The 55,442-nt window shown below is 44.8% G+C and carries 64 protein-coding genes and 1 CRISPR repeat array (1 of these 65 only partly in view); of the genes, 29 read left to right on the top strand and 35 right to left on the bottom strand.

Annotated elements, in window-relative coordinates; translation table 11 throughout:
- Positions 1–56: 56 nt before the first annotated feature.
- From QUB10_RS08740 to QUB10_RS08700, 9 genes are all read left to right on the top strand, one after another.
- Positions 57–287 carry a hypothetical protein gene (locus QUB10_RS08740; RefSeq protein WP_333201281.1) on the top strand — a complete coding sequence of 77 codons (231 nt, stop codon included), beginning with the start codon at positions 57–59 and terminating at the stop codon, positions 285–287.
- A gap of 2 nt (positions 288–289) precedes the next feature.
- Complete coding sequence (locus QUB10_RS08735; RefSeq protein WP_333201279.1) at positions 290–619, top strand: hypothetical protein; 330 nt, start codon at positions 290–292, stop codon at positions 617–619.
- A 131-nt stretch (positions 620–750) separates the two neighbouring features.
- On the top strand, positions 751–1,050 hold the full coding sequence (locus QUB10_RS08730) for a hypothetical protein (protein WP_333201277.1): 300 nt from the start codon (positions 751–753) through the stop codon (positions 1,048–1,050).
- 81 nt (positions 1,051–1,131) lie between these two features.
- Positions 1,132–1,470, top strand: a complete 339-nt coding sequence (locus QUB10_RS08725) for a hypothetical protein (protein WP_333139791.1) — start codon at positions 1,132–1,134, stop codon at positions 1,468–1,470.
- Between the two features lie 35 nt (positions 1,471–1,505).
- Positions 1,506–1,913, top strand: a complete 408-nt coding sequence (locus QUB10_RS08720; protein WP_333139789.1) for a hypothetical protein — start codon at positions 1,506–1,508, stop codon at positions 1,911–1,913.
- A complete protein-coding gene (locus QUB10_RS08715) occupies positions 1,903–2,121 on the top strand; it encodes a hypothetical protein (RefSeq protein ID WP_333201275.1) in 219 nt (72 codons plus the stop codon). Before QUB10_RS08720 ends, QUB10_RS08715 begins: the two co-directional genes overlap by 11 nt.
- Positions 2,114–2,626, top strand: coding sequence for a hypothetical protein (locus QUB10_RS08710; protein WP_333139786.1), 513 nt, complete (start codon positions 2,114–2,116; stop codon positions 2,624–2,626). Before QUB10_RS08715 ends, QUB10_RS08710 begins: the two co-directional genes overlap by 8 nt.
- A gap of 20 nt (positions 2,627–2,646) precedes the next feature.
- Positions 2,647–3,141, top strand: a complete 495-nt coding sequence (locus QUB10_RS08705) for an HD domain-containing protein (protein ID WP_333139784.1) — start codon at positions 2,647–2,649, stop codon at positions 3,139–3,141.
- 24 nt (positions 3,142–3,165) lie between these two features.
- Positions 3,166–3,678 carry a hypothetical protein gene (locus tag QUB10_RS08700; RefSeq protein WP_333139782.1) on the top strand — a complete coding sequence of 171 codons (513 nt, stop codon included), beginning with the start codon at positions 3,166–3,168 and terminating at the stop codon, positions 3,676–3,678.
- 39 nt (positions 3,679–3,717) lie between these two features.
- Here the strand turns inward: QUB10_RS08700 and QUB10_RS08695 are convergent, their stop codons facing one another.
- Both QUB10_RS08695 and QUB10_RS08690 read right to left on the bottom strand, forming a co-directional pair.
- Positions 3,718–4,002, bottom strand: a complete 285-nt coding sequence (locus QUB10_RS08695) for a DUF4129 domain-containing protein (RefSeq protein WP_333139780.1) — start codon at positions 4,000–4,002, stop codon at positions 3,718–3,720.
- Complete coding sequence (locus QUB10_RS08690) at positions 4,003–4,209, bottom strand: hypothetical protein (RefSeq protein WP_333139778.1); 207 nt, start codon at positions 4,207–4,209, stop codon at positions 4,003–4,005.
- Positions 4,210–4,233: 24 nt separating this feature from the next.
- Here QUB10_RS08690 and QUB10_RS08685 point away from each other — a divergent pair, with 24 nt between their 5' ends.
- The 3 genes from QUB10_RS08685 to QUB10_RS08675 all read left to right on the top strand — a co-directional run bounded on the left by QUB10_RS08685 (position 4,234) and on the right by QUB10_RS08675 (position 8,368).
- Positions 4,234–5,514 (top strand): aminotransferase class I/II-fold pyridoxal phosphate-dependent enzyme, encoded by a 1,281-nt coding sequence (locus tag QUB10_RS08685; protein WP_333139776.1) that lies wholly within the window; start codon positions 4,234–4,236, stop codon positions 5,512–5,514.
- Positions 5,515–5,577: 63 nt separating this feature from the next.
- Positions 5,578–6,951: a cystathionine beta-synthase gene (locus QUB10_RS08680; RefSeq protein WP_333139774.1), complete on the top strand. Its 1,374-nt coding sequence runs from the start codon at positions 5,578–5,580 to the stop codon at positions 6,949–6,951.
- A 37-nt stretch (positions 6,952–6,988) separates the two neighbouring features.
- The gene (locus QUB10_RS08675) at positions 6,989–8,368 is read left to right on the top strand and encodes an amidase (RefSeq protein WP_333139772.1); all 1,380 of its coding nucleotides are present in this window, start codon (positions 6,989–6,991) and stop codon (positions 8,366–8,368) included.
- Between the two features lie 176 nt (positions 8,369–8,544).
- Here the strand turns inward: QUB10_RS08675 and QUB10_RS08670 are convergent, their stop codons facing one another.
- The 3 genes from QUB10_RS08670 to QUB10_RS08660 all read right to left on the bottom strand — a co-directional run bounded on the left by QUB10_RS08670 (position 8,545) and on the right by QUB10_RS08660 (position 10,292).
- Complete coding sequence (locus QUB10_RS08670) at positions 8,545–8,781, bottom strand: hypothetical protein (protein WP_333139770.1); 237 nt, start codon at positions 8,779–8,781, stop codon at positions 8,545–8,547.
- Between the two features lie 250 nt (positions 8,782–9,031).
- Positions 9,032–9,745, bottom strand: a complete 714-nt coding sequence (locus tag QUB10_RS08665) for a PEP-CTERM sorting domain-containing protein (RefSeq protein ID WP_333201272.1) — start codon at positions 9,743–9,745, stop codon at positions 9,032–9,034.
- Between the two features lie 196 nt (positions 9,746–9,941).
- Positions 9,942–10,292 (bottom strand): hypothetical protein, encoded by a 351-nt coding sequence (locus tag QUB10_RS08660; protein WP_333201270.1) that lies wholly within the window; start codon positions 10,290–10,292, stop codon positions 9,942–9,944.
- 176 nt (positions 10,293–10,468) lie between these two features.
- Between QUB10_RS08660 and QUB10_RS08655 the strand changes: the two genes are divergently transcribed.
- The 3 genes from QUB10_RS08655 to QUB10_RS08645 all read left to right on the top strand — a co-directional run bounded on the left by QUB10_RS08655 (position 10,469) and on the right by QUB10_RS08645 (position 13,895).
- Positions 10,469–10,777 carry a nucleotidyltransferase domain-containing protein gene (locus tag QUB10_RS08655; protein WP_333201268.1) on the top strand — a complete coding sequence of 103 codons (309 nt, stop codon included), beginning with the start codon at positions 10,469–10,471 and terminating at the stop codon, positions 10,775–10,777.
- Complete coding sequence (locus tag QUB10_RS08650; RefSeq protein ID WP_333201265.1) at positions 10,774–11,115, top strand: HepT-like ribonuclease domain-containing protein; 342 nt, start codon at positions 10,774–10,776, stop codon at positions 11,113–11,115. Before QUB10_RS08655 ends, QUB10_RS08650 begins: the two co-directional genes overlap by 4 nt.
- Before the next feature lie 284 nt (positions 11,116–11,399).
- Positions 11,400–13,895: a pentapeptide repeat-containing protein gene (locus QUB10_RS08645; RefSeq protein WP_333201263.1), complete on the top strand. Its 2,496-nt coding sequence runs from the start codon at positions 11,400–11,402 to the stop codon at positions 13,893–13,895.
- Between the two features lie 249 nt (positions 13,896–14,144).
- Here the strand turns inward: QUB10_RS08645 and QUB10_RS08640 are convergent, their stop codons facing one another.
- The 8 genes from QUB10_RS08640 to QUB10_RS08605 form a co-directional block, all read right to left on the bottom strand.
- Complete coding sequence (locus QUB10_RS08640; RefSeq protein ID WP_333201261.1) at positions 14,145–14,291, bottom strand: hypothetical protein; 147 nt, start codon at positions 14,289–14,291, stop codon at positions 14,145–14,147.
- 33 nt (positions 14,292–14,324) lie between these two features.
- Entirely contained in the window at positions 14,325–15,248 is a 924-nt protein-coding gene (locus tag QUB10_RS08635) for a GIY-YIG nuclease family protein (protein WP_333201259.1), read from the bottom strand.
- The gene (locus QUB10_RS08630) at positions 15,238–15,363 is read right to left on the bottom strand and encodes a hypothetical protein (RefSeq protein WP_333201257.1); all 126 of its coding nucleotides are present in this window, start codon (positions 15,361–15,363) and stop codon (positions 15,238–15,240) included. The genes QUB10_RS08635 and QUB10_RS08630 overlap by 11 nt, the downstream gene beginning before the upstream one ends.
- A 74-nt stretch (positions 15,364–15,437) precedes the next feature.
- Positions 15,438–16,352: a site-specific integrase gene (locus QUB10_RS08625; RefSeq protein ID WP_333201255.1), complete on the bottom strand. Its 915-nt coding sequence runs from the start codon at positions 16,350–16,352 to the stop codon at positions 15,438–15,440.
- Positions 16,353–16,583: 231 nt separating this feature from the next.
- Positions 16,584–16,844 carry a hypothetical protein gene (locus QUB10_RS08620; protein ID WP_333064676.1) on the bottom strand — a complete coding sequence of 87 codons (261 nt, stop codon included), beginning with the start codon at positions 16,842–16,844 and terminating at the stop codon, positions 16,584–16,586.
- A 413-nt stretch (positions 16,845–17,257) separates the two neighbouring features.
- Positions 17,258–18,580, bottom strand: a complete 1,323-nt coding sequence (locus QUB10_RS08615) for an acetamidase/formamidase family protein (protein WP_333176377.1) — start codon at positions 18,578–18,580, stop codon at positions 17,258–17,260.
- Positions 18,581–18,941: 361 nt separating this feature from the next.
- On the bottom strand, positions 18,942–20,426 hold the full coding sequence (locus QUB10_RS08610) for a tetratricopeptide repeat protein (RefSeq protein WP_333139728.1): 1,485 nt from the start codon (positions 20,424–20,426) through the stop codon (positions 18,942–18,944).
- 340 nt (positions 20,427–20,766) lie between these two features.
- Positions 20,767–21,228: a hypothetical protein gene (locus QUB10_RS08605; RefSeq protein ID WP_333054833.1), complete on the bottom strand. Its 462-nt coding sequence runs from the start codon at positions 21,226–21,228 to the stop codon at positions 20,767–20,769.
- 200 nt (positions 21,229–21,428) lie between these two features.
- On the opposite strand from QUB10_RS08605, the gene QUB10_RS08600 reads away from it, so the two are divergent.
- Positions 21,429–22,418: a DUF4339 domain-containing protein gene (locus tag QUB10_RS08600; RefSeq protein WP_333139726.1), complete on the top strand. Its 990-nt coding sequence runs from the start codon at positions 21,429–21,431 to the stop codon at positions 22,416–22,418.
- Between the two features lie 488 nt (positions 22,419–22,906).
- Here QUB10_RS08600 and QUB10_RS08595 read toward each other — a convergent pair whose 3' ends face one another.
- The 13 genes from QUB10_RS08595 to QUB10_RS08535 form a co-directional block, all read right to left on the bottom strand.
- Positions 22,907–24,451, bottom strand: coding sequence for a leucine-rich repeat domain-containing protein (locus QUB10_RS08595; protein WP_333201254.1), 1,545 nt, complete (start codon positions 24,449–24,451; stop codon positions 22,907–22,909).
- A gap of 596 nt (positions 24,452–25,047) precedes the next feature.
- On the bottom strand, positions 25,048–25,404 hold the full coding sequence (locus QUB10_RS08590; RefSeq protein WP_333054839.1) for a hypothetical protein: 357 nt from the start codon (positions 25,402–25,404) through the stop codon (positions 25,048–25,050).
- A 160-nt stretch (positions 25,405–25,564) separates the two neighbouring features.
- Positions 25,565–25,861, bottom strand: a complete 297-nt coding sequence (locus QUB10_RS34210) for a DUF2511 domain-containing protein (RefSeq protein ID WP_445252109.1) — start codon at positions 25,859–25,861, stop codon at positions 25,565–25,567.
- A gap of 256 nt (positions 25,862–26,117) precedes the next feature.
- Complete coding sequence (locus QUB10_RS08580; RefSeq protein WP_333054840.1) at positions 26,118–26,330, bottom strand: hypothetical protein; 213 nt, start codon at positions 26,328–26,330, stop codon at positions 26,118–26,120.
- A 306-nt stretch (positions 26,331–26,636) separates the two neighbouring features.
- Positions 26,637–28,785: a CRISPR direct-repeat array (repeat unit 36 nt; unit sequence ATTTCCATTCAATTAGTTTCCCCAACGAGTGGGGAG).
- Between the two features lie 187 nt (positions 28,786–28,972).
- Positions 28,973–29,254 carry a CRISPR-associated endonuclease Cas2 gene (cas2, locus tag QUB10_RS08575; RefSeq protein WP_333054841.1) on the bottom strand — a complete coding sequence of 94 codons (282 nt, stop codon included), beginning with the start codon at positions 29,252–29,254 and terminating at the stop codon, positions 28,973–28,975.
- A 3-nt stretch (positions 29,255–29,257) separates the two neighbouring features.
- On the bottom strand, positions 29,258–30,250 hold the full coding sequence (gene cas1, locus QUB10_RS08570; protein ID WP_333054843.1) for a CRISPR-associated endonuclease Cas1: 993 nt from the start codon (positions 30,248–30,250) through the stop codon (positions 29,258–29,260).
- Between the two features lie 32 nt (positions 30,251–30,282).
- Positions 30,283–30,570, bottom strand: coding sequence for a CRISPR-associated protein Csx18 (gene csx18, locus QUB10_RS08565; protein ID WP_333054845.1), 288 nt, complete (start codon positions 30,568–30,570; stop codon positions 30,283–30,285).
- Positions 30,571–30,717: 147 nt separating this feature from the next.
- On the bottom strand, positions 30,718–32,217 hold the full coding sequence (locus QUB10_RS08560) for a hypothetical protein (protein ID WP_333201251.1): 1,500 nt from the start codon (positions 32,215–32,217) through the stop codon (positions 30,718–30,720).
- A 2-nt stretch (positions 32,218–32,219) separates the two neighbouring features.
- Positions 32,220–33,950 (bottom strand): hypothetical protein, encoded by a 1,731-nt coding sequence (locus QUB10_RS08555; protein WP_333201250.1) that lies wholly within the window; start codon positions 33,948–33,950, stop codon positions 32,220–32,222.
- Complete coding sequence (locus QUB10_RS08550) at positions 33,943–34,371, bottom strand: hypothetical protein (protein WP_333054850.1); 429 nt, start codon at positions 34,369–34,371, stop codon at positions 33,943–33,945. The genes QUB10_RS08555 and QUB10_RS08550 overlap by 8 nt, the downstream gene beginning before the upstream one ends.
- Before the next feature lie 3 nt (positions 34,372–34,374).
- Positions 34,375–35,208 (bottom strand): type III-B CRISPR module RAMP protein Cmr4, encoded by an 834-nt coding sequence (gene cmr4 / locus QUB10_RS08545; RefSeq protein ID WP_333054851.1) that lies wholly within the window; start codon positions 35,206–35,208, stop codon positions 34,375–34,377.
- Entirely contained in the window at positions 35,208–36,203 is a 996-nt protein-coding gene (locus QUB10_RS08540) for a type III-B CRISPR module-associated Cmr3 family protein (RefSeq protein ID WP_333201247.1), read from the bottom strand. The genes cmr4 and QUB10_RS08540 overlap by 1 nt, the downstream gene beginning before the upstream one ends.
- On the bottom strand, positions 36,170–37,726 hold the full coding sequence (locus QUB10_RS08535) for a Cas10/Cmr2 second palm domain-containing protein (protein ID WP_333201245.1): 1,557 nt from the start codon (positions 37,724–37,726) through the stop codon (positions 36,170–36,172). The genes QUB10_RS08540 and QUB10_RS08535 overlap by 34 nt, the downstream gene beginning before the upstream one ends.
- A 241-nt stretch (positions 37,727–37,967) precedes the next feature.
- On the opposite strand from QUB10_RS08535, the gene QUB10_RS08530 reads away from it, so the two are divergent.
- Together QUB10_RS08530 and QUB10_RS08525 are read left to right on the top strand one after the other, a co-directional pair.
- Positions 37,968–39,146, top strand: coding sequence for a WYL domain-containing protein (locus QUB10_RS08530; RefSeq protein WP_333201243.1), 1,179 nt, complete (start codon positions 37,968–37,970; stop codon positions 39,144–39,146).
- A 1,282-nt stretch (positions 39,147–40,428) separates the two neighbouring features.
- A complete protein-coding gene (locus QUB10_RS08525; protein ID WP_333201241.1) occupies positions 40,429–40,686 on the top strand; it encodes a hypothetical protein in 258 nt (85 codons plus the stop codon).
- Here QUB10_RS08525 and QUB10_RS08520 read toward each other — a convergent pair.
- Genes QUB10_RS08520 through QUB10_RS08505 form a run of 4 tightly spaced genes read right to left on the bottom strand, consistent with a single transcriptional unit; the run spans position 40,654 to position 43,284 of the window.
- Complete coding sequence (locus QUB10_RS08520) at positions 40,654–41,040, bottom strand: hypothetical protein (RefSeq protein ID WP_333201239.1); 387 nt, start codon at positions 41,038–41,040, stop codon at positions 40,654–40,656. The genes QUB10_RS08525 and QUB10_RS08520 overlap by 33 nt on opposite strands.
- Complete coding sequence (locus tag QUB10_RS08515) at positions 41,037–41,339, bottom strand: hypothetical protein (RefSeq protein ID WP_333201237.1); 303 nt, start codon at positions 41,337–41,339, stop codon at positions 41,037–41,039. Before QUB10_RS08515 ends, QUB10_RS08520 begins: the two co-directional genes overlap by 4 nt.
- Before the next feature lie 35 nt (positions 41,340–41,374).
- Positions 41,375–42,484 (bottom strand): ParB/RepB/Spo0J family partition protein, encoded by a 1,110-nt coding sequence (locus tag QUB10_RS08510; protein WP_333201235.1) that lies wholly within the window; start codon positions 42,482–42,484, stop codon positions 41,375–41,377.
- The gene (locus QUB10_RS08505) at positions 42,484–43,284 is read right to left on the bottom strand and encodes a ParA family protein (RefSeq protein ID WP_333201233.1); all 801 of its coding nucleotides are present in this window, start codon (positions 43,282–43,284) and stop codon (positions 42,484–42,486) included. The genes QUB10_RS08510 and QUB10_RS08505 overlap by 1 nt, the downstream gene beginning before the upstream one ends.
- A 177-nt stretch (positions 43,285–43,461) precedes the next feature.
- Here QUB10_RS08505 and QUB10_RS08500 point away from each other — a divergent pair, with 177 nt between their 5' ends.
- Positions 43,462–44,343: a DNA/RNA non-specific endonuclease gene (locus tag QUB10_RS08500; protein ID WP_333054868.1), complete on the top strand. Its 882-nt coding sequence runs from the start codon at positions 43,462–43,464 to the stop codon at positions 44,341–44,343.
- Between the two features lie 388 nt (positions 44,344–44,731).
- Here the strand turns inward: QUB10_RS08500 and QUB10_RS08495 are convergent, their stop codons facing one another.
- Positions 44,732–45,127, bottom strand: coding sequence for a nuclease A inhibitor family protein (locus QUB10_RS08495; protein ID WP_333054869.1), 396 nt, complete (start codon positions 45,125–45,127; stop codon positions 44,732–44,734).
- Positions 45,128–45,546: 419 nt separating this feature from the next.
- Between QUB10_RS08495 and QUB10_RS08490 the strand changes: the two genes are divergently transcribed.
- Positions 45,547–45,912, top strand: coding sequence for a hypothetical protein (locus QUB10_RS08490; RefSeq protein ID WP_333054870.1), 366 nt, complete (start codon positions 45,547–45,549; stop codon positions 45,910–45,912).
- A 271-nt stretch (positions 45,913–46,183) separates the two neighbouring features.
- Here QUB10_RS08490 and QUB10_RS08485 read toward each other — a convergent pair whose 3' ends face one another.
- Positions 46,184–46,504, bottom strand: a complete 321-nt coding sequence (locus QUB10_RS08485) for a hypothetical protein (protein WP_333201231.1) — start codon at positions 46,502–46,504, stop codon at positions 46,184–46,186.
- 10 nt (positions 46,505–46,514) lie between these two features.
- On the opposite strand from QUB10_RS08485, the gene QUB10_RS08480 reads away from it, so the two are divergent.
- The gene (locus QUB10_RS08480; protein ID WP_333201229.1) at positions 46,515–47,984 is read left to right on the top strand and encodes a pentapeptide repeat-containing protein; all 1,470 of its coding nucleotides are present in this window, start codon (positions 46,515–46,517) and stop codon (positions 47,982–47,984) included.
- A gap of 515 nt (positions 47,985–48,499) precedes the next feature.
- Positions 48,500–49,669 (top strand): hypothetical protein, encoded by a 1,170-nt coding sequence (locus QUB10_RS08475; protein ID WP_333201227.1) that lies wholly within the window; start codon positions 48,500–48,502, stop codon positions 49,667–49,669.
- 107 nt (positions 49,670–49,776) lie between these two features.
- Here the strand turns inward: QUB10_RS08475 and QUB10_RS08470 are convergent, their stop codons facing one another.
- From QUB10_RS08470 to QUB10_RS08460, 3 genes are all read right to left on the bottom strand, one after another.
- Complete coding sequence (locus tag QUB10_RS08470) at positions 49,777–50,139, bottom strand: hypothetical protein (RefSeq protein ID WP_333201225.1); 363 nt, start codon at positions 50,137–50,139, stop codon at positions 49,777–49,779.
- Positions 50,140–50,221: 82 nt separating this feature from the next.
- Positions 50,222–50,695: a hypothetical protein gene (locus tag QUB10_RS08465; protein ID WP_333152787.1), complete on the bottom strand. Its 474-nt coding sequence runs from the start codon at positions 50,693–50,695 to the stop codon at positions 50,222–50,224.
- Positions 50,696–50,753: 58 nt separating this feature from the next.
- Entirely contained in the window at positions 50,754–51,308 is a 555-nt protein-coding gene (locus QUB10_RS08460) for a GIY-YIG nuclease family protein (protein WP_333152789.1), read from the bottom strand.
- 451 nt (positions 51,309–51,759) lie between these two features.
- On the opposite strand from QUB10_RS08460, the gene QUB10_RS08455 reads away from it, so the two are divergent.
- From QUB10_RS08455 to QUB10_RS08425, 7 genes are all read left to right on the top strand, one after another.
- Positions 51,760–51,984: a hypothetical protein gene (locus tag QUB10_RS08455; RefSeq protein WP_333176328.1), complete on the top strand. Its 225-nt coding sequence runs from the start codon at positions 51,760–51,762 to the stop codon at positions 51,982–51,984.
- A gap of 58 nt (positions 51,985–52,042) precedes the next feature.
- Entirely contained in the window at positions 52,043–52,267 is a 225-nt protein-coding gene (locus QUB10_RS08450; protein ID WP_333201223.1) for a hypothetical protein, read from the top strand.
- 83 nt (positions 52,268–52,350) lie between these two features.
- Entirely contained in the window at positions 52,351–52,659 is a 309-nt protein-coding gene (locus QUB10_RS08445) for a hypothetical protein (protein WP_333201221.1), read from the top strand.
- A gap of 4 nt (positions 52,660–52,663) precedes the next feature.
- Positions 52,664–52,957 carry a hypothetical protein gene (locus tag QUB10_RS08440; protein ID WP_333201219.1) on the top strand — a complete coding sequence of 98 codons (294 nt, stop codon included), beginning with the start codon at positions 52,664–52,666 and terminating at the stop codon, positions 52,955–52,957.
- 47 nt (positions 52,958–53,004) lie between these two features.
- Positions 53,005–53,301 (top strand): hypothetical protein, encoded by a 297-nt coding sequence (locus QUB10_RS08435; RefSeq protein WP_333201217.1) that lies wholly within the window; start codon positions 53,005–53,007, stop codon positions 53,299–53,301.
- Positions 53,302–53,416: 115 nt separating this feature from the next.
- Positions 53,417–53,962 carry a hypothetical protein gene (locus tag QUB10_RS08430; RefSeq protein WP_333201215.1) on the top strand — a complete coding sequence of 182 codons (546 nt, stop codon included), beginning with the start codon at positions 53,417–53,419 and terminating at the stop codon, positions 53,960–53,962.
- A gap of 148 nt (positions 53,963–54,110) precedes the next feature.
- Positions 54,111–55,442, top strand: the 5' portion of a protein-coding gene (locus QUB10_RS08425; protein ID WP_333201213.1) for a hypothetical protein. The gene runs 963 nt beyond the window's last position; 1,332 of the gene's 2,295 nt are visible here — the first part of the coding sequence; the start codon lies at positions 54,111–54,113; its stop codon lies off the right edge, out of view.

Here is a 55,442-nt window from a genome sequence, read left to right as displayed (position 1 = left end):
GGGATCGTAGCATCATGTATTTAGATATCAACCCTATCAAATCAGGAGTCATAACAATGTATCACGAATTAGTCGAAAGACTGGCGGTTGTTCTAGCAAAAGGAGAGGGTTGGGAAATTGAAGATATTCACGGCAACAATCCGAGAATGAAAGTGTATTTAAAAATGGCGGCAGCCTGCTTGGGTGAAATAGACAATTATCTCGAAGAACAAGAAGTTGAATTCGGGGACTTAGAAGTTAATGCAAGGTATCAGATGCCGCAGGTACTAAATCAGGAGGAACGCTGAACATGAGTCAACCCAATCAATACGATGCCGTACTCGGTGGCAACAGCCCTGGGCCACGGCAAGGAAGCGCGGTTATGGGAATAGCTAACAGATACTCGGAACCGGAACACCGCCAATTTTGCTTGGACATGGCAGCAGCCCAAATCCCAGTCAGTCACTACGGCGGTCGCTTCTTTTGGTCTGGCCCAGCAGCAAGAGTCGCTGATATTCAGGACGTGCTCAGTTGTACCAAAGTGAAATGTTTGTGGGATGAATCAGGCGGTGGCTTTGTAGTTTACCCGCCTAGCTTACAGTCAAGAATCGATCGGCAAAATGATGCACCAACTGAATGAAGAAAATCTTTTTCCTATTTATTCTTCTGCAAAAAGCGGATCGTCCTCATATAAAAGATTGGTCGATGCCTTTTTTGAGGTGATTCGGGTTGAGTTAGGCTGTCAAGTTGTAGAAAAGTAGGAGGATTGCCATGAAAAAAGTAAATTATCTAGGGATAGAAGTAGAATCAAGTGCGATCGCCCACGAGGAATTTGATACTCTTCCTCTTGCTACGGACGATGAATTAGACCTTGTGGCCAGCCTAGCCATGCAAGAATTGTACAAAGTTTTTCGAGACAGAGGAGGTCGCGAGCTTGATAAGTGTTCGGGATGGGCAGCAGTGGCAGGCTACCGAATCCCAGAACCCAAACGTGCTGAATTTACGCTTTTGTGTAAGGAAAAGTGGAGGTCGCTCATCCGATACTTAGAAACCGAATACCGACTCCGCTAGTCAGTTAACTCGCCACACAATCAAGCTTTAAATATGCCGTATCTAAAGCTTGGTTGCCACATAGCCTAGAGAAAAATACAGATGTTTGTAGCTCAATCCATCAGACAACCCGACCAGTTTTACTACGCCCATACTTTGTCGAGTGCTAGGCGCTGGAAAACGCGCAGGGGTGCTGACAAAGCCGTGGCTCAATACCCCAACAGTTACATAGTAATCGCAGAAGCGGAAATAGGTTCACTCCTACACAAATCCCAGTTTCTGATAGCTCGTATCCAAGTAGAAAAAGCAGCCGAACAGGCTTATCGCAATCATAGTTCCGAGGCTTTCTCACCCGAATACCCTGACACTCATTTTGAAGAATTGGCGGTGCAAGCTTGGGAACGCTATCAGCAGCAGCGGTTGCAGGAGGTCACAAGTTGAGTTTGTACGCCATCAGGTTCAAAAAGGATAGCAAAGTGCGCTACCTAATCCAAACTCAGGGGAATCCCGAATACAACTCCATTGATTCGGGTACTTTGGAAGGAGCGAAGACTTGGAAAACCGAACGGGGCGCTAACAATTACTTAGCTAAGCTTTTGGTAGAGCCAGGTGGCGACAAACTCCGAAACCGATGGACGACGATCGAAGTTGTGGAAATCTCACCACAGCAACAATATCACACCAACAATCCCGAAGTTATCCGCAAAGCCAAAGCTAAGTACGACAGCAAGCGCCCCGTGTTCTCGTTTCGCCCCAAGCCTGAGATTCTAGAATGGTTAGAGAAGGAGCGATGCGAGGGTGAAAGCGATGCCGATTTGCTCAACCGAAAGCTGGGAAAGTTGATGAATCTGGAACAACAATTAGGAGGAGATTGTGGACGTTGAAACAATTAAGGCAACATTACTATCAGAAATCGAAGAATTAGAGGAATCGTTGCAGATAATTACGCGCCGGGTCAAAGAAGGCAAGGCAATAGGTTCGCATACTAATGTAGATGCTTCCAAAGTTAACAATTTGATTGGCAAATATCAATTATTTATGGCGATTTCTTCCAACGACACAAACTCAGAAACCCAACAAAGCGATGAATAATCCAACTGAAACTACGGAAATAGAGCAATTCAAAGGATACTTGCAAGATTTAGTTGCTGTCATGAAAACAGTACCAGGCAGAACGGATTGGAAGTACCGGGGGTTTGAGGAATTGGTCTTAGAGTGTGGCAGGGTGATGGAACCCAAACCGCTACCCAAAAACATCAAACAAGGTCAACCGAGCTTCTGCTACGCCAACTGCCAGCGCTTAGTCTTAAAAAACCGCAGCCTTACTTACGTCGAAGGCTACGCGATGGCGCAAGGCGTATCTCTCCCGCTGCACCATGCTTGGCTGCTCGATGCCAACGGATACGTTATTGACCCGACTTGGGAACCTTTCGGCTGCTGTTATTTGGGCATTCCCTTGGCGACATCGTGGATAAAATCTATTTGGAATTCTCGAAAGCAGAAGGGACGCACTGATGAATTGAGTATTTTGCAGGGGAATCATCTCGAAGATTTTTCGATTTTCAAACAAGGATTTCCGGCAGATGCTCTTGCCTAACCTCGAATTAATTGAATGTCATGAACATTACAGACACCGCTAAAGAATTTGCGATCGCCCAACACGGCACTCAAAAATACGGTGAGCATCCCTACTCGTATCATCTAGCTCAAGTATCTCAAGTGCTAAGCGAATTCGGTTATGCAGGCGATGAAGCAATTGCAGCAGCAGGATGGCTCCACGATACGCTAGAAGATACGCCAACAACTTATGAGATGCTTGTGTCTGAATTTGGGAAAGAAACAGCGGATATTGTGTGGGCTGTAACCAGTGAGTCCGGGGGAAACCGAGTCGATTGCTTTCGCAAAACTGCCTTAAAAATCCAGTCCAACAAAAAAGCTTTGATTGTTAAATTGGCTGATAGAATCGCTAACACCGAAGCTAGCCTCCAAAGCAATCCCAAGCTATATAAAATGTACGCCAAAGAGTTCCCCGTATTCAAGGAACTCCTGTACAATCCCCAGGATATCAAACTAATGCCCCTGTGGAATCGATTGCAAAGCTCGAACAAGTAAACTCAATAGAACAGGAATTTTACCGTGACTAATCTAACTCAAACTATCTCAGGAGAGCAGATAAAGCGCTACTTAGAAAGTGTAGTTGCAGCAATGGAACCAGTGCCCGCCAGAGCCAATTGGATGTATCAACGCTATGAAGAATTAGTCTTAGACTGCGGCTTCATTATGGAACCCCAGTCATTGCCCGAAACGATCGAATGTGGCGCACCGAAGTTTGGTTATTGGAATTGCCAGAAGTTAGCGTTTGCTTCGGACAGCCTCACCTACGTCGAAGGATACGCCCTTCATGCCGATGTTGGATTTCCAATTAGCCATGCTTGGTTGCTCACACCCGATGGATACGCTATCGACCCAACTTGGGATTCTCCCGGTTGCTATTTTGGAGTTCCGCTTTCTACAACATGGGTGGAGTCTGTTTTAGCAGCCCGCACTCGCATAGATAACCTCAGCATATTTGATGGCAACTACATCGAAAAGTTTTCCTTGCTCAAAGAGGGATTGCCTGTTGATGCTTTTGCTAACTTACTGCGGTGAACTCAACTAAACGCTGCGGATTATCTATCGCTTGCACCGTTACGAATGATTGTTCCACAGCAATTGTACGAGCAGTTGCAGGTGTTCGAGTTCGGGCTCGAAGCCACAAGCCTCTTCCCAAGCCTCGGTTAAAGCTGCCCATCCTTCGGGAGTGTCCGGTTTTTGGCGCATTAGGGCGATGAAGTTGGTGGCGGTGCGGGCTCTTGCTGGCTCAATCCCCGACCTCACCAGTTGTAGTTCAAATGATGGATGGCTGCTGTTGGCAAGGATGTCAGCGTAATCCGTGTCTAGTAAATCCAGCGGTTCGATGGGCGAATCAGTCATTTAAGCAATTAGTGACAACTGTTGATTATCAATCATTTTCAACTCTTCTTTAATGGTTCCACAGCAGTTGCAGTTCAAGCGCGGGATAGTTGCTGTGGGCGTGGATGTCGGTTTTAAATCCTGCGGAGCCACTGCGCTAATGCGATGCTTAGAATGACGCAATTTGGCACTCAGTGCGTAAGTCCTAACAGCGATTATGATTAACATAAGTAGGTCAACTTACCTTATATTATGGCAGATCCAATACAACCACCAAGTAAAATGCTACAGGAGGCACAAGAAGCGGATACTAAAGAGAATCCCGATATAAAAACTCATACAATCTCGTCCCGACTGCTCAAGGCGATTCAAGCCCCGACCCCCAGTGAACTCCTTGCCAAGGCAAACTACATGAATCGCAAGCATGAACCGGGGAGCATTGATTTTACTGAGGGTGACGCTCACGAACTGCCCCCACCAGGCTTTGTAGAAGCCCTTCAACGCTGGAGCATTCCGCAAAATGAGAGTTGGTTCGGTTACAAAGACAACCTTCCACAAGCACGAGTCGCTGTGTCAGAAGGTCTGAAGATGCAACGCGGACTCGCGATCGCACCTGAAGATATTTTCTTGACCAACGGTAGTCTGATTAGTCTGAATATTTGTCTTCAGATGCTGACCGAAATAGGAGACGAGGTGATTATCATCACCCCACCTTGGCTAAACTACAGGCGGATGATTCATGTTGCTGGTGCAGTTCCGGTGGGCGTTTCCGTCAATCCAACTACTTTTGATTTGGATCTCGATGCGATAGCGGCTGCCATAACGGAACGTACCAGAGCGATCGTTATCAATTCACCCCACAACCCCACAGGCAAGATTTTTTCAGCAACCACCCTACAACAATTAGCAAATCTGCTCACCAATGCCTCCAATCGCTACGGTAAACCCATCTACCTGATTTCCGATGAAACCTTCAGCCGCATTGTGTTCGACGGGCAAACTTGTCCGAGTCCCACCCAGTTCTACCCGTTTTCCTTCCTCATCTATGGTTACAGTAAGGTCTGGATGGCTCCCGGTCAACGCATCGGCTATATTGCCTTGCCACCCACAATGCCTGAACGGGAATCAATACGGCGCATAATTCGTACACTGCAAGGCAGTCCCTTTGGTTGGTGTTTCCCCAGTGCATTGATGCAATATGCCCTCGTTGACTTGGAGCCACTCACCATCGATATAGAGCATTTACAACGCAAACGCGATTGGATGGTGAAGGCACTCCAAGAAATGGGTTACAAATTACAAATACCTGAAGGGACATTCTTTTTGTTAGTAGAGTCACCCTGGTCAGACGATTGTGCTTTTGCCGAATTGCTAGCTCGCTACGATGTTTTTGTCTTCCCTGGGACACTTCAGGAAATACCGGGTTATTTCCGAATTTCTCTGACTGCCAACCAAGACATGATTTCCCGTGCCCTGCCGAAAATTCAAGCAGCTATAGAACACGCTACTGCCAACGCATTGGGTGGAGTTTAGTCTGAAGTTTTTTTCTCAACATCAAACGGCAATACAACATTATAAAATACTAGAAACATTCTAATGGCGACTTACAATAATATTCTAGAAGCGGTTGGCCGAACTCCCCTGATTAAACTTAATAGTATTAGTCAAGAAATTCCATCAACAATTTATAGCAAGGTAGAATACCTTAATCCGGGTGGTAGTACGAAAGATAGAATAGCTCTGTCCATGATTGAAGCCGCAGAGAAAGCCGGTAAACTGCAACCTGGTGGGACAATAATTGAGGCAACAGCAGGAAATACGGGAGTTGGTCTGGCGCTAATCGCTGCGATAAAAAAATATCGCTGCATATTTGTGATGCCGGATAAAATGAGCCAGGATAAAATTAACTTACTTAAAGCTTATGGAGCCGAAGTAGTAATTACGCCGACATCAGTTGGGCCTGACTCTCCAGAAAGTTTCAACGGTGTCGCAGAAAGGCTTACTAAAGAAATATCAGGAGCTTATAGACCCGATCAATTTGCTAATCCTAATAATCCGTTAGCCCATTACTTAACGACAGGTCCAGAAATTTGGTCAGATAGTAATGGGAAAGTTGATGTTTTTGTTGCGGCGATGGGAACAGGTGGCACAATTTCTGGAGTTGGCAAGTATCTGAAAGAACAAAATCAAAATATAGTAATTGTTGGCGCAGATCCAGAAGGTTCTATTTTCTCTGGTGACACCCCCAAAATTTACCAGGTTGAGGGAATTGGTGAAGATTTTATTCCGAAGACGTTTAACCGCCAAGTAATAGATGAAATGGTCAGAGTTAGCGATCGTGAGTCTTTTAATATGGCTCGCCGTCTAGCGCGAGAAGAAGGTTTATTGGTGGGAGGCTCTTGCGGTACAGCAGTAGCAGCAGCCCTTAAATATGCAGCCAGATTATCAGAACCGAAACAGATTGTAGTGCTGTTACCAGATACAGGAAGAAACTACATCAATAAAATCTATTCTGATTCCTGGATGCAGGAAAATGGTTTTTGGGAAGAACCAACAAAAAAAACAATAAAACTGCAAGAGATACTTGCCCAGAAACAAGATTTTCCCTCACTCGTTTCTGTGAGTTCGCAGGACACATTGAGTCAAGTCATCGAAGTTATGCAAAGACTGAATATCTCACAAGTTCCAGTTATTGAAAACCATCACATCATTGGCAGTTTAAATGAAGCAGCTTTAATGAAACTACTGCATGAAGGGATTGATTTTTCTCACCAAAAAGTTGCGCCTGTTATGAGTAAACCTTTACCGAGTTTAGATGAGAAAGTCGATATTTCCGAAGCTTATAGAGTTTTTTTATCAGCAACTAATGCTATTATTATTGAACAAAATAGTATTCCGGTGGGATTAATTACTAGAACGGATTTAATTAAATATTGGGCAAGCCCAACAGAACGTCTGAATTATGAATGAAAAATAGTTTGATTTCCTAACAGTATAGTTAAGTAGAATGAATGATTTAGTTTTTTTATCTGCTCATCAATTAGCAAAAGCAATCCGCGACCGCCAAGTCTCTTCCACAGAAGTAATAGAAGCTTATTTGAGTCAGATTGCTCAATACAACCCAGAGCTAAATGCAATTGTGACTCTGGATGCAGAAAATGCGATCGCGCAGTCGAAAGCAGCAGATCGAGCATTAGCTCAAGGAGAAAATTGGGGGATTTTACATGGAGTTCCCGTAACTATCAAAGACACCCTCGAAACCAAAGGATTACGCACAACCAGCAGTTATCAACCCTTAGCTAATTACGTCCCCAAGCAAGATGCTACCGTCGTCGCTCGATTACGCGCTGCTGGAGCCATTATTTTGGGCAAGACGAATACACCACAACTAGCTGATAACTTTCAGACCAACAGTCCTCTGTTTGGTAGAACCAACAACCCCTGGAACCATGAATATACACCAGGTGGCAGCACTGGGGGTGGAGCGAGTGCGATCGCTGCGGGGTTATCCCCTCTAGAACTTGGTAGTGATATTGGTGGGTCAATCCGCGTTCCCTCTCACTTCTGTGGCATTTTCGGCTTGAAACCAACCGAGTATAGAGTTTCAACATTTGGGCATATTCCAGAGTTGCCCGGAACACCTAAAACTATCCACCACTTACAAACAATAGGGCCTCTTGCCCGCTCTGTAGAAGACTTGCGATTGTGCCTGTCACTGATTCAAGATCCAGACCCCCGCCAGTCAGAAGTTATACCGATATTCACACAAGTTAACCCAGCAATCACGCTACAATCGTGCCGTTACGCTTGGACAGAAGGTTTTGGTGAGATTCCAGCCACAGCTCAAACCTCATCTGCTCTAGAAAAATTAGCATCATCCCTGACCGAGCTAGGATGCTGTGTAGAGCAACACAACGAGCCGCCAAATTTTGATAGCAATGCGGTACGCGATACTTACCTCAATATTTATAATTTTGAATTGGGTTTATCTCAGTCAGAATTGACGCAGATTCAACAGCAACAACGATATGTCACCGCCCTCATTGAGCGCGATATTCTGATTGCCAATCTCGAAAGTTTCTTATCTAATTGGGATGCTTGGCTGTGTCCAGTGGTGCCAGTGCCTGCTTTCACCCACCGTCAGCCAGGAGAACCTATTGAGGTGGATGGTCGCGAGTTCTCTTATTTGACCGCAATAGGTGCTTACGTAACAATTTTTAATTTAACTGGCAACCCTGCCGTAGTGCTGCCCTTTACACAATCACAAGAAGGACTACCCATCGGCGTGCAAGTGGTGGGACGGCGTGGAAGCGATCTAAAACTGCTAGAGATTGCGGAAAAATTAACTCAAGTAACTGGTTTTTTTCAACGCCCACCTGGATATTAGAAATGTGATTTGTCATTGGTGTCGGGCATCTGGTGGCATTCGCAATGACCGAGAGCCATCAGACCAATCCCGATGAATCAACCTTTTTTAGATGGGAAAACTCTCGCCACTCGCGCTGTTCAAAAGGAAGTTCCAAGTCTTCAATTGCAGAGCGAATTACACGCCAAAGCGCGAGGCTATTCCCCGGTGTATCCAAAGGACGTACCCCACACATTGAGAACTGCTGTAATTTGATAAACAGAATTTGGTTCTCTAAAAAATGCGATGAAAGTGCTGGAACTTTCTGGATGTTCGCGGTACAAGTGCACAACTTTTAAGACACGTTGGGGATTATCCCGCATCAGTTTTAAGATTGTGCCAATGCCGGCAGTAGTACCGGGTGGCGAAGGTATGACAAGATTAATTAAGCTCAAGGTTCCTCCTGTACAAAATCTTCTTATTTTTTAGCTGTAAAACTGGGCTGACGATCGATTAGCTCGTTGGGCAACCACAAAATCTTGTTTATCAGCCTAGCTTAAGTTGTCCTAAAAATAAACTTTTTGAATTCAATAACTTCCTGCACAACTTCCTCATCAATGCCACCAGCTTCTTGAATGTCTTGCAGGCAAGTCGAATTGGCGATCGTAACTGATAACTTTATTTAAACTCTTGTCAAACGGTAGATTAACCTTGTGACGTTGTTTTATGCTGCTGACTTGATTTCTTTCGTTTCAGCCATCCTCCCAAGCCCAGGGCTAGAGCTGAACCAAAGATTGCGGTAGGTTCGGGAACTGGTTCGGCAGCATCAACGGTTTCAATTACTAGACTGGAACGACCAAGAGCATCAGTACCTCCCAGAGCGACCCCACCAACGTTCAAGAGACTGATGGCAAACCCAGCAAAAGTATCGCCATTGCTAACTCGCTGATTAACAAACGGAGTTACGTCAAAGCTAAGAGTATCACCCGGAGATGAGGATGAGATATCTACAGAAGTTAACAATACTTCATCCCCCAAAAGATCTGATGCTTCGGCTGTCCCGTTTCCTAAATAGCCAAAGATGCCCAGAGTACCAGGACGGCCTCCTTGGAAACTGGATATCTTATCCTGAAAGATAGCACTACGAATAATTGTGTTAGGAGCAAGAAAAAAGTTGCTAATATTAAATTCAGCTAACCTGGTTGTTATACTACCCGGCCCGTATGACACGTACTCATCCCCAGGGATAAGCCTAACGTCCTCATACACACCCATCTGATACATACTTGCAGTGGCTCCAAATTGGATAGTAGGTGTCAAGGTAAATGTAGCTGCTTTAGCTTCTTCATTTGCTCCCAGAACAAAACCTAGAGCGGTGCAAACAGAGGCAACGGCAACTTTGTGGTAGAGATTTTTCATGAAGATTAAATTACTTTCTATCGTAAACAACTTGACTGGAAAGCTCATTCAGTAATCAAACTACCTAAATACTAGCTAGCTTACTTAAAAAACCATAATTCTTTATTCAACTTATTCAATCTTAACCAGAAAGCTAGGTGCATCAATGCTCTAGAAAGCAAGTAACGATCGCCATTATCAAAACAGAACCGTCGCCTCACACCGCATCATCCATCCATCCGCACTCCGCACAATCCCAATGCACCGGGGGCGTTTCATACTGAGGGAACGGGAACTCGCATCGGGGACACCGACCAGTAAACAGCGGGTGTGTGTTCAAAAGTTCTAGCTGCTGTTCCAAAGTCCACCGCTGTCTTGGTTGCAGAATGAGTTCGCCGTTGTAGTAACTTGCCCCTTCGGGTTCCCACAATTCCTCCGGTTCAGCGTCGGGGTCTTCTCGAAAGTCAATGCAAGTATTGGTGTTAGGGCCTGCGGGATGCACGGCACAGACTAAGTGTGGGTTGCGGGCGTAGAGGAGACAGCGATCGCACTCAGGGAGTTTGGGCATGACGGGGGTGTTGAGGTTTTGGTCTGGGTTTAGTTTCTCGCAGATGGGGGTGTTAGTGGCGATCGCAAATGGCGTTGTGTAGCGATAGCTTGCGTAATTGGGCGTAACTTGTTGCTGAAAGTGCCAGACTAGAAATAGCGATTAGGGCACCATTTTAAGGCGTTGATGAGGGTTTGATGACCAAAACAGGATTAGGCATTCAAGAATTACTGTATTGTGAGCGATCGCAAATTCTAGCCATTGCCCAAAAGCACGGAGCCTACAACGTGCGCGTATTCGGTTCAGTAGCACGGGGCGAAGCGACCCCAGAAAGCGATATTGATTTGTTAGTGGATTACGATTTAGAGAAAATTACGCCTTGGTTTCCAGGTGGGCTATTGCTTGATTTGGAACAACTACTCAATCGCAAGGTCGATATCGCCACAGTGGATATGCTCAAAGAACGCATTCGGGAGCGCGTTTTGCAGGAAGCTGTACCCCTATGAGGCGAGAAGCGGAACGGCTGCAAGATATATTAGATGCAATAGCTGCAATTGAGCGATATGCAAGCCAAGGCAGGCAGGCATTTGATAATCAAGAATTAATCCAAATTTGGATTGTTCATCACCTCCAGATTATTGGAGAAGCAACAAATGCGTTATCGTCCGAGTTAACTAGCCGATATTCGTCCGTGCCTTGGGCGCAAATTGTAGCGTTTAGAAACCTTGTAGTGCATGAATATTTCAGAGTTTCGCTAAACCTAGTTTGGGCGATCGTACAGAATAATTTACCTCCGCTGAAGGTAACAGTAGAACAGATTTTACAGGAGTTGCTAGATACGTGAGTTCAGCAGCGTTTCTGGCAGCAGCGTTTTTCCTAAGAGTTTCTGATGACCGTAAAAGCGCCCCGTGGTCTAGGGACTTCAATGCCCCTAGACGATCGATTGGGTATTCTGCTCGTCGTGCACATCGACTGCATTTACTGAAAGCCTTGTAAGCGTTACTGAATTCGCTGCGGGTTCAAGTGGTTTTTCGATCGGCTTCCCCAAATAAAGAATACCGAAAGAAAAAGCACTTCCTAAAAACACCGATTCTTCTAATAAGAAGGTGAAAACACGAATCGGTTAGAATGTTTTCAGACAAACAAGTGCGGGCGGCACTGGTTTCTAGTTGTCGTATCACATTGCGCGACTGGCACGCAGTTTGGGCAAGCCGAGGAAAAAGGTGCAATTTGCGATCGCAGATTCGATCGAGTATCCAAGGCAAACATCAGCAGGCAGGCTTTCTGCGACAAGGATATCGGACTGCCGAAAACACAAGCTCTAGCATTGAGATATGCGTTCGCTTCCAATCTGCACAGGACTTAAGCAAAAAAATCGGGTTTCTAGGATTGTCGTGCATACACTACAGCAGGCGCGGTGAAACACTCCTGATTATTCCTAAGTCTGCTTGTATAAAGATGCAAGCCACTCTTCCGCTATCAACGATGCTTCAAGACTTCTCCCATCAAAATCTCCGAGGACGCAATTTTAAAAATCAAGACCTTACGGGTGCGAACTTCTCCCACGCAGATATCCGAAGTGCGAATTTTACCAATGCTATTTTGATAGGGGCGAATTTCACCAAAGCGAAAGCGGGAATGCAACGCCGCTGGGCAACTGTCTTGGTAATATTCTCGTTATTTCTGTCGCTAATAGCAGGATTCTTTTCAGCATTTGCTGGTATTTTAGTAGCATTTTTTTTCATTCCTGAATTGATTGAATTTACTCTTATTCCCGGCGTAATGGTCTTAATAATACTTGTAGTTTTCCTTTTTGCCACTATCCGCCAAGGTCTGGGGGCAGGGGCAGCGGCAGTGGGAGTGGCAGCGGCAGTGACAGGGGCAGCGCTAGTGGCAGGGGAAGTGGCAGGGTCAGTGGCAGAGGCAATGGCAGGGGCAGTGGCAAGGAAAATGGTAGTGTCAATAATACTACCGGAATGGGCAATCTTAGTGCCAGGGGCAGCAGCAGTGACAGGAGCAATGGTAGTCACAGGGGCAGGGGCAGGGGCAGTCGGAGTGACAGTGGCAGGGGCAGTGGCAGGGGCAAGGAGAGTGGCAGTCATAGGGGCAGTGGCAGGGGCAGTGGCAACAATGGCAGGGGGAGCGGCAAGGGGAGTGGCAGGGGCACTGGCAGATAGAGGGATACCGACAGAGACAATAGTAGTGATAGTGGCAGTGACAGTGACAGGGGCAGTGGCAATGGGAGTGGCAGTGGCAGCGTGGAGTAATTCCATAGCTGGGCGTGCCTTAGCTGGAGATGAAAAACACGCCTTTGTTCGCAAAATAGCCCTTTTCTTCGCTGCAATGGGTGGCACCAACTTTCGCAATACCAATTTAACTGATGCTAATTTCACGCAGGCAACTCTCAAATGCACCAAATTTACAGGCGCAAATCTCACTCGCACTCGCTTTTACGAAGCGAAAGAACTCCACCTAGCTAGAGTCGGTAAATCTATCTTAGATAACACTGCCATTCGCACGTTACTCGTTACAGGAAATGGTCGGGAAAAATCTTATCTAGGTGCTAATCTCCGAGGTGCTAATTTAATAGGTGCAGACCTCAGTTATGCCAATTTGAAAGAAGCAGATATCAGTGAAGCCACATTCCAGGGAGCCATTTTAGAGTGGACAAAGCTGACTCTCACTCAGGCAATTGACACTGACTTTACCAACGCTCACATGACAGGCGCTTGTGTAGAAGCGTGGAATATTGAAAATAGCACCAACTTAGATAATGTCGATTGTCGATTTATTTATCTCCTAGAACACCCCAGAGAAGGAACTGACGATCGCGAACGCCGCCCCAGCAGTGGCGAATTTAAACCGGGAGAATTTACCAAGCTGTTTGAAGAGGTTTTAAATACTGTTGACTTAATTTTTAAGCAAGGAATCGACTGGAAAGCCTTTGTCGCCGCCTTCAACAAAGTGCAAGTAGAAAATGAAAGCACTGAACTTGCCATCCAGAGTATTGAAAACAAAGGCGATGGAGTTATCGTCCTCAGAGTCAGGGTTCCTCCCGACACTAATAAGGAAAAAATTCATAGTGAATTTACGCAAAATTATGAATTAGCGCTTAAAGAGGTAGAGAAATATAAAGAATTATACGAATATCAGCGTAAAAACTATTCAGATATGCACGAAATTGTTAAATTATTAGCTAGCCAGTCTCATCAAGTTATCCTTAATAATGAAGTTACATCAACATCGGAGAGTAACCCTGTGCAAGAAAACAATCAATACAATCTGCCAGATGCCACAGTATCAGGCAGTAATATCGGGACAAACCACGGCACTCAAATAGGTACACAGCATAACTACGCCACTAAACAAAATCTAGCTGAAGCCGCAGAAGATATTAAGAAGCTACTACAACAATTAGAGCAAACTTATCCCACAAACACTCCATCTGAAAAAATGGTAGTCGTCACAGAAGCGATTAAGCAGATTGAAGACGACCAAACTTTGAAACAACGGGTATTGGGTGCGCTAAAATCAGGAGGAGTTGAAGCAATAAAAGAGTTAGTAGATCATCCGTTAATTAATATCTTGCTAGCAGCTTTAGAGGGGTGGCAAACAGGAGAGTGATATCTTGCACAATTTTGCAGCACAATTTTTGAGTGCAATCGTCTTTTTAAAGGGCAGCTACCGTCACCCCGTCGAACCAAACGCCTAACCCTTCTGCTCTGCATTCCCTACGCCTAGATTCTATCTATATATGTAGGGTCAGCCTGAATTCGCTCATCAAAGTCCATATTCTCCCATTGTGCGATCGCTCTCCGGTCTGTCCATCAAATCCGGCTGAGCGCTACTGGGACGCACGAATGGGTATTTTTCCTAATCTTCAGGAGTGATCGCCAACTCCACAAGCCCAGTATCATCCTCTTCAAACGAAACTGGACTAGCGATCGTCAAACTTGACAAATCCAATCCAGATTCTCGCCAATTACGCGCCAGCATCCACGACCCAGAAGATGGCATCAAGTTGCCTAACAAATCTTACCAGCACAAGACGGGTTATTTGATTTCGGGGAAGTAGCGCAAGCTGAAAACATCCAACTCAACCTCACTCAACACTTTGGACTCCATCTCATACAAATCATTCAGCACCGCCTTGACGTTCGGAAACGCAAAATACTCTGTCAGCTTGCCAATGCGATAATTAAAAGCTTTGTACCGGTGCTTGAAGTACAGCTCCACATTCCCCCGGTGTTCCCACAATCCCAGCAAATTAACAACCACATCCGAGTAATGCGCTCTGACATCCCGCTGCACCTCGGCGATGCGTTCCTCGATCGGTCGAGCAGTAATTCCAATTTTATAGAAGCAGTGGCCGTCCGCTTTCACCTCCAGGAAATAGAGCGAGTTCACCAGAATTCGGCGAAGCTGCGCTCGATAAATCAGCAAGTCAGCCCGCCGTTCGTCCAAGCAGGATAACCCCGCAGCTTCAGCCACCGCTGTGGATTGCTCCAACTTAACTAACTCCGACACCAGCAGCGGTTCCTGGACTTGGTTGAACAGCGCCAGGGGAAGCGCACCCACTGGGATTTTACCCAAGTCGGTAAAGTGATAAGAGCGATCGCCCGACGACTCCACCAATCCTTTGAGTTCCCACCGAAAGTTTACCAAGTCTCTGGGAATGCCGTAATTTTGTGCGCCGTACTCTTTCCATAGCACCTTTAACTGTTCCAATTCATCACCCTTAAGCTGGATGGTGAAATTATCGTAGAGGGGCAGCGATGGAAACGCTTTGGTTTTAATCCGCTGTGACACGGGTTTGCAAGTTTCCTCGGTGTGCGCGAAGTGATGTTCTTTCACCGAACCCTTTTTTGCTGTCAATCCGCCACCGCAGTAGAGACAAGTTAGCTGAGTTTTTCCGCGCACAACCTCATCAATGCTCGCCAGTTCACCACTGGGAGCAACACCAAATTTAAGCCACATAGTCAAAAGTTCTCCTAAAAGCAGGTTTTCGTAGATGCACCTGCTCCACACGATCGAGAATTGTAACAAATCCAGGGGTGAGGGCTTCTGCCTTGGGAAAGAAAGCTCTAGGCATTCCCTTTGGGATGCGTAACTTTCATCCTTGCATCCAAAATCTAAAATCTAAAATCTAAAATCTAAAATTGCTCGTCACCAGTCGGGAATTTCTTCAGGCTCCGAGTCTGATCGGCCTTGTGACAGTTGCTCTCTCGGTAACGGCCCAGCGGGTAATTCATCCTGTACGCGGGGAAATACCTCTTTCCCCGCGTAGGAAAGCATGGAAAGACTGGCGATCGCTCCTTTGACTTGATCCGGCTTCACCTCTAAGTATTTCTGCAACTGTTCGAGGTTACTGTGACCGCTGATTTCTTGAATAATCCGCAGCGGAATTCCGGCGTTGCTCATCTGAGTCAGGGCGGTGCGACGGAAGCTGTGGGTGGATGCTCCCTCGATGTTGGCCCGATCGAACGCTTCTCTCAAAATCCGATCCGCTGAATTGGGGTGCAAATGCTTCCAGTGGTGGTTCGGGTAGCGGCCGGGAAATAAATAAGTCTGACCCGCATGGGAACGCCAAGATGTTAGGAGACTTCGCAAATCTTCGATTACCGGAATCGTCCTGGTTTGAAGTTTTCCTTTGGTGTTGGCTTTGCGGAAGTTGATTGTAGGTCGGACTGTACCTCTGGCAGTGTAAATATCGATGACTTCCAGGGAACAAGCTTCGGCAATGCGGCAAGCGGTGTACAAACAAATTCCGAAGAGGGTGCGATCGCGAGCGGTTTGCAAAGCTTCGTTGAACAAAAGCTCGATTTCCTCTTGCGTGAATATCTTGGCCTGCCCGTGTCCCTCTATTTTCATCTTGGTAAACTCGACCCGATACCACAGAGTTTGCCGCAAATACTGCGTTACTGCATCGGTAGACGGGGATTTCTTAACGTGGTAGTCCAGCTCACGACGGCTAGAATACACAGCATCCGTCGCTGGGTTGACGACGGGACTGGACAAAATTAGCCCGTTTCTTCGTTGACCGTCATACAGCGCGATCGCACAAATTTGTTTGGTAAGCACGATTATGCTTTGCTTCGGCTGCTGTGAGGTAATGCTTTGAGACGAAACAATCGGGGCCGCGACCAGCAAGACGTTATCGAAATGCTTGATGGGATGTTTTGAATGTTCTTACAGGCTTGTATCAGAAATTCGTTAATTAGGAACGATTTGTCTCTACTTCAAACTCGGTGAAAACCTTTGCCTGCTCTAACACCAACTCGATCGCTCCAAAATCGATCTGTGACCATCGCTCTAAATCTTGCCTTCAAACCTCTGATGCCAGAGGATATACCCCGACACGGTAATAACCAGAGTGATGCCTCCTCCTACCCAAGCCAGCATAGGATTGTAACCGCTACGGCTGAGGGTCTGCATCCATAGATGGGTGCGATCGGAGGATATTAACCAATCTGCGACGACCGGAAAAAGATACATCAAAGATGCACCAACGATAAGCCAGCCCACCATAGAGGCGAGGAGAAAAATAGTTTTGGCTGTAGATTGGCTACCCATGAGCAATTGCGGTAAAGAACTAACTTTGAGATTAGCAAAGTATGTCAGCACAGGTATAGCCCGAGACGGTGGGCGATGCAAGCGTGAAACTGTAAAATTGATTTGAAGCGAAAGTTAAAGGGCATTGCTGATTTAGGGTATGAAAGGCTAAATATGCAAGTCAGAGAAACCAGTATCCACAAAACTACGGGATTTTCAACTTATTGTTTTCATACCCTGATTAAGCAAGGCCCTTGACTTTAGAGTTGTGGGACTAAATACCTTACAGCAAATTTAATTCTGGTAAGCCAAGTTAATGATCTTCAAGTCCCCCTTTTGTTAGCGTAGCCTGTCCAAAGGACATAGGGGGACATAGGGGGATTTAGGGGGATTTAGGGGACTCGCAGCACCACTTATCTGAACGCAAACTGCTGTTAACTTCTGACCCAGAGAGACTTGGGCATCAAGCAATGTAGATGTTTTGCTCCCGGCTCTATTTTGCCAATCCGTGCATCCATAGCTAAACTGGCAAGGGAATAGGCATCAAGGGGTACAAGTCCTTTTAGGGTCTGCATTCTCTCAATAAGACTCATAGCCGCCATGTTCATAGCCTGCATTGCATCACCATCGATGGCATGGGTGACAAAACTATCTGAGGTATCAGTGGTAGGGTTAGGGGCAAGGACTGGAGTTGGTTGTTTCGGTAACATGCAATAGACCCCTTTTAGTTGATTGACCACCTCTGCTACTCGACAATCACCGTAGTTTGCCATGTATTGACGAGCTTCAGTAGTGTTTAAGCCTTTAGATTCAGCAAGAAATTTTAGGGTTTCTTCTTCCAGAATATCGATCGCAATATTGAGGTCTCGATCATAACCCATCGTTATCCAATGAGTATCTGACTCAATCCGTGGCCAAGTCAGGCGTTTACCCTTAATTACTTCTACAGTCAGGTTCAGTTCATTAAAGGCAGACTCGATCGCTGTTAAATTAATCTCACCATTACCTTGCACCGCATGGGAATCCCCAGACCACAATAAAGCTCCATCCACAAACACTGGTAAGTAAATCGTTGTGCCTTCTACTAATTCTCTACAGTCGAGGTTTCCGCCAAAAGGTCCAGGGGGTACGGTGCTATATTGTCCACTTTCAGGCCTCGCCACCCCAAGAATACCGGGGAACGGACGCACAGGTAATTCAATTCCCGGCAAAAATTCTGTTACCCCACGCTTGAGGTCAAGGAAGAAATGTTTTACTTGGGGTTCCGGGAAGCTAGTTGGGAATTGCCCTAGGGCAAGATTACCCGGCAGGTTCCAGTTGGAGCCATAGGTACGAGGCACAATCCGATTAATTTTGACTTTGAGAGTATCTCCGGGTGCTGCGCCCTCTACAAAGATCGGCCCTGTAATCGTATGGGGGCCACGACCGGGATTATTTACCCGCAGTCTAGTAATTTCTTCGATCGATACCCCCGGCAAAACTTGATTCATGGAAGCCATCATGGTTTCCATGACAACGGTGTCCCCTGATTTAATCCGAGCGCGGGGTGTCTCTGCATTATTAAACCAACCCCATTGGACTGTTTCATCATTGGCTGGCAGTAAGTACACACCACCCTGATACTGTCCTACATATCCTTCCTGTAAAGCTGCCATTTCCGATCGATTGGTTGGAGTTTGAGCAATCAATTTATTTGGTAACAAGGTCGCAGCCGCAGCTACAGTCCCACCAAGAAGAAAATCACGTCGATTCGGCATAGCTTGCTTTTTTATGGTAAATGTCTGTAATCCCCTGATCCATCTAGATCAAAGCAAATATATTATTCAGGCTTATTCTTTGAGAATTTGTTATCTAAAATACAAATAGCTTAGAAAAGGAATAAACACTCACCATAAATCTATCTTAAAGCTGACAGATTTTGAGCATATTTACATCTAATGTCTGAAAACATAAGGAAAATGGCATAAGCTGGTTCAAGGCTTGGAACGGCTTATGCTTCATCAGAATAATCACAATTCCTGACAGTTTGGGATTTTTCTGTTGGCAATGCCGTTGGTACAAAGTGAACGATTTTATAATTGTCTAAACGACCATTTTTCTACTGCAATGCGTTGCTTTTTAAGGGTTGCTAGCACGTTTTCTGGCTTCGGATGCTTTGATATCATAACCAGCGTTAGGATTAGCTTGGTGCAGTTGCATTAATAGGTCGATGTAAAATTTGTAGTATTCCTGTACTGTGGCAAAGTATGAGCTGCGACTTTCTGGGGTGGCTATTTTACTGCGGAGATTTTCAATTAATTTGAGAGAGGCTTCAATATCATTGAGAGCTTCGGTAAAATTGCCTAGCGATCGTTTGACAACAGCCATGCTGTAAAGAGTGAGAGCTTCTTCCTCGGTTGCGCCGATTGCTCGAAAAAGAGAAAGGGACTGGTTGTAAGACTCTAGCGCTTTCTGGTTTTCTCCCAAATTGGAGTATAGTAAGCCGATGTTGGTAAGCGTAAAGGCTTCCACACGGAGAGCGCCTATAGCCCTGCTGAGGGGAAGGGACTGGTTGAAATACTCTAGCGCTTTTTGTTCTTCTCTCACCTCATTGTATATACCGCCGATGTTGTTTAGGGTTAGAGCTTCCCCACGGCGATCGCCTACTGCCCTTCTCAAGGACAGGGACTGGTTAAAATACTCTAGCGCTATGTAGTATTCTCCCAATTCTGCGTATAATAAGCCGATGTTGTTGAGGGTAACGGCTTCCCAACGGCGATTGCCCACTGCCCGACTCAGGGGAAGGGACTGCCTGTAATACTCTCTTGCTTTTTGTTTTTCTCCCAACTTATTGTACACTAAGCCGATGTTGTTAAGGGTGATAGCTTCCGCATTGCGATCGCCCACTTTCCGACTAAGGAGAAGGGATTGGTTGAAATACTCTTTTGCTTTTTCTTTGTCTCCCAAATTTGCGTATACTAAGCCGATGTTGTTGAGAGTAGTAGCTTCCCCACAGAGAGCGCCTACAGCCCTGCTCAAGGGAAGGGACTGATTGAAATACTCTAGCGCTTTCGAGTTTTCTCCTAAATCTGCATACCTTAAGCCGATATTGGTGAGGGTAATAGCTTCTTGTTTACGATCGCCCACTCCCCGACTCAGAGGAAGAGACTGGTTGTAATATTCTAGCGCTTTCTGTTTTTCTTCCAATTTATAGTAAACCTCGCCGATATTGTTGAGGGTAATAGCTTCTTGCTTGCGATTACTCACTCCTCGACTCAGGGAAAGAGACTGATTGAAATACTCTAACGCTTTCGAGTTTTCTTCTAAATCATCATAGACAACGCCAATCCTGGTGAGGGTGCTAGCTTCCCCATCCCGATCGCCCACTGCCCTAAATAGCTTTAATGCTTCTTCATATTTGACGATCGCACTTCTTTTTGCTTCCGTTGTTCCTTGTTCTTCGAGTTTCTCTGCTTCTCCATATAGTTTTTGGGCAGCGTCGCTACTGTTAGTTTGTGCAGTTTGTACAACTTTACCAACGGGCACGGCTGTCACTGGCTGACTTAGCTGAACCGAAAGTGCAATCAAAAGACTAGCCAAAAACCATTGAGAGCGATCGAACATAGCCACCCCTTTTTTGTTTTTGTCAATCTTAACCCTCTTCTGTCACTCCTGCTAGAGAATAGCTAAAAGCCCCAAACTTTGTTGGGTGCTGCTTGGGTGTACGGACGGAAACAATGCTTCAACAGTATTGCTATTTATTGTTTTCCGATAGTGAGAAAAAAAAGTTAATCACTAGCTCGTTTAGTGTAAAGGCAGGAAGAAGTCAGGGTGATAGAACCTCAAGCTTTCTGAGCATCCCGCATCCTTCGATTTCCGTGATAAATGGCTGAAATACCTGCGGTTTTCGGTTGGTCAGTAATGAGCAAGTCTTCTGTTAGATTCTACGTTTTAACCCCTTCAATTATTTTCTAAAGCCTCTGTTTTCTCTAGCTCTATTTGTAAAAGGAACACGATAGGCTGCCAAAACATTTTTAGACAATAATCTAAGAACTTCCCAAGGACAATCTAACAAAGTAACAGGCAAACATTTTTGATATACCCACTCCCAAAAACCAATTGCTTCTCCCTCAACTCCTGCTGTTGCAGTATCAGGCATTTCAACACCATAGCAGCTACAAATTTCTGGCCATTTAGAATAAGGGGCAGATGGATATAATATTTTACCTTCTATAGATGTTGGATAATAAATTTTGCCAGCTAATACACCTTCAGGAAAATACATAACTTCGTCCATAATCATTATGACGCCGTTATCCGGTACATCTTCCATAGTAAATTCAGTGCCATCACTTGTGAAGCGCTTATCTAATTGGTTGTATTTTTTCAGTTTTTTAGACTGTTTGTCAAACCCTTTAAATTTCATAATTTTATTTTTTGTAATTCGACGTGGCGACCGAAAGCCCAAGCTGTCTCCGCCCACAGCTTACGGTTGTAAGTTAGTTTTTCGCTAACCCAGTGTATCAAAATAGTTCAACCTTCCAGGTCAGCGCCTGAGAGGTTGAATTCACCACTTGGGACTAAAGCTTGAGACAATCTTGATATCCCTAACAAAACTGCAAACTCATGAAAATTCCATCATGGCCCGCGTGGTTTCCTCATCCTATCTCATGTTTGAGGACGATCGCACTAACCGTAACCTATGGCAGTACCTCAAATTTTTTAGCGAAGTTAATACCAATATCAGGCATTGTTTTTTGGTTGTTTGCAAGTTGGGCGGTTTCAGCAGCGTGGATGACTGTTTACCATCACTGTCTTACAGGAATTTCCTTTTGGGCAGCGCCTCGGTATCCTCAATCTTTTCTGGGTCATCAAGAGTTACACCGAAAAAATGCCACTACCCAGCCTGTTAAGGCATGGAACAAACCAAACTGGGACTCTTTGAGAGAGGGAGTCAACGCCCTCATCGCTTCTCTAGTAGCAACAATAATTACTCTAACTTGCCTGGTTTGGCTTTTTTATGCGGCAGCTCCAGAGGGAATTGAAGAAGGTCAAATACACAATGCTGTAACTTATCAAGTGTTAAATACGGTCGCAGCGCTTATCAGTGCTGGTATGACTGGTGCAAAATTCAACCAACCGATAACCGAGGTATTGTCTGAACAAGGCTTTGAACCGCTGGTAAATGCTTGGTTTATTGTATTTTGGCTGTGGGTTGCTTCGGTGCTTCTACTTTATCAGTACGATCTGTGGGCCCGTCAGCGAAAAGCTGCCAAGCAAGAAAGGCGATCACAAAATTCCACTGCACCTGCAGCAAAGCAAAAAAAGCGATCGCCTGTTGCCAAAAACTTACCCGCTCCAAATCCCATAGAACAAGGGCTCAACCAACTGAGCGCCGATGCTGGAGCAACTCGGATGCGACCTGTGAGGCCAGCAGCCCCCGAAGTTGCTGACTGGTACGTATTTCGATCTGGTAAAGCCGAAGGGCCCTATACCGCATTGCAACTCTGGGAAATTCAGAAAATTACAGCTCGCACGAAAGTTAGGCGAGGAAAGGGTGACTGGCAACGCGCTGGTGAAGTTTCAGAGCTGACCAAATATCTTACAAAACAATAGAGATAGCTTGATTTCTGAGTACAACAAATTAGAAATTGGAAAGCATCCTGAGTGAAGGAGTTTCGATCGCACTTTTGCCAGAAGCGCAACCCGTGCCAGCACTCAGCGCCTAATTCTACAATTTCTGCCGTGACAGGGAAAGTGCCACTATTTCCCGTCTAAACAAGGTTTTGAGTGCTTTTAGGTTTTGTTCTAATTGTCCGGCGATCCTAGTCGGTGTTGTTCTAATCCCTACCAAAAAAAGCGATCGGTGCAGGGTGAGGTAATTGAGTTTGTAGGGGGAGGTTAGGCGGGAAAACCCTTATGTCCTGATGGCTATAAGGGTTTCAAATTATAGATGAAGAAATTGATTTTCCTCAGCTATTTGCAATGATCGCAGATTCTATCACCCTTGAGACACCTTAGAGAGTCTGCACTTAACCTACCTTCATACCAATATATTTTGGAAGACTTCCCAACTTAGTTATCTAAATTAGGGCAAATCGTGCCTACTCTTTTTCCCACGCTTCGTTGAACCCTTCTAGACTTTCCATAAGGTAAGGGTGAGTACCTTCCTCCTTTCCCCAGTTAAACTGATTCTCAAGTGACTTTGGGGAAATAATTTTCTGCTGGCTGCTACAGGAATCCTGTGTACTCAATGATACAAGTTTAATTTGCTCTAGGATTTGAGTAATTAGATTGTTATCGAAATCAGCCTCGATCAGATTGGACAGTTGGCTGAGTGCCTTTGGGATTTCAGTTATCTGATTGTTATTGAGGTAAAGCTTTCTCAAATTGGACAGTTGCCCTATTGCCTCTGGGATTTTGGTTATCTGATTTTCACTAAGGTCAAGCCATCTCAGATTCGACAAATGCGCGAAACCCCCTGGGATTTTAGTTATCTGATTCTCATTGAGGTAAAGCTGTGTCAGATTCGATAGTTGTCCGAGCTCCTCTGGGATGGAGCCAATCTCATTCTTACTGAGGCTAAGCACTATCAGATTGGACAGTTGCCCGAGTTCCGCTGGAATGGACGTAATCTGATTCTTACGGAAGTAAAGATGTGTCAGATTCAACAGTTGCCCGATGGTTTCTGGGATAGAGGTAATCTGATTGTTGCGGAGGTCAAGCAGTGTCAGATTGGACAGTTGCCCGATGGTTTCTGGGATGGAGGTAATCTGATTGTCACGGAGGTCAAGCACTGTCAGATTGGACAGTTGCCCTATAGTCTCTGGGATAGAGGTAATTTGATTGCTGTCGAGGTAAAGGAGTGTCAGATTGGACAATTGCCCTATCTTCTCAGAGATGGAGGTAATCTGATTGTTATACAGGTAAAGCCCTGTCAGATTCGTCAGTTGCCCAACCGCTTCTGGGATGGAGGTAATCTGGTTGTTACCGAGGCAAAGCCGTGTCAGATTGGACAGTTGCCCTATAGTCTCTGGGATGGAGGTAATCTTATTGCTACTGAGGTAAAGCTTTGTCAGATTGGATAGTTGCCCAACAGCCTCTGAGATTTTTATTATCTGATTCCAACTAAGGTCAAGCCCTGTCAGATGGGAGAGGTGCCTGATTGCCTCTGGGATTTCGGTAATTTGATTGATATGGAGGTCAAGCAGTGTCAGATGTGACAGTTGCCCGATCGTCTCTGGGATGGAGGTAATTTGATTTTTATTGAGGTAAAGCTTTCTCAGATTGGATAGTTCCCCGAGTGTCTCTGGAATTTTAGTTATCTTATTGTCACCGAGGTAAAGCTTGGTCAAATTGGACAGTTGCCCTATTGCTTCTGGAATTTTAGTTATCTTATTGTTACCAAGGTGAAGCTTGGTCAAATTGGACAGTTGCCCGATCTCTTCTGGGATTTCAGTTATCTCATGGTCACTGAGCTTAAGAATTTTTAAGTTGGTTAATTTAAGAACAGCATCAGGAAACTTAGTTATCCGATATGTCCTTGCTCCAAACTTGTCTGCCTGGTGGTATCCCGACAAATTCAGTTCCGTCAAATTATTCTGGGCTACCATGTCAATTCGTCGCATTGTTTCCTTGCATTCCGTCATATCTTTTGTCTCTCGGTAGAATTCTTTTTATTGTGACAATAATTTTTGTTTGATGAAGAAAGCCAGCAAAAATTAGGAGACGGCAGTATCCTGAGCGAGTCATACCAGGTTCAAGCCCTAGACTGGGAAAATTGAGTATCCCCGCCTATCCGTTTATTGAAATCGTGGCTTCCCTTATCTCTCGCAACCTATGCCGTCCTTATCTCTATCAAATCCATGTGGGTCTGGCTGTAGTACGCGAAAGCGTTTCTGGGAAATGTCGCCACAATTTAAATCAGGTGGCGCTGGCGGAATGCACACATCGGGATAAATCGGGTCGCCACTATTTTGTGGACTAAAGGCACGTTTTTGCTGGCGATGGAGTCTATAAATCAAGAAAAATCAGCCTAAACCAAGAAAATCAACCTCAACCAAGAAAATCACAATAAGTAAGGAAAGTCAGCCTAAAATACGGTTTATCTACTGGCAAACCAAGGATAAACTATGGATGATTGAGCTACCGCATCCAGTCGATCGCCCCTGGTTGTCTCTTCAGTTTTTAAGCAGGGAAGGGACAGGCTAGCATTGATATTGTTAGTGGCTGTGTCCCGCAACTATTAGCGGGGTACCCGCCTAAATTGTTCCGGGCACAATTGAAGACCTTCTTTAAGCAAGATATTGTCGGCAACAAATCTAGAATCTGCTGTAGAATCAGAGTTTCTGATAGCAGGTTTTACAATGCGAAGAATTGGGTAAAGTTTTTTGTTGCCGATAAGATTATGTGGTTTGCCATCAGGAGAAATAAAGAAAACCCACCGCTCCAAGGGTGAAATTCTACAAACTAGAGTGCCACTTTTTACAGTAAGGGGCCAGTCCGTACCGAATTCTTTTTCGGAAACAGGTCGCCCGTTCCTTTGCTCACACCCTGCCGTCAACAGTAACAAGCCTATTGCCACACACTTTTTCCAACTCATTTGATTTGTCTCCCTGTTCCTCTTGCTTTTTCTAAGTCTGGCATTATCTACCAAAATTTTTATTACTCAATCTTTGCTCCATATAGGTTGATTTTGAGCGCCCAAATTGTAGAGTTTTGGCGCTTGTTTATTGATGCACTATTGCTGGCAGGCAAAAATTCTATTGCGGGCAAAGTCTTCGCCCGTCATCTATCAGCACTCCAAGATACCTCTTTGAGCGTGTATTTACAGGATCTGGCAAGGTAATTGGATCAATCGAGGGATAGCCCGCAGTTATGGCGAAACCGTTGACGGCATATTGGTTTCCGTCAGGCGCAGTAAAAATGACAGCCTGGTCTACGCAAGATAATGTGCCGTTCGTCACGGTAAGTGGCCACGTTTTTCCATACGTTTGTTGGTTAACAGCTATGCTTGTCTCTTCCGCACAACCTGTCGCTAGCAACAGAGCCAGTGTCATGCACTTCTTCCAACTCATAGGCTTGTGTCCCAATTCCTTGCTTTTCTTAAGTCTGGCATAAGGTAGTTTGGATGAGTTAGGATATGCGTTCATGGGTAACAGCGTCGGTGGGGACGCTAATAAGGATATTGAAATTGCTGCTCGATCGGCTCAAAATTAAACTGGCAAAACTAGGTCAGAGACAGAAGACGGGGCAACACTCGACAACCCGCTTAAACTCTGCAAATTGCACCTCGCCGATAACCGCGTAAGAAATTTAAGTTAATGGCTCTATCTCCTCTAGCTGTAGGAAATATACGCGACCGGATTCATCACCTGCTACAATTGCTACTCCATTGGACGCAACGGTGTAGCAAAATAAGGCTGAAAGTAGCGATCGTCTCCCCACTTCTAAATCCCAGACTTTTAGGGTGTTGTCGTAATGCCGCAGAAATAGCTCTTTGCCCGTCGCCGGTAATTGCGATCGCATTGATGTAGGTAGTATGACCCGTCAGGTTAGTTCACGTTCTGTACCCGTTGTCAAATCCCACAACTTTAGTGTGTTATTCACCGTAGTGCAGTCTAAAAAAGTGTACGGTACGTCCAAGCTGACCCCGACCCTGCTACCTCATCTACTTCATAAATCTGTTGTACTCCTTGGGTTCTGTAACCACCAACCCTTCAGATTTTCCTGAGCTAGTTGCATCGATCGCAAACTCTTTAGCCTCATCGTTTAACTGCCGTCAATGAGTGAAAACAGAAAAACCCGGAATGCCATCAAATAGGCTATCCGGGCTTTTTCATTCAATTAGTTTCCCCAACGAGTGGGGAGAGTGAAGAGTGTAAACCTCTACACTGAGCTAGTAGATATCTCTAAGAGTTTCCATTCAATTAGTTTCCCCAACGAGTGGGGAGACGAGAAAAGTGGAATGCAGCGACTAATCTCTTTTCTTTGGTTTCCATTCAATTAGTTTCCCCAACGAGTGGGGAGGACAATGCAATCTTTTGGGGGGTAGTAAAGGATAAGTTTCCATTCAATTAGTTTCCCCAACGAGTGGGGAGTCAAAGACAGATCCAAGGAACCCAATTCAATTAAAGACAAGTTTCCATTCAATTAGTTTCCCCAACGAGTGGGGAGATTAATCGAAACAATCCCAGTGGCTATATAGGTACAGATGGAATATTATTTCCATTCAATTAGTTTCCCCAACGAGTGGGGAGGCTAAAACTCGATCGCAAGTATTAAATGAACTTAGATTTCCATTCAATTAGTTTCCCCAACGAGTGGGGAGGGTAGCTGGTACATCCCTGCTACAGAGACTGATGATGATTTCCATTCAATTAGTTTCCCCAACGAGTGGGGAGTCGCCTACGCTCATTTACGGCAAATTGAAGCGGACATCAATTTCCATTCAATTAGTTTCCCCAACGAGTGGGGAGTCTCAGGGAATTTATCTGTCTTCAGTTTCTCAAACAAAGGATTTCCATTCAATTAGTTTCCCCAACGAGTGGGGAGTCTCTATCACCTTCTTCGGTGACGGGGAGGCAGACGCATTCTCTGATAGATTTCCATTCAATTAGTTTCCCCAACGAGTGGGGAGTTTATAGATGAACTTTACCAACTATCTAACATTCCATTTCCATTCAATTAGTTTCCCCAACGAGTGGGGAGAGTCCCATTAGGTGGTGATCACGACCTATACAGCATGGTCGTAATTTCCATTCAATTAGTTTCCCCAACGAGTGGGGAGGCCAACAAGCATCGAAGCCGAAGAAGCAATCCTCGGCGGGAATTTCCATTCAATTAGTTTCCCCAACGAGTGGGGAGACAATTTGAAGCTAACAGAACAAAAAATGAACCCAAGAAATTTCCATTCAATTAGTTTCCCCAACGAGTGGGGAGCTCTGAAACCGACTTAATCTGCAATCTAGATAATGAGTATTTCCATTCAATTAGTTTCCCCAACGAGTGGGGAGGAGATTGTTATTACAGGTAGTCGTTCTTTAAAACTCAATTTCCATTCAATTAGTTTCCCCAACGAGTGGGGAGACCGTATCGAATGACAGGTATGAGATGGTGAATCTAAATTTCCATTCAATTAGTTTCCCCAACGAGTGGGGAGAGTGGTTTGCCAACATGATTGCCAGTAAGACAGTCAAATTTCCATTCAATTAGTTTCCCCAACGAGTGGGGAGAATAATCAGTTACTTTTTTTGCTAGTTATTAGTTTAATTTCCATTCAATTAGTTTCCCCAACGAGTGGGGAGCCGAGTTGACAAAGCAGAAGCGCAAGGCCAAGAATTTCCATTCAATTAGTTTCCCCAACGAGTGGGGAGACCAGAAGAGATGTTGGAGTTCTTATCAGAGCTCAATATTATTTCCATTCAATTAGTTTCCCCAACGAGTGGGGAGCGTTATATATAACGCGGGACAACCAGGCAGCTTGCCAAATTTCCATTCAATTAGTTTCCCCAACGAGTGGGGAGTCGCTTTCACACGGCGCTTCGCCAGAAGTGATATCCCCACAAATTTCCATTCAATTAGTTTCCCCAACGAGTGGGGAGCAGACTCCCTGATCCAACTATCAACCACAATAGTAAAATTTCCATTCAATTAGTTTCCCCAACGAGTGGGGAGACTACCCCCGTGAACGTACTCACAGTATTAGCCTCGTGGGTCGAGACAATTTCCATTCAATTAGTTTCCCCAACGAGTGGGGAGAAAACTTAGAGGTATTAATCTTCGAGGGGCGATCGGACATTTCCATTCAATTAGTTTCCCCAACGAGTGGGGAGTCTAACTGGCGCTGACTTAAGTCAAACTGTGCTTCGCTTTGCATTTCCATTCAATTAGTTTCCCCAACGAGTGGGGAGCTGTAAAAATGCTCTTGTCAAATTAGAATTTGAAAATTTCCATTCAATTAGTTTCCCCAACGAGTGGGGAGGCCTCTACATTAAACCTCATACAGCGCAAGATGTCCAGAGGCCATTTGCGAGGACTCCCAAAAATCTCTGTACAAACACCCTCCCAACCTATGTTACTAATACCTGAAACCCTTACAGAGCAGTATATCGAAGGCTCCGACGAACTTCCGTCATCACAGCCATTTCTTTCAGCCCTCGCGAGTGATATTAGATAATCACCGACCCAGGCAATTCAGTGACAGGCGGGCCCACCCCCCAAGTCTGAACATTGCCCAAAGTATGCCCCGACACAGGATAGAACCTAATACTGTCCTCATCTAAATTGATTAACTTTCGGAGTCGCCGCTGGAGTTCTGCAAACTTCGCAGTGGGTAGCACACACTCAAAAGTAGAATATTGCACCCACTTGCCATAACCTTTGAGCAAATCATGCACCTTTTGCCTCCGCTTATCAACCGGAATATCGTAGACAACGATATAAAGCAGCATACTTTATCGAATTTGATAAGGTTGATAAAGCTCAAGAGGATTGTACACAAACTGCTTGAAAGCTTTCACCTGCTGGTTAAGCAAATCCCATTTAGGTTGGCTGTCCCCAGAATTATTAGTAAAACCCTCTTCCATCCGTCGCAAAAATGCTGTCAAAAATTTCTGTCGCCCAGAATCATTCAGAAAACAGCCACTATTGCGGAAAACAAAATCTTCGCCAGCTTTCATCATGCCGTTATTGACAAGATAAAAAACCAAAGTATCAATAATTGGTGCCCGAAATTCCTCAATCAAATCTGAAGCCAAAGCTGCATGGCGTTCCGTTCCTTGGTGCAAACAAGCCGAATAAGGGTCTAAACCTTGCAATTCGATCAAACTCAATAAATGATTCCAGAGAACTTGATAGCCAAAACTGAGCATCGCATTAACGGGATTACCCGGAGGACGGCGCGACCTGCCGACAAACACAAAATCAGGATTGCTCAAACACTCTTCAAAAGCCGAAAAATACTGAGCAGCCCCCGCACCTTCCATCCCCATCAACTTCTCAATAGTTTCAGCCTCCCCAGCTTTTTTGATTAAATGTTCCAAACAGTCGATCGCAAAAGCAATGACATCAGAAGCTTGTCGGCGCTGCTGTCGCATCAGGATAACGCGGCTATTTTTCAGCTTAGCTTGCACGATGCGTCTGGCCACCTGCAAACGTTCTGCAAAACACAACTGTTGCTGGTAGCGAGAAAGTTGGCGATAACCGCGCTCGATCGGAAGAATCCGTCCGTAACAGTAACCCATGCGGGAAAGATAAGCGATCGGAATACTCCGCCACAGACAAGTTCTAATTGCTTGAGTTGTGACTTGAGATTGACCAAAAATCAGCAGTTGTTCAAGGAGAGGAAGCTGAATTTCACCGAGTACAGATTCGCCTTTTTTGATGACCAACATTTCTTGGTGCAAAGAGACGTAACAACCCGGTTGAGAAACGTAGACGGTACGCATAAGCAATAAACCCGCCGCTGCAACATTATTGGTTATCTGTCTAAATTTTGGGAATCGCCACGGCGCGGGCTAATTTGCGACGATACTGGGGTAGATTCTAAAGGAGTTTGGATTTCTGGGGCGCGAGAGGGTTGGAGATAGCGAACGATTTGGTCGGCGATTGTCGATGCAAAAAAAGTGGCTACTGTGACAAGGAATGTATTAGAAATTACGGCAGCTAATCCCAGGGGTGCGATGAGGAGAATGATGAGAGTGATAGTGCCGTTGACGGCTGCGAGGGAAAAGTTGCGGATTGTAGATGCGCGAGATGTGATGTACATAGTTGTGCTATTTCGTGTTGAATATGGAGGGTAAAGTTGGGTTGTAGATGCACCCTGAAGGTAAAAATTTTAGTTAAGCGCCTTAGTCCGCCGGGGGTTTAAAACCTGTGGCGGATGGGTGAAGCTGTTGCATATAGATAGTCGGTTTTATTTTTGCAGTTCGTAATGTCCGATCGCCTCTACCAATTCATCATGCACTTTCACCATCAAACTCGCCGACTTTAACGAAACAAACTTTTGCTGTGAAACAAAATTCAAACAGCCTAAAACCCTAGCTTCCCATTGTTCTCGATTGTCAGTATTCCAAGCTTTAAAAACATCATTTTCCTGCAAGCCACGCAAGGAATGAAAAGTCATATTCCTTTCCTCTATGGTATTGCCAGCTACTACTTGGATATCTACATTTTGCTCCCATTGATTCTTTGGATAAGACGCTTCGAGTAAAGTAAACAGTGATTTTCCAAACAAACCCACATTATTGTACCTATCACTTCTATTTGCATTAAACCAATACCGTAAATTCGGAGGCAAATTTACATCATGGATATATGCTGTATTTGGTTGCTTGGAATTAGAGTATTGAATTTGTGGCTTATAGTTATCTAATGCCCATTTCTTAATCAATCCTTCCACAGCCCGAAAACTGTGAAATAGAGCCTCAACCGTGTTACCCTGTCTTAAACGAATTACACCTAAATAGGCAGCTTCATAAGCCATCCACCACCACTGATTTGAACGCTCCTTTGCAACATCTCCCCTAGCCTTACTAAAGTCTTCAAAATTAGCAAAATTCCACTTTTTAGCCATTGCCAACAAGTCGCGAATTTCCAGCAATAGCGGATCGGAAGCATCTTTCCAGTAAGGTTTTAAAATGCGATCTACTCCCAAATAGTCATAACGACTTAATAGCGCTTTTGCTTCTTGAATTTGCATCCCCTGTAAATAAGTAGAACTTTCTATGAAATCCCCCTTCTCTGCTAGCTTTTCTTCATACTCATTGCTAACCAAAAACTTGACTTTTTTGCCAAACTTTGCTAAACAATCAAATTGAACAGCCGAAGAAATAGCTGGAGTTCCCGCTTGATGACTGATATAGAAGTTTGCACTTTTATCTAAATCTAAACTTGACAAAGCTTGCTGAACCAGAAACAATGCTTTATTCCAATTATCTAATCCCTCATCTTTAGATTTTGGTTTTAATTCCAAGTAATCAATTGATTTTAGTTGAGGAAAGTTTCTCTCAAAATATTGCTCAAATATCGGCTTGAGAGTGCAAGTATCCTGCCAATATGGGCTTTTGTCTATATTCCTGTCTTCGTTATCAAAAACTACTTCCTGATTAGTCAAAATCACAATTATTCGGTCAGGATTTGTTTTACCTTTCTCTAAAAGCTTGGCAGAAAAAGCATCTAGCAGTGGAAAGTGCAAATCTTGATAATATTCATCTGTTAACTGCGTTCCATAAACCATCCCCAGCGCTCTCGCTGGTACGATAAATGGTTCGTTATCATCAGTATTCGGCAGTCGTGTAGGTGCAAAACGGCGATCGTATAATTGACTTCTCACCTTTCTAAACAAAGTCCCCCAATTGTCATCAGTTTTGAGTTTGACATCGCTGCTACCAGTTGTCACAATCCAGATATTCATAATTATTCCTCAGTTGGCCAAAGTTTGATAAAGTCGCTCTGATTCTGTAAAAACTCAAGAAAATCTTGAGTTTTGTCCGATTTATCTGGAAAAATAGTCAAAAGCTCTACATACTCTTGCCTTTTTTGTCTCAATTCTCCGTTTTTCGTTGTGAGATAGCGGGGACACATCCGGTGCCAAATGCGACCAATATTATTTAGTTTTCCCGTCAAATCGTTTTGCTTAATAGACTGATTTTTTGAGTACGGCCCGTGAAACCATTTAATTGCTTCGCTGCTATGCTGATCCTCAGCGATTCTTCCCCAAACTTCCACTTTTTCGGGATGCCAGACTTCACGCCAAGCCATAACCTGATGACTAGGTTCTAAATGATTAACTGTTAACCATTCTATTGCCCTCTGCTGACCCTCTGCCAGAAATTTAGTAATATTGCTGAGGTCAGGATTAGCAGCCGTGACGTACAAAGTTTTTGAACTTTCATTAAACTTCCAGTGGCAGCCGATCGCAGGTTTGTCATTTCTCTTAAAATACTCAGGGAAAAACAGGCTGTGATCGACCCGCCGCCACGACTTGCCAAAACCGCCAAGCAAGAGAGAAAATTTAATTAAATAAGTGACAAACTTTTTTAACTCCTTCTGCGGATACCTATTATTTAGATTCACAATGTCCAGTCTTCCTGCCTGTAAATCGTAGGTAGGCATGACAACCGGATTCCTAGTCGGATAATATGTGTGTTCACCAAAATCGAGTTCCTCAGCAGTAAAGTTAATCCCCAACTGCCCGATAATTGCCCCTGTATCATCGCGTGTTTCAACAATTCCTCCCCAAAGTTTTTTGGTTAACAGTTGTGCTGTATTGGCATCTGTGACCCCTGCCAACAACCGCAAAGTATGACCCCGCAGCGCAGCTTTAAACATATTGGGTCGAAATTCTGGGGTTCTATTCAGTAGTTGCGACGTTAACCCGCAGCCGCTCAAATTGACAGAAAGTAAGATGCGATCGGCGCTTTCTACCTCTGCCATGCGACCATAACCTGCACTTACCCTCGAACCAATTCCGTGCCCTAAAGCTTTTTCCCAAATTTGCCAAATTTCCTCCCATTCTTGTTTTCCAAGCTGCTTGTTGCTGGAAATGCCAAATTGTAATTTACACTGATAAAGCGAGATTTGCACGTTAGCGCTGGTGACGGCATTTTCCATCACTTGGCGCTTTTGCTGAGAGTGAACGACATCGACTAAACGCTCTTTTTCTCCCCAAGACATATCAGCGGGGAAGCCACCGTGAAAGCGTAAAATTCCAGGTTTTGTAGTGTTCTGTCCGTCCTCTACAACTTCTCCTCCACAATATTTTTCTCGCTTTTTTGGAGGACACGATCGCCAGAAAGCGCCTTTCATGCTAGAACCAGGATAAAATGGCAAACCTTTCGCGCCAATTATGGGTCGAATCATGCCTTCATCTTGTCCACTGTTTGTAACTAAACGCCAGCTAAGGGTGTATTGTTTTGTTTCCACTCCTTGCCCGAATTCAGGCATTTTTACGAGTGATTTAGTTCGACCTCGTTTGTAAAGGGGAACGCTTTCATCGGCGTTTTCGGGGACGGGAGGACAGCATTCTAACCATTGTTCCACCCACTCAGAAGCGGGACCAGCATCGCCGGCGTACTGAATTTTGCCCCTTCCTTCTAATTGGGAGCGAAACATCAAAGGAACGCGATCGCTATCATTATTACTCATTGTCTTCACCTCCAGACTTGTTGTTACTATTAGTAGGTTTATACCGCTGAGTCCACCAAACCATACTGTCGCAAAGTTGAGTCAGCACAGCTATAGCTACTTTACGCTGTTCGATAGGAAAATCCCACAATTTATTGGCCATAATTTTAATGGCTGCTGTATCGTCAGAACTGACATTATCATTGGGAATTTTAACGCCCGCATTTGCCATAATTTTGACTAGCGCCTTCCAAGTATCCCTCCAATAATCAGCCTTATCTTGATCCTTGACTAACCGAAACTGTTCTCCCCAAAATCGCTCTAAACCATAAGCAACTGCAACGCGCATTTTGTATGCTTGATTGAGAGCGTCTTTTTTGTCACGATATTTTACAACTAAATCGTGAGCCTCTTGGTCTAATTTGTAAGATTCCCAAGCCATAAATTATACCTCCTTTAAGGTTAGATAACAGTGACCGAAACCAATTGATTCTAAACCGCCGAGATAAATGTCTGTGCCAGTAGACGCGCCAAAAGGTTGCCATGTCTCTTGGTTTTCTTTGAGGGCGATCGGAAATACTAAAATTGTGCCTTCTGGCAAAGCTTCAGTATTAAAAAAAGCTCCTTTTTTAGCTTTTTTTTCCTCTTTGTCTAAGGCAACTCGACTCTGACGATATAAGGCCATATCGTGAATCATGGCAATTTCATTGTCAGCCACAACAACGGCTGGCAATTCCTCTCCTAAAGGAAACCAAGCAGACAAATCCTGAGTTTTCTCAACAGTTAAAAAGCCAAAGTTAAAAAATAGCTTTGGTTGGCCATTTATGTCGAGAGCTTTTAAGGTGTGAGAACCTGTATAATTAGCTGGAGGTTTAGCTGATTTGAGAGATGTACCATCTTTTAGCTGGACATAATCTCCAGCAATTCGCTGATAGCGTTTCAGCAAACGAGGACAAGTTACCCAGACAATTGGTTGACCCGGACAAAATACTGGCAACCACAGCAGCGAAGCATATTCAAACTTAACTACAGACTCAGTGGTACTGTCTGGTTTCCCGGATTCTGCTTCCTGACCGTACCATTTATTAGCTTCAGCTTCTCCCAGACTACGGCGGATTTCCGATCGCAATCTTCCCCGAATCGAACTACCGGGAATAATGCCAGTTTGAGTAAACTGGTCGCGAAAAATTAAGTTTAAGTTGCCGCTTTCTTCACCAGCCGTTGCTCCCACATGAACAGGAGCAAGGGTTTCAATAATACCGTAAGCTTTTTTGTACATTATTCAACTCCTTGAATTTCAATTGGCAAACACAAACCGCATCCAACTTGTTTCAGGCTAAAACCTTCTTTGGGAAACCAATTTTCGGGGAATTCCCACCAAGTTTTATCTAAAGGTTCTCTGAGAAGATAGACAGTTCCGGGAGGAACTGCATAACGTCCGCGTCCCATTTGTCCTTTCGCGCGGTAGCGATAGGAAATGGGTTTATCCGTGAGCATCTCCGGTCGTTTTTGGGAGAAATCTGCATTTTTGGGATAGCGGTATGAAAACTTGTTAGAACCCCAAACTCCCGGTGTTATCAACGCAAACGAGCGCTGAATAGGCTTGCGTAAAAGTTTGACAATGGGACTGTTATTATCCAGTAGAACACTCTTGATTTCTACTAAATGATTTTCGCCACCAAAGCGATACCAACCATCTGCTAAAGGATGAGTTGAGAGATAAACTAGACAACATTCATCATCCATCTGCACGGAATTTTCCAAAAACAAACCATCTTCTGCTAAAGTACAGCGTTCGTCATCTTTTGTTTTGGGGTGTAAGATAGGAACGTATGTCCAAGGATTTTCGGCAACATCGCCATTTTTCTTAATAGCAGCCGTCTTATTTACCCAAGAATTAACGGTTTGCCAGCTATACTCAGGATCTAAGTCTTCGGATTCGCGATGCCATTTCCCAGATTTCATTTTCCATTCATCCACGCCTTTTTTAGAAATAATTTTGTGCCAAGGAATGGGGACGTAAAAGTATTCAGGATCGTCTGATTTTGCCCAGAATGGGCCAGCGACAAACAAATTATCACTAAGTTCTTTTGGAGAAATATAGGAAGTAACTTTGTTGGCGCTGAAAAATAGACCGGATAGGGTAGCGGCTTCGGGAGGGAATTTTGCCCCAGAACGTCCGACCAGGTTTTCAGGCGATAAAAATCCGCCAGAACTTCCGTACATAAATCCTAAAGGACTTATAGTGATGAGATATTTGAACATAGCTGCCATCCCACATTTATTAGGTCACTAATCCAGTAAATAAGTTCCTTGGTTGGTTCATTTGGGAAATCTCCAACGATATGCTTGCAGTTTTGTTCCAAATGCTCTCTGTCATTAAAGTAAAGTTGAAATAGAGTTAAAGCTAATCGGTCATCTGGGTTTTTTTCGTTGGGATTAAAGCTGATAGCATGACGATTTTTTAGATGAGCTAAATCTTTGTAAACATGAGTCCAGTTTGGCTTTTGCTCCCAGCTTTTGCCGTCGCGGTCTTTGTATTGTTTGAGAATATGCAAATAATCCCAAGGACAAGTCCACTGCACGTATTGACCGCTGTTAAAAACTACTCGAATTGTAACCCGATCGCGCCCCAAACTTTTCGCCCGTTTTTCTGCTTCTCGACAGTGTTGAAGAATATCTCGCTGCGGCACACTATGACCAGCCCAAACAAAACCAACACTTAAATTAATATCCTGACCGTGCTCTTTCCATTTATCTGACAATCCCATTAACCATTCTAATGCCTCTATAGGTTCTGGGGGCTTTTCAGGTTGGCTGCTGTAAATTACACCGAGGAAGTCGTCACCGCCGGCATAAACAATCCGCCCTTGGTCTTTGGGGAAATTCTTGATAAACTCCCCCCCCCAAGCCCGCATGGCTTTGCTGAACTTCTTTAGACCTTCATCTCCTTCTTTTTGAGCAATGTCCTGAAGTTTTTTGCCAACTCTGTCGCCATCTCCCATAAACCAGCCAGTCCAGTGTTCAGGTTCACGAATAATATCGCTAAACCCTGCTTCAAGCGGAGATATCCCAATGTTTCTGGCAATATCTTCGTCGCGAGTAACTAACCGCTTGACTAACTCAGGAATGCTCAATCTTTCATTAGGTGCAAGAAATTTTCCTTCGGGTTTGCCATCTGGGGGAAGATTTTCTAAGACACAGGAAAGACGTTGATAGAAATCCTTAAGTTCAGCTTTTTCTGTATCGGATAGCTGCTGTCCTGGATTTGAATGTTCCAAACCTAAACGTGGCCAGGCGATCGCATCCGTGCCCGTCAAACTCGAACTGTCGCCAATCCAGTTAATCGCCGTCCAATCACGACGCAATTTGCGAGTTTCTAGATTTTTCATCGCAGATTCTATCGAATCTCCGTGTCCCCAAAATATCTCCCAAGTGTACAAACCCCATCGCATCCACTCTAGCTGCCAAAAGTATTTTTCTTTAGGAGGTACTTCTCGTTCTATCCAAACTCGACATTCATTTAATATTTCTTGCCATGACTTCTGAAGGGTATTTGTCACGTCATTCCTGGAGAATTCCCCTTCCCCTTTCAGAAGTATCCGATTGGGCATTCCTTTCTGGATGTTAGGGGAACCGGGAGAAATGACATTCAAACCTGATTTTTCAGCTTGCTGTACTAGCTTGTAACTCAGATAAGACAGAATCAGTGAAGCCCCAAATAAATCTCGGAGTTTGCGGGATTTCTCGATAAAGCCTTGAACGGGGGCAAAGGCGATCGCAGTGTATGCAGACATAAATTCAATTTTAAGGCGGGCAATGCCGACCTGAATGCTGCTAGTAGTGTCCCCAGTCGCTAACTGCTTAAGTTCTACTCAACTCAATATACCAGTCGAGCCAGCTTCGAGTCTCGCAATTTACAATATGTATCAAATCTCTTGAAAAATCTACAGCTCTCTAAATAACGGCTTTGAGGTTTTTCTAGATTTTTGTGTCAATATTGTCTTTTCCTTGACTTTTACACGCCTTACCCCCATCATGGCAAAAAAACCAACCCCTCACCCCTATGCCGATAAACTAACGTTCGATCGCATCATGCTCCTCATCGCCACATTGGTAAACCATCCGGGCATCGGACACTCTGACACCGAAACCTCCGACACTAAATATCACGATGCCCTCCTAGAAGTTCAATCTCAATTACAGAAAGTTGCTGCCGAGTCCACCAGCATTGATTTTCCAGAAAACTATCCTGCAACTCCTACGATTCGCAAAGATTTAGAAACTTTGCGCCACTACGGAATCCTTGACAAACGAATGTATCGCTTCGGATATTATCTCGGCACTGGTGCAATGAATCGCGACGAACTACTATTCGCATTTCAATCCATAGCATCTCAAGCCAAATATCAAGGAAATCCACAAGCCCGCCAAATTTGCGAAAAACTCATTAAACGGTTGCGTGGATTAGATATCGAACTCAAAGGTCAATTGTTCTATCCCGTTCGCGAACAACTAAATCGTGCGATTATTTACACCGACCCTGTAGAAATGCTCGATCGCCAAGAATATCGCAATACCTTATTTCACAAACTAGACATCGTAGAAACAGCCATTGTTCGAGGTCAGCCGATCGAACTTTACCGCCAAAGCGATTATTATGGTAAAGGCAATGTCGGTTTTCGGCGCATCTGGCCCCTGCAACTGATTTATCACGATATTGCCTGGTACCTGATTTGCGAATCTTGCGACAGCGGGCATTTGAGCGTAGAACGGGTGAATCGCTTTACCGACCACTGCAAAATTCTCGATGTAGAAGCACGTGGTTTAGCCTCACAGCAACAAAGTCTGAAAATAGCTCACAAATTGTTAAAAAATGGTTGGGGGCTGTTCTTGGGCAAGCCAGAGCAACAACAGGCTGAATTACAGGGTACGCTGAAGTTGCAAAAAGTGAAGGTGCGATTTTTTGAGAAAGTGGTGGGGTTTATCTTAGAGGGCGATCGGCGGCATCCGCGACAAAAGATTAAGGAAGGGCCGAGGGATAGTTTTGGCAAAGTGCTTTATGTGGATTATCAGATCGATTTGCCCGATCGCTCTCTCAACGAATTTAGTCTGTGGGTGAACAGATATATGGATAGCGCCCAAGTGCTTTCCCCGCCCAGTTTGGTAGAAAAACACCGACAAGCAGCGAGAGATTTAGTTGATCGATACAGCTAACGAGACTTAAACAACAAATTCTTGCTAAGAATGCTCTAATCCTGTTTACTTAACACTCTCACGTCAAAGTACAACGTCCGTTGGCAGACAATATATCGGTGAAGTCAGCAAAACTGATAACGCAGTAAGTTTAGTAGCGACACATTTATCTTCCAGCGCTATATGAGAATTAGTTAATATGCTGATGATTACAGGAGTTCAAGTCTTGGACGGGACACCACTATTGACTTTAGGAGGCTAATCTAGCCAATATCGACGCACCTCGCTTGGTCGGTGTAACCCTTATGATTTGGTTGAGGTGCGTCGATGCTTTGCAGGGATTGAGTTTGAGGCTTATAGTTCGATGCTTTTTCTCATTTACCTATGCTATATTTTAGCGGTGCGTCGATTGGACGGCTGAATCCCTCACTGGATATGGTCTGTGCGACGAACTCTCCCTACTCGCTGGGGAAACTAATTGAATGGAAACTAAAGTACAGAACAGCATAACAAAGTAGGGCGACAACTCCCTACTCGCTGGGGAAACTAATTGAATGGAAACTCAGAGATAGGATGAGTATCGAGAAAATTGTCTTCTTCCCACTCGCTGGGGAACCAAATTGAATGGAAACGACTATTGGCAGCGACAAGCATTACACCAGGCGCTTCCCACTCGCTGGGGAAACTAATTGAATGGAAACGCTAAAACAAAATTAGTGGAAGTCTTCTATTAATGCGACAGTTTAAGGACAACCATAAATAGCTGTTGACAAAAGACTAGATTTCTAATAGTCTAATTTTGGGGGACGCCTCTACCGCATAGAGTGAACGTCCTTAAGGCATCGTCCTATCCCCCAGCCGAAGGGTTACGGCACTGTCTAGCAAGTTAACTTGTCACTTGCTAGAAATACATAGCTAAGACAAAGTGTGTCGAAGTCTTCTATTAATGCGGAATCGAAGGAGGCTTCGACTTCACACGACACCGCAAACAGAAATCAAAAATCAGAGCCTTCTGTAGTGCCAAAAGCTCTAAGTTTTCAACATCGGGAAAACTTCAAAGACAAACTTTTACAACTCAAATTTCAGCAATTAATCCGAATTGCGAAAAATTAACAAGCACAAAAAAAGCCCCATATTCGGGGCGGGTTTATTATATTGTTGGTTTCTGACAGAGAGGATTGGTGAAACTCTCCGCTACGAGAATTGGGGCAGACACGATCGCTTATTATGGAGTCACCAAAACCAAATCGTCCGCTGTTTTGACAATCTCAGAATTCTGCAAACCTAAATCTTTTAAACCTGGTTGAATAGAAACAACCGATCGCAGCTACGGAAGTTAACGCTAAATACTCCCCACTCGGTGGGCAAGCTAATTAAAGGGAAACGGGCGATCGTCAAAGTTCAAGAGATACCAGGTTTTCATTGGAAGCTCCCCACTTATTGGGAAAACTTCTGTTTCTTAACCCAGTCAATTTCTCCGAGCGATCGCCACTCCGAGTACAGCGATCGCACAATATCAAGAGAACCCTTACCCCTCCACCTCCTTAAGCCCATCCTCTAGCAACATCCGCACAATATCCACTTTCTTGCGCCCCGTCCTAGCCGCCAACATCGACAGTTTACGGTGCAGAGTTTCAGACATATCCACAGTAAACCTGACCGTAGCTTCTTTATCGGGTGCTTGCAGTTTGCTCATTAAACTAGGCTCCTTTGATTGAATGGAAACTGGTTGTAATGCCAATGCTTCCGGTTTCAGTGGTGTGGCGACTGGCAATGCACTTTCCGGTGTTAGCGATGCTGTGGGCGTTGGTGCTGACGATACAATTTCTGGTGGTGTTGGCGATGCAGCTTCCTTTGTACCGAAAACAAATTCTTCCATCGCGCTGCCGAGCGGTTTGCGTTTCTTGGTATTCATTTCAGCGCTCCCATGATTTCCTTAAACAGTCGGCTGTACTCTGTGCCAGAATCTTTGGCAGGTTGACCGCCCAAATCCCACACCGTAGCGGCTTGACCCGAAGAATCGGCGATGACTTGTTTTTGGTGAACGACTGAGTTGAGCAATTTGATGGTGCGGGCAAGTTTTCCCAGCAACTCCATTGCTTCGGTTTTGAGCTTTGTCCCCTTCCCCGCACGGCTGAGAAACATCACCGCTTGGGGCGGGCCTTGTCTCACCGATTGAATCGAGCAGGGGGCGATCGCCTTTTTTTCTGTCAACCAGAAAGCCTAAGCCATTTTTAAATTTATGATGTTTAGCTCAAAATTTCATCAATTTCCGAAAGCTTCTGTTCTAAAACTTGGCGCAACTCCGTAAGTTGTTCCGCGCTAGTCGAAACCATCACTACTTTCGATAACTTCTTAACCCCCCGCACCAATGTTGTGACTTCTTTCGACTCAGAAGTGACTGATTTTAGGTATTTAGCCTTGATTTGTCCTACCAACTCGCGAGTCTTCGCTACCGTCAAATCTTGCTCAATCACTTGGTTAGTGGCTTCCATCCTCTCCTTCGTAGCCTGACGCTCAGAAGTCTTTAAAGTCTTAGCAGATAAAACCGTCAAGGCTAAAGCGTGCGCTCCTTTCAGTCCTAGCTCTCGAATTGCTGCCTTCAAATCCTTTGGCAGGGACAACATAGGAATTAAGTTAGCCTTCACCGAAGCGGGATTTAAAGCCAAATCCAACAAAGCTAACAGCAACTTTTCCTCCGTTTCGCTCACTCCTAAAGATTTCACTCCTTGCTGCTGTTCTTCTGTCGCAGCCGTCACGAGGGCTGTCAGTTGATGAGCCTGGGAAGAACGCTCCAAACGCCGCAACACTGTTGAGAGTACAGTAGAAATCTCTTCAGCCTCACGACTGGTAGTGGTAGCTATTTCCTGAATAATCGCCTCAGCCTTATCCAAGGGGTTGAGGTCTTCGTGATGGATAAACGTCAACAGCGCTTTGCGATGTAAATCTTGAGGCATGGGGGCAGTGACAGCGCGCATTGTTTTCCAACCCAACTGTTTAGCCGCTTCCCAACGGCGCTGTCCGTCCCACAACAAGTATCTTTCACCTTGAGGAATGACGATCAGTGGAGTAATTTGCCCGTCGTGAGCCAAACTCCGAGCCAAAGTTTGAATGCTTTCCGGTGTAATTGTCTGGCGAGGTTGGTAGTGATTGGGGTCAATTAAATCTACCGCTACTTCTAATTCACCCGACTGCGCTTTCAGTTGCTCTCGCAAAGCTGCCATTTGTTGCTCTAGCTCTGGAGATGGTGTAGCTCGCAGCCTCTCTACTTCAGCTTGTAATTGGGCAATCCGTTCGGCTTGGTCAGTCGCTTGATAAGCACCCGCAAAGCGTTCGTTTATTTTAGGCAGTTTACCCATTAAAGTTTTCCTTTCTTCACTAACGTAACGAGGTCGTCAACGATCAATCTGAAGTCTTTGCAAGCGGGATGGGCTGGGCGGTATTTTTGTAAGGGCAGACCGTTAGCGCTTGCATTCTTGAATTCTGAGGAATCTCGAATCTGCGGGTATAGTTTTACTCGCAGTTGTTCGGCGACTTCAGGTAACTGCTGGAGGTACTGGCGGTGAATGGCGCGACTGTTGTCATATAAGCTGGGAACTAAGCCTAAGACTGGAGGGCGTGGTTCTAGCTTTAAGTCGTCAGCAATTCCAATCAACCACTGCGTCAAGTCAGCTACGCCGGAGACAGATTTCATCTCTAACTGAAGGGGAATTAGTATGCCGGTGGCAGCCGCAACTGCATTTTCGCAAATGATTCCAATGGTGGCAGGGCAGTCTAGGATGACCACATCGTGGCGTAGGGGATAGCTCTTGAAGCGATCGGCCAGCACGTACTCACCACGTCTCCGAATGACCAAATCACTTGCCACCTGTGCGGTAGCGGGATGACCTTGACAGATTTCGATATCGGGATGGTTCCAAGCCGAAACCAAGGGCCAATTTCCGTCGAAGTCTTTGTCAAATACTCGGACAACTGTATTTTCAACTTCTGCGTTCGGTAAACCACAGAATACATCTAAAGCTCGTTGGGGGTCGAGGTCGATTAAAGCTACTTTGAGTCCCCGTTTGGATATCTCGTAAGCTAGATGTACTGCTAACGTTGTTTTCCCAACACCGCCAGCATTGGCTAAAATCCCAATAATAATTTTCTGCTTTGCCATAACTCCACTTAGAAAAGTCGTATTTTAAGATACGACAGAAAGTTTGCCTCGTCGTATCTTAAAATACGACAGAACATTTGCTTCGTATTTTAAGATACGACAAGCGATGCTGTATTCTTTTTGTTAAGTGGCAGGCTACTGATAAGCTTGGCATGGAAGATGTAAGAGGAGTTGAGAGTGAAGAAATTGTGGCAACGGACGATCGCTCTGATTTTGTTAGGGATTCTTAGTGGCTGCAACTTGACTGAGCCATCGCCACCGTCTCGACTTCCTCAACTCGATCGCCAAAAACCCAAACCAAGCACCAGAGAACCCATCAGTTCAGCCATCAACAACCGCAACTTACTCCTGGGCAATCCCAGCAATGCAGCTCCCAGTGTTGCCAACATCGACAATTACTTGATGGTGAAGCCCCAGTACGTGATGAGCTACAACAGTAAAACTAAGACCGCCAACTGGGTTTCGTGGCAACTGAATCGCTCTTGGATTGGAGCAGTCGATCGCCAAGACAACTTCCGCCCCGATGATTCCCTCCCCGCTGATTGGTACAAAGTCCGCCCCAACGATTACATGGGAAGCGGTTACGACAGAGGACACATTGCACCAAGTGCCGATCGCACCCGCACCGAAGTCGATAACAGCAGCACATTCCTGATGACCAATATGATGCCTCAAGTGCCAGAAGTTAACAGAGGCGTGTGGGGTGACTTGGAAGAGTATTGTCGCGAGTTGGTGCAGCAGGGCAAGGAACTTTACATCGTAGCGGGGCCCGTGGGAAGGAAAGGCAGCATCGGCAGAAAGGAGAAGATTGCAGTGCCGGCTAGAAATTGGAAAGTTATCGTGGTTCTCGATAGACCAGGATTGGGGATGCAGGGAATTGACGCAAATACTAGGACGATCGCTGTGATGATGCCCAACGATGCCAGCGTCAAAGGCAAAGGATGGAAAAGCTTTCGAGTTTCTGTGGCAAGAATTGAGAAGGAAACAAGGCTGAATTTCTTATCTAATGTCCCGCCACAGATTCAGGAGGTGATTGAGAGCAAAGTTGATGGTCAGTAAAAAGGGATAAAGCTTACTTTTTTGCTTGAGACTTTTAACCAACTGCATTAATATTTAGCATTAGGAATCCGTAAGAAGCGATGAATAGAAAAAACTTGATTAGCCAGTTAATCCTGAAATTATATTGTCGATCGAGGTAAGACCAGAGGGGAGGAAAAACAATTAGGAACATAAAAAAGGAAGCTATAATACCCATCTGGAATGGCTTGCCCTCTGTGTAAGAAAAGAATAATAAAAGTCCTATTATAAACAAACAGTAAAGAGAAGCAAGCCAACTAAATACTGTGCCGATCGTGCTCATATTACAACCTCCGTTCCTGACTCTAATTATGGTTACTATGTAACTCAACCGTTAATCACCAATCATAGTTCACCCTGTCTGTTGCAATCAAGTCTCGACCAGTTTCGTTGACAGTCCCACCAATTCGCCACCGTCCGTCATCCCGACGATGTAGACATCAATCTCAACGTTGCCAACTCGGTAAACCTGCAACTGCGATAGATTCTGTTTGAGGATGCTCACCAAATTCTGAAATCGCTTCACCGTTTCCTCTTCTTCTTCATCATGCCAATCTTCTTCTTGAGTGGCGATCGCAAAGAATTCGTCAACCGTCCGCAGTTCTACGGGAGCATCGGGTGGATGTTCGGTGAGTTGCAGAAGTTTCGCTGGAGTGAGCTGTTCCTGTGTCTGCCAATGAATGACCTCAAAGGGGGCATCGGTTTCGCTGAGGAAGAGTAAGTTTTTGGAAGTTTGTTGGAGTTGGGTGACGATCGAGTCGGTCATAGTGGCTGTTAATTAGCTGAAAACAAGACAAGTTAGAGATTTTAAGGATTGGTTGAGTTGGGGCGAACGAATCTATCAAGGCGGGCTGAATAATCTTACACAAGTGTAAACCATCGCTGTCTGTAGATTTGAGTGCTTTAGCAATTCTAAAACCATCCTGATGTGGCAACCAAGCTCTAGTAAGTAAGTAGAATTGGTCTAGCTTGGATGTATGCTGGAGTTTTACCAGACTTGTCGAAGCACGATGATGCGATGGTTCAGGTGGCGTTTGACGAGGTAGCGCGAACGACGGATAGCCTCAAAGAAAGTGGAATTCGTCAAGTTCGTTCACCAGTTGCGAGTGCAGTAACTTCAGGGCTGATAAAGCATCTGATTTACTCCTATTATTCTTTACCATGAAAATTAGAGGAGCTAGCAGTATGGCAACAAAGATTTTATGTCCGGGATGGGACAATCTCTCTAAGGAGCAAAAAGAGCTTGCAACAGAATGGATTAAATCACTCATCAGCTTCAGAATAACTACGACCCAATTATCTGATTCTCTTTTCGACAAGTCTTCAGATAACTCCTTAAATCCAATAGATAATGCCATCAAAAATTTTCAGTTTGAGGTGGTAGACTCTTCAAGTACGTCGGAAGGAATTAATATTAAAAGAATTATTCCACCAGGAGTATTTGATACACCAGACCGCCCCGATGACGCTATTCCTCAATTAGTATGCCTAGTTAATTGCTGGAGAAACGGTCATTCTGACTGTGACAAAAGGTGTAGTGAAGTAGGCTGATAATTCAGTAGCTTATCATTATTTAAGAAATGCAGCGACCGCATGATGTAGGGTTGGCAGAAACCTGTTTTGATTTTGCTGTTTTACAAGGAATAGATTTTACTAGAGTAAACCTTGAAAAATCAAAGTTCCATAAGGTTAATTTTGGAATTAAACTGAGCTGGCAAGTTTCTTTGCTTTGTGCGACACTACTGTTAGCTAGCTTAGCTGGTTGTTTCCTAGGAGCAGGGAGCTTACTAGCAACGGGATTGTTGACGAAATCTTCATTACCTTATGGGGTTTCAGTTTTACTTTCTTTAAGTATCACATTATTTTGTAGTGTACGAAAAAACTTTGTTCTGGGAACTATTATAGGTATAGGAGCCTTACTGCCACTTCTATTATTATCGATCACTCTGCCTTCCCCAACGAATAGCCTTGACGTAAGTGTTCCTTTCTTTTTAGGGTCTGGAGCCATAGTGTTAGTTTCAATAAGTATAGAGATAGCCACTTTATCGCTAATTTTATTGAGAGTTTCACTAGCCTCTACTGTGATAGCTACTGTAAGTACATTTTTCCCAATGCTTGCAGTAACTATTATAAGTGCACCCATAACCAAAGTAATGCCGATCGTAATTGTAACTATTGCAATTTCCTGCTATCTTAGCTGGAAAGCACTCACTTGCAGTCCCGGCTTCCTCTGGAGGATGCAAGCAGTAATAGCAATAGTGACAAAAGGAGGAAATTGCTTTAAGGAAGCCAATTTAACTGATGCAGACTTTACTGGTGCAACGCTTAAGTTTTGCGATTTACGAAAGGCTGATCTTACTCGTACTCGCTTCTCTAAAGTAAAAGCACTAGAGTATGCTCGTCTCGACAATACCTACCTTGCCAATCCGCAAATTCGGCAACTGGTCGTCACGCTTGACGGACAGTCTCAAAACTTTGATGGCTTGAATTTGGAAGGGGTGAACCTACAAGGCGCAAATCTACAAGATGCCAGTTTTATTGGAACAAACCTCAACAACGCTAACTTGCAGAATGCGAATTTGTCCAAAGCTATCCTGAAGCAAGCGCAACTCGACGGTACAGATATGACGGGAGCAATTCTCACAGGAGCTTGTATCGAAGATTGGGGAATTACAGGTAGCACCAAACTAGAGGACGTGCAATGCGACTATGTATTCATGCGCCTGGAAACCAAAGATAATCCCAACCGATTGCGGAAACCGGATAACTGGGGAGAAACCTTTGCTCTGGGGGAGTTTGCTGATTTCATTAAACCTTATGTGGATACTCTAGATTTGTACCACAGTCAGGATATTGACCCCCGCGCTATCTCCATTGCACTTAAAAACTTATCCACCAATCATCCAGAACAAGAACTGCGGTTTGTGGCGATCGAACGGCGGGGCAACAATGGCTTGAATCTCCGGTTTACAACTGCAGCAGGGGCGGACAAATCTGAGTTAAGCCATCAGTATTTTAGAGATTACGCTCGAATTAAGAAAGAACTGCCGCTTACCGTTCAGCTAAGATTGGCAGAACGAGATGCTGAAATTCGTACACTTAAGGATACGATTGAGCAGTTTATTCAGACAGGTACGCATCAATCTAAGATTCAAGCAGAAACAATTCAAATCATTAAAGGAGAATTAGTAATGACTCAGAATAAGGGAATCAACATTCATTCAGGCGGTGGCAGCATTGGCGACATCAGCGGGTTAGTTGGCGGTGATGGAGTCGTCAATCTGGGCACGATTAGCGGCAACGTGACTAACACGCTCGCTCAATTGCCAGAATCCGAGGAACCTTCGGAACCCAACCTCAAAGAACTTTTAACACAACTCCAACAAGCGATCGAAAATGCTTCCGACCTATCAACTCCTGACAAAGCGGATTTATTAGAGCAGGTGCAAGCTTTAGCAGAAGCTAAGCAAACAGAGGAACCTGCTAAAAAAGAAGGGCTGACGCGGAAAGCGAGGAAGATGTTTGAGGCAACATTGAGCAGTTTGCCCCAGACTGCCAGCATTGTAGAAGCGTGTACCAAGTTATTGCCCATGATTTTGAAGGGGTTAGGGTTGCCTGCTTAACATTGCAGTATTTGTAGGAATAGCTGTAGCGATCTGCAACACTAATCTCTACAGCTAACAGGTTCCTATGGTGTCCATAAGAAGCTTTTGGCAAACTTGAATCTTAGTGACAACGAAGGGGCTATTGTTCTCTTTGTTGATGGAGAATTGGGAACAATTAGAGTAGAATAACACCCTAATTTCCTCATACTTACTCAACCATACTGCACGACTTCATCACCTTGAGCCGATGCTACTGCAATACTCCAAACAGTTTTTGGAACGAAACTACAAGTTTTACAGCGTAAGGATCATAAATAAAGTTTAATTAAATGTAACGAGCGGGGTGGATCTGACATTGATTTAATTATCCACAGTAGTTCAAAGTTTTACAGAATAAGCCATTGACCTATAAGAACTGTCCGGGTCATTGCTCTATAATGGTGACAGATAATATGTTTTGATTTTAATTTTAATTCCGAGGTTTTCTTATGGCGATCGAACTTTCAGGTATAACCTTTCCCGAAAAGGGTGATTTGGTCGTCGGCGTGTCTGGGGAAGAAGAAATACTTAATAATGGCTTCGCTAATACTCTTACTGGCAAGGACTTAACGCTTGGTAACAGTGAGAACAGTATCAACAGCACTCCGACAAGAATCAGCGGTTTCTACAACAGCGGGACGTTTAATGCCAGTGATGGTAACGGCTTAATCGTTGCTGCGGCAGACTACGGCGATTTAATCCCTGATACTTACGAGTATACGGTCAGCGGCATCCACAACACGGGCACACTCAATACGGGTGAGGATAACGACTTAATCGTCGGCATCCGTTACCAAGGAAGATACAGGTCGAGTGATCGTGATAGTAATGGCATTTTCAACGAAGGAGGCACCATTGATACAGGTGGTGGTGATGACATAATCACGGGCATTGCCCAGGGTTTTTTGAGTGTAGGAATTGAGCATGGCTCTAACAACCCCAACTTGCAAAGCCCGATCGTCATAAAGACTGGCAACGGTAACGACACAATCGCGGGTACTGGCGAATACATGGGCTTACGTTTTGGTTCCATCAATGGTTCCATCATTGATACTGGGGAAGGGGATGACGTAATCACTGGCACTGGTGGGTATTCTGGCACGATTCTCTACTCCTCTTTTCTCAACACCGGCGAGGGTAACGACACAATCACTGGCATTTCAACTCAGGGCGATGCCATTGCCAATTCCTCCACCATCAATACCGGGGATGGCAACGATATAATCACTGGCACTAGCACTTACGGCGTCGCCATCTCCAATACCGGCACCATCAATACTGGCGATGGCAACGATATAATCACTGGCATTAGGACTGATTTTCGCTTTGGCGGGACTATCGCCAACGAGGGTATTATTAATACTGGTAAGGGCGCGGACTCCATCATTACTGATAGCGGGTTTGCTAGCTTGGGCAACATATTTTTAGGGAAAGGTACAGACTATATCAGGGGTTCTGGTTCTGCTACTTTCTATGGCGGAAAAGATCGAGACTCACTGGAATTAACATCAGGCAACTATACCGTTGAAATATTGGGGACAACGGTGGGTTTTAGAAGTAGTAATGGCACTATGAAAACTTCTGAGTTTGAAGAACTCATAGCTGGTCGCACAACCTATGACTTCAGCAGTCTAACTAACGGTCAAACAATTAGTGTCGCCTAGCCGTCTGTTTGAGAAGTAGGGACAGCTAGCTAAGTGAAAAGTTTTGCTGTCCTGAAATACCCTTTATTCTTTACTGATAACTCTTTCATCAAAATCATCGATCGTCCTCAATCTCCTTCACCTTCCACAACCAACTCATACACCCTCAAACTCGGATGTTCGCCAATGAGTCGCCAAACATATCCTTCAACCGTTGGTGTAGGTCGCACCCCTTGGCGATACAGAAAGATTGGCTCGTTTCTCAACAATGCGGTGAATATCTCCCGCTGTCCGTCTTTGCCATCGTCCCAGATTAGGTGAGCTTTGCCGAAGTACCCAACGCCCATCAAACTGGCAAACAAGGATTCTATCAGGGTTTGCTGCTCATCTTGGTTAAGCGTGGATTCACCGTAGGTGTCGATTATGGGTATTTTGGATTTAGGCTTGAGTGATGCGAGGATGGCGGTGGCGAGGTTGAGGTACTTTTTCATGGGTCGATGGAGATGCGTCTACTTCTAGCTAGTTGGGAGGAAAGATATTGTTCGGTCGATCGCACGTTCGGAACTCGCCCACTTAGAGAGCGGTTTTAAAACTTATCAACCAAACGATCGAATTAACAGCCAACAAAAACGTATAAAAAATATACAGTGATGGAGCGCACATAGCTCGACCTAAAGAAGGCATTTTAAATATTTTCAAAGAACCGAGCGGGTGAACTAGACCTTCTGGTATCGAACGGGCATTAAAACTTTTATCTAAGGCGCTTTCGTCATTCAAGAATTCCGTAACAGCAGCGGCTCTTAGCATATAATAAAATTGTACCCTCCAATATGTAGCTTCTAAAAACCAAAAACCAAAAATTATAACGTATCCCAGCGGAACTAACGCATCTATTTTGCTGGCAAACACCCAACCGATTAATGCTACCCAAATAGTAATTGCAGCAGTTTTTAATTGCTGCAAAATTGTACTGAAGTTAGCTATTTTTATCTCTAGTTCCTCTGCTCCTTGTTGCAGCATGGTTAGCTGAAATTCAAATCGATCCATGTTTTATTCGGGGATGGCTATACGGTTTCTAACTTTAAAATACCAAATTCCAGCAGTTTTACTTACCGAACGGTTGTCCCCACCACTGCCAGCACTCCTTATTAAAAGGCGACTTCCACTTATAAATAAGCTCTGATTCTAACTGTAACCGCTGCTTTCGATTACTCGGTGCTCCGTACCAAAATGCGATACCCACAGCCACATCCAAGGAATAACGCCGATGCAGTTCGATGTAATTGCCAGCGTAGTTGTAGCAGTAGTGGTTCGCCCAGCGCTGTTTCGGTGTTCGGTGCGTTTCTCCTACGTACAGCAGCAGGGGAAGCGCGTTGTCAATGACAAAATAGAGGCAAGTGCGATCGCCCCAATCCGGTTTCTCACAGAATGAGAGATTGTGCAGTTCCAAGGTAAACGGGTCAATGCTATCAGCATTACAGAGATTTGGCGCTAAATCGAATAGACTTCCCTGTCGCGGTTGGTCAGCACCTTGAGATTGTTGATGTTCAAGGATGCGCTGTTTCCAAGAATGCAGAGCCTCACAACTCATCGTTAACTGAGGAGATTTCGGGACTCTGGATTTGGGTTGGAATTCAGGGAAGAGTTCGAGTTGCGCCACGGATTTAAAGATTGTTGGACGATCGCTGCTGTAAGTTTAGCTCAAGGAAATTCTGCCAAACCCCACGCTCTCAGTAGTAATGTTTCCAAATATGGAACTGATAGTGTCACAATTATACCAAACTGATGACAGCAGTTGTTGAAAATATCACCACAATCTTGAGATTCTGTCACAGATTTCTTGGCGGTTCGGAAACTGTCGGATTCACTTTGCCCTTCTATTCGATCGATTCTTAGCTCTTCATAAAGAAATGCTACGTTACCTTTTGCGCTTACGGGCTGACAATCCATGAACAAGGAAAATCATGCTTCGCTTTGGGGTGATGATGTTTTAACTCCCTAACTATGAGAATTTATCCTCATCATTCTTTATCAATCCCAGAAACAGTTGAATGCACAATATCGGGACGATCGACTTGTTCCCCACTTTCGGAAACTCAATCGGAAAACTCATGAATCCAGAGGAATTAGTAAAGTTTCTGAAATATGAAACTGACCTCGACAGATTCTTTGATTCAACTGCGGGGTACTATTTTCAGAACCAACTGCTTCCTTCGCCAACCGAAGCTCAAAGAATAAAAATAGCCCTAGCCATAAGCGACCAGATAGAAGGCAAACACCCCCAAAGTACCGATGCCATCTATCTAGCAGCATATAAAATTGCAGAATCTGTTTAACTCACCACTGACTTTTCATCCTACTGGGAGGTCAAAACTCATACTAACCCTCAAACACATGGCAAGAGATTTAAGTGCTTACAATGTACCCGAAAAACTGTGTCATACCTGCCCGTTTGGTGGAAAAGAACCCATCGAACTCACCCCCGCTCGACTGGTTTATTATTACGACCAACTCCTCAATGGCGGCTCCCAGCACTTATGCCATAGCGCAGAAAAAACAATTTGCCGAGGTGGACGAACTATTCAACAAGAAATGGTTTTGTTTGATTGGTATCATTGAATAACCTACCGATGAAGCCTTTAATCAAGCTGTTGCAGAAATTGAATTGAAGAGAAACAAAAACGATAGAAACGGTAGAAACGATGGAAAAACAGAAAACATCTGAGAAACACATTGATTTGTTTCTGAAACCCAAAGATTGTTTCTTCTTGTACAATCCCTCTAATTGGTGTCCGGGCTGGGCGATCGGTCAAATTGAGCTTCCTATCCCTACTAGCTATTCCCGTTGCCTGACTTTGGTTCGTGATGCTGAAGGTGGCTGTCATTGGGTTTCTACTAAAAATGTTGCCATTCGAGACGGCAATCATCGTCAAACTCACCTTCTCGATACTTACTCAGCGAATTGTTTCGATTGGACAAAGATTCATACTTTCAGTGCAATTGTCTGGTAACTCTATGGAAACCTTAAAAATTACTCAAGAACACATTACTTGGTTTCCTGAACCAAAAGACTGTTTCTTTCACTATGGAAATGTTTGGTGTCCCGGTTGGGCGGTTGGTGCAATTGAACTTCCAATCGTCCCCTGCTATTCCGGTTCCTTTACCTTAGTTCGAGATTCTACTGGCGAAAGTCATTGGTTTCTAGCCAACAAGGTTTTGTTTCGCGGTGACAGTCATTTATTTGACAGTTACATCGGAAATACTTTCGATTGGGCAAGAATCCACACTTTCAAGCCTCTTGTTTCCTAAGTTCTTACCTGACAGCAGCGGTTTACCAGTTCGCTACTGGTTTTTTTATGCTCAATTCCCCCGTTTCCGACGCTAATGCTGATTCACCTTCTTTAGTTCAGCACAGATTTGTTATCTGTTACGCTTATTATTCACTGGGTACTGCTACAGAACATGGTAGTATTGTGTTCTTGGCTAACTATGAAAATCCTGAATGGATTACTGATTTTGAACAAGCCTACTTCTTTGAGTGTAAGGAAAAAGCAGAACAAGTAGTTGCAACTCTACAGCAAAACTTCAAAGCTAATAATTTCGCCAAAGATTCTGTCTCTATTATTGTAGTTAATTGGTCAGCATCCGATTAACACTTTTGGCTTTTATCTCTATAATAAACGGGGATAAAAGTCAAGTTTTTAGTCTATAAACTCAAAAATAGAAAAGGGATATAAGCTAAAAATAATTTATTAGTTAGTAAGTGACATGGTGTTAACAGCAGGACTAGCCACAAAACTACTGCGCCAAACGATCGCCGATTACAATTTCTGGCCTCAATCCGAAGGCGACTCATTGTTGGCAATTAAAAGAGGGAAGCAGCCATTTGATGACGTAGCTATCCTCGCCAGAGATGCTTCAATGCGGAGAGCTGCAATCAAGGCACTCAATCCCGAAGCCCCTACTTACAAAGCTCCGGCAAATCGAACAATTTCTAATCAAACCCTTGATGAACTCTTCCAGCCTTTGATTAGAAATGCGCTGACTGAGTTAGCGACTGTCACCCAGAATCAAGGTTTGACGATGGAGGGAACTGTTCCGGCAGAAGCGGTCTTTGGCATTTTGATGCCGATCGAAGCAATCGAATATCTGACTGAACTTTACCAAGTTTTCAGCCAGTTACAGAATCCCAAAGTTATCCGGGTTTCTGATGATGCTAGTCCCACTCCCGACGCTTACACCAGTCTGATGATTGTCGGAGAGTCAATGGAACTTGAGGTTATTATCGCTCAGACTCTTTTGATTCAGACCTGATTCCCCACCAGACGCGGGATTGTTAAGCGCGAAACCCAAATTCTTCTCTCTCAAAGCTAGGTTCAGTCTCGCTTCCATAATCTCTTTCTTGGTATGCCGATGCCAAGAAAGGGATTGTTTGTCTATCAAATTTTAGGCGATTAAGCTAATGCCAATTAGAATCACAGCTCCCACTCAACCCAGTATTCAAGTCGGAGGATTGCCCTATTCTCTCCCAGTTACAGCAGTTACTCCCACCAACACCAATACCGATGTTCGTTTCAAACTGAATGGTGTAGTTGTTGGTACAGATACCACAGCCACCAATGTTGGCACTACTGCTGCACCTATCTATCAATTTGGAATGTCAATTCCAATTAATACCGCAGGTGTTCATGTCATTGAAGCTGAAGACATCAGCGGTACAGCTCCTGTTACAGTTCGATCGACTGCTCAACTCAATTTTGAAGTCAAGGTCAATGTTCCTACAATTGCCTTACGCGCTCCTGTTCTTTACTCAGGGCAAACAGTCGTAGTTGCTGATGTTCAACACATTCCAACTAACGGTTTTGTTCGATTCACTTTGAATGGCGCAATTATCAAAGAAAGTCCCTGGGTTCCATTCGAGGCACCCATCACACAAAATGGAACTCTCCGAGCGGACATCATGCTCGGTACCAGCGTTCTTGCCACCGCCACTCGCGATGTTGCTCTCATTCCCCCAGAACCAGCCATTGTTGGCCCTCCTGGTGAACCCGGCCCGAAAGGTGATAAAGGCGATCGTGGCGACCAAGGCATTCCCGGTGTCAACGGTATGGACGGCGCGACTGGCCCTGCTGGTGTTCAAGGAAATCCAGGGATGCCTGGTGCTCAAGGCATCCCTGGCATTCAAGGCGTTCCGGGTGTTGATGGTTTACCCGGTATCCCCGGCCCCGCTGGTGACAAAGGCGATCGCGGTGAATCAGGAATCCCCGGTATCCCCGGTGCTAAAGGCGATAAAGGCGATCGTGGTGACACCGGGCCTCAAGGACTTCAAGGAATTCCGGGTGCTGTTGGTGCAGCAGGCTTACCAGGTGAAAAAGGCGAGCCTGGAGCTCAAGGTAGTCAGGGTTTACAGGGCGCACCGGGCCCGATCGGACTTACCGGCCCTCAAGGAAATTCTGGCATTCAAGGCGTCCCCGGTGAACGAGGTTTACCAGGCGCTCCGGGCAGTCCAGGGCCTGAAGGTGTGCAAGGAATTCCCGGCGCTGCTGGCCCCAAAGGCGTTCCCGGTGAACCAGGTTTTGTGGGGCCTCCAGGGATTCAAGGCGAAAAAGGCGATCGAGGTGAGCAAGGTTTAGTTGGCGCTACTGGCCCTCGTGGTGAACAAGGTATCCCCGGTGCAGTCGGTGAAATTGGGCCCGTTGGCGCTACTGGTGGGGTAGGTGCAACAGGAGCTCAAGGGCCTCAAGGAATCCGAGGCGAACAAGGGCGACCCGGTTTGATTTGGCGTGGAAATTGG

This window comes from Microcoleus sp. B5-D4, from assembly GCF_036705145.1.
Lineage (GTDB): Bacteria > Cyanobacteriota > Cyanobacteriia > Cyanobacteriales > Microcoleaceae > Microcoleus.
The sequence above is the reverse complement of the archived record's forward strand: the minus strand, read 5'-3'. Positions and strand labels throughout refer to the sequence as shown.

Bases quoted from the DNA above. Each gene is read 5' to 3' on its own strand.
- QUB10_RS08740 (WP_333201281.1), top strand. From the start codon at position 57: ATGTATCACGAATTAGTCGAAAGACTGGCGGTTGTTCTAGCAAAAGGA.
- QUB10_RS08735 (WP_333201279.1), top strand. From the start codon at position 290: ATGAGTCAACCCAATCAATACGATGCCGTACTCGGTGGCAACAGCCCT.
- QUB10_RS08730 (WP_333201277.1), top strand. From the start codon at position 751: ATGAAAAAAGTAAATTATCTAGGGATAGAAGTAGAATCAAGTGCGATC.
- QUB10_RS08725 (WP_333139791.1), top strand. From the start codon at position 1,132: ATGTTTGTAGCTCAATCCATCAGACAACCCGACCAGTTTTACTACGCC.
- QUB10_RS08710 (WP_333139786.1), top strand. From the start codon at position 2,114: ATGAATAATCCAACTGAAACTACGGAAATAGAGCAATTCAAAGGATAC.
- QUB10_RS08705 (WP_333139784.1), top strand. From the start codon at position 2,647: ATGAACATTACAGACACCGCTAAAGAATTTGCGATCGCCCAACACGGC.
- QUB10_RS08695 (WP_333139780.1), bottom strand. From the start codon at position 4,002: ATGACTGATTCGCCCATCGAACCGCTGGATTTACTAGACACGGATTAC.
- QUB10_RS08690 (WP_333139778.1), bottom strand. From the start codon at position 4,209: ATGTTAATCATAATCGCTGTTAGGACTTACGCACTGAGTGCCAAATTG.
- QUB10_RS08685 (WP_333139776.1), top strand. From the start codon at position 4,234: ATGGCAGATCCAATACAACCACCAAGTAAAATGCTACAGGAGGCACAA.
- QUB10_RS08680 (WP_333139774.1), top strand. From the start codon at position 5,578: ATGGCGACTTACAATAATATTCTAGAAGCGGTTGGCCGAACTCCCCTG.
- QUB10_RS08675 (WP_333139772.1), top strand. From the start codon at position 6,989: ATGAATGATTTAGTTTTTTTATCTGCTCATCAATTAGCAAAAGCAATC.
- QUB10_RS08665 (WP_333201272.1), bottom strand. From the start codon at position 9,745: ATGAAAAATCTCTACCACAAAGTTGCCGTTGCCTCTGTTTGCACCGCT.
- QUB10_RS08660 (WP_333201270.1), bottom strand. From the start codon at position 10,292: ATGCCCAAACTCCCTGAGTGCGATCGCTGTCTCCTCTACGCCCGCAAC.
- QUB10_RS08655 (WP_333201268.1), top strand. From the start codon at position 10,469: ATGACCAAAACAGGATTAGGCATTCAAGAATTACTGTATTGTGAGCGA.
- QUB10_RS08650 (WP_333201265.1), top strand. From the start codon at position 10,774: ATGAGGCGAGAAGCGGAACGGCTGCAAGATATATTAGATGCAATAGCT.
- QUB10_RS08645 (WP_333201263.1), top strand. From the start codon at position 11,400: ATGTTTTCAGACAAACAAGTGCGGGCGGCACTGGTTTCTAGTTGTCGT.
- QUB10_RS08635 (WP_333201259.1), bottom strand. From the start codon at position 15,248: ATGTGGCTTAAATTTGGTGTTGCTCCCAGTGGTGAACTGGCGAGCATT.
- QUB10_RS08630 (WP_333201257.1), bottom strand. From the start codon at position 15,363: ATGCCTAGAGCTTTCTTTCCCAAGGCAGAAGCCCTCACCCCTGGATTT.
- QUB10_RS08620 (WP_333064676.1), bottom strand. From the start codon at position 16,844: ATGGGTAGCCAATCTACAGCCAAAACTATTTTTCTCCTCGCCTCTATG.
- QUB10_RS08615 (WP_333176377.1), bottom strand. From the start codon at position 18,580: ATGCCGAATCGACGTGATTTTCTTCTTGGTGGGACTGTAGCTGCGGCT.
- QUB10_RS08610 (WP_333139728.1), bottom strand. From the start codon at position 20,426: ATGTTCGATCGCTCTCAATGGTTTTTGGCTAGTCTTTTGATTGCACTT.
- QUB10_RS08605 (WP_333054833.1), bottom strand. From the start codon at position 21,228: ATGAAATTTAAAGGGTTTGACAAACAGTCTAAAAAACTGAAAAAATAC.
- QUB10_RS08600 (WP_333139726.1), top strand. From the start codon at position 21,429: ATGAAAATTCCATCATGGCCCGCGTGGTTTCCTCATCCTATCTCATGT.
- QUB10_RS08595 (WP_333201254.1), bottom strand. From the start codon at position 24,451: ATGACGGAATGCAAGGAAACAATGCGACGAATTGACATGGTAGCCCAG.
- QUB10_RS08590 (WP_333054839.1), bottom strand. From the start codon at position 25,404: ATGAGTTGGAAAAAGTGTGTGGCAATAGGCTTGTTACTGTTGACGGCA.
- QUB10_RS34210 (WP_445252109.1), bottom strand. From the start codon at position 25,861: ATGACACTGGCTCTGTTGCTAGCGACAGGTTGTGCGGAAGAGACAAGC.
- QUB10_RS08580 (WP_333054840.1), bottom strand. From the start codon at position 26,330: ATGCGATCGCAATTACCGGCGACGGGCAAAGAGCTATTTCTGCGGCAT.
- cas2 (WP_333054841.1), bottom strand. From the start codon at position 29,254: ATGCTGCTTTATATCGTTGTCTACGATATTCCGGTTGATAAGCGGAGG.
- cas1 (WP_333054843.1), bottom strand. From the start codon at position 30,250: ATGCGTACCGTCTACGTTTCTCAACCGGGTTGTTACGTCTCTTTGCAC.
- csx18 (WP_333054845.1), bottom strand. From the start codon at position 30,570: ATGTACATCACATCTCGCGCATCTACAATCCGCAACTTTTCCCTCGCA.
- QUB10_RS08560 (WP_333201251.1), bottom strand. From the start codon at position 32,217: ATGAATATCTGGATTGTGACAACTGGTAGCAGCGATGTCAAACTCAAA.
- QUB10_RS08555 (WP_333201250.1), bottom strand. From the start codon at position 33,950: ATGAGTAATAATGATAGCGATCGCGTTCCTTTGATGTTTCGCTCCCAA.
- QUB10_RS08550 (WP_333054850.1), bottom strand. From the start codon at position 34,371: ATGGCTTGGGAATCTTACAAATTAGACCAAGAGGCTCACGATTTAGTT.
- cmr4 (WP_333054851.1), bottom strand. From the start codon at position 35,208: ATGTACAAAAAAGCTTACGGTATTATTGAAACCCTTGCTCCTGTTCAT.
- QUB10_RS08540 (WP_333201247.1), bottom strand. From the start codon at position 36,203: ATGGCAGCTATGTTCAAATATCTCATCACTATAAGTCCTTTAGGATTT.
- QUB10_RS08535 (WP_333201245.1), bottom strand. From the start codon at position 37,726: ATGTCTGCATACACTGCGATCGCCTTTGCCCCCGTTCAAGGCTTTATC.
- QUB10_RS08530 (WP_333201243.1), top strand. From the start codon at position 37,968: ATGGCAAAAAAACCAACCCCTCACCCCTATGCCGATAAACTAACGTTC.
- QUB10_RS08520 (WP_333201239.1), bottom strand. From the start codon at position 41,040: ATGAATACCAAGAAACGCAAACCGCTCGGCAGCGCGATGGAAGAATTT.
- QUB10_RS08510 (WP_333201235.1), bottom strand. From the start codon at position 42,484: ATGGGTAAACTGCCTAAAATAAACGAACGCTTTGCGGGTGCTTATCAA.
- QUB10_RS08505 (WP_333201233.1), bottom strand. From the start codon at position 43,284: ATGGCAAAGCAGAAAATTATTATTGGGATTTTAGCCAATGCTGGCGGT.
- QUB10_RS08495 (WP_333054869.1), bottom strand. From the start codon at position 45,127: ATGACCGACTCGATCGTCACCCAACTCCAACAAACTTCCAAAAACTTA.
- QUB10_RS08490 (WP_333054870.1), top strand. From the start codon at position 45,547: ATGGCAACAAAGATTTTATGTCCGGGATGGGACAATCTCTCTAAGGAG.
- QUB10_RS08485 (WP_333201231.1), bottom strand. From the start codon at position 46,504: ATGGGTGCACTTATAATAGTTACTGCAAGCATTGGGAAAAATGTACTT.
- QUB10_RS08480 (WP_333201229.1), top strand. From the start codon at position 46,515: ATGCCGATCGTAATTGTAACTATTGCAATTTCCTGCTATCTTAGCTGG.
- QUB10_RS08470 (WP_333201225.1), bottom strand. From the start codon at position 50,139: ATGAAAAAGTACCTCAACCTCGCCACCGCCATCCTCGCATCACTCAAG.
- QUB10_RS08465 (WP_333152787.1), bottom strand. From the start codon at position 50,695: ATGGATCGATTTGAATTTCAGCTAACCATGCTGCAACAAGGAGCAGAG.
- QUB10_RS08455 (WP_333176328.1), top strand. From the start codon at position 51,760: ATGAATCCAGAGGAATTAGTAAAGTTTCTGAAATATGAAACTGACCTC.
- QUB10_RS08450 (WP_333201223.1), top strand. From the start codon at position 52,043: ATGGCAAGAGATTTAAGTGCTTACAATGTACCCGAAAAACTGTGTCAT.
- QUB10_RS08445 (WP_333201221.1), top strand. From the start codon at position 52,351: ATGGAAAAACAGAAAACATCTGAGAAACACATTGATTTGTTTCTGAAA.
- QUB10_RS08440 (WP_333201219.1), top strand. From the start codon at position 52,664: ATGGAAACCTTAAAAATTACTCAAGAACACATTACTTGGTTTCCTGAA.
- QUB10_RS08435 (WP_333201217.1), top strand. From the start codon at position 53,005: ATGCTCAATTCCCCCGTTTCCGACGCTAATGCTGATTCACCTTCTTTA.
- QUB10_RS08430 (WP_333201215.1), top strand. From the start codon at position 53,417: ATGGTGTTAACAGCAGGACTAGCCACAAAACTACTGCGCCAAACGATC.